Source organism: Pedobacter sp. JCM 36344, from assembly GCF_046546555.1.
GTDB lineage: Bacteria > Bacteroidota > Bacteroidia > Sphingobacteriales > Sphingobacteriaceae > Pedobacter.
Genome location: NZ_JBKHKK010000002.1, coordinates 230,686 through 288,356, shown reverse-complemented (window position 1 = coordinate 288,356; position 57,671 = coordinate 230,686). Strand labels below are relative to the sequence as shown.

Sequence of the window (57,671 nt, the reverse complement as noted above, 5' to 3'; positions counted from 1 at the left end):
TGCTGAAGTAAGAGCCTATGATCGCTTATTCACCGTAGAGTCACCAGATTCTGAAGAAGGTGACTTCAAAGATTACCTGAATGCAAACAGTGTGGAAGTTATTGATACGGCATACATCGAACCTTATCTTGCAAATGCTGATAAAGACGGTCGCTACCAGTTCATTAGAAAGGGCTATTATAATCTTGATAAAGACTCAAGACCTAACAAACTGGTTTTTAACAGAACAGTCGGTTTGAAAGATGCCTGGACTAAAGCAAATAAATAATACTAGAGGTATTTGTTATAAAGGTTAAACAGGATTAGCTTATCCAAGGGAGTTAAAATAGGGGTAATATCTGTTTGAACGAAATGCCTTTTAAAGGCCACTATTGCAGCTGAAATATTGCTGATGTCATAACCAATTATTCTCAGTGCAAGTTTGGTATCAAACTCCACTGGGGATAGATTTAAAATTTCATCGTACCACAAACCATAACCTTTTTGTGCTAATCTTTTCCATGGAAAATCATGGGGATCAGGTTTCCTGCTAGGGGCAATATCCGAATGTCCAATAAAATTAGCCGTTGGTATTTTATACCTCTTCTTTAAAACTGCCAGGATTTTTATCACTCCTTGAATTTGGGCTTCAGAATATGGTTCGAAACCATCATTGTCGATCTCTATCCCGATAGATGATGAATTTAAATCAGTGTCATTACCCCAGCGCCCGGTTCCCGCATGGTGAGCGCGTAGGTAATCATTTACCATTTGGACAACTTTTCCATCCCGGCCAACAACGTAATGGGCACTCACTTCACTTTGACCCTTAACAGTAAAAGTCCTGATGGTCTGATCCGTAGATTTTTGAGCCGTATGGTGGAGTATAACAAAGTTAGGTTTGCGGATACCGAAGTTAATGGAGCCCACCCATGACTGAGAATCGGCGGCTAAGGAATCAATACTTTGTGCAATAGGAGGAAATGCAGAGATGGTCTTTGCGTAGTCCTTCGCTTGCATTTTATAAACTTTATTAGTGGCAGCATATTTGTTCGTCGAGCACGAAACAAATAATAGTATAGGAATAACGCAATAGACGGTGTGCAGTCTGTTTGATTTCATAGTCGATAGATTACAAGTCGTGAAATTACTATTTTTTACTATTTTAGCCGCAAATAAATCGTCACATTATCGCGTGTCTTACATGCTCACTTACAATTGACTCTATATGAAGCCCTTTATAAAAGCCTGTCTTTTTCTAGCAGGATGCGTCCTGGCATCTGGAATTAGCGCCTGCAATAACAACACAAGTACCACTTTTTCTACTACAAAAAAAGAAGTTTCTGTAAGGGACAGCTTACAAGCCTATGTCGATGAACGGCTGGATATTTATGAAAGAGTGAAACTTACCACTAATATCAATGATTTATCTATCGCCGAGCGGCAAATACTTCCTTTGTTAATTCAAGCTGCACAGGTGATGGATGACTTATATTGGAAACAGGTTTACCCACAGCGTGACAGTTTGCTTAATACTATTAAAGATGAAAAAACGAAGTCCTTCATATGGATTAACTATGGCCCCTGGGATAGGTTAAATGGGGATAAACCATTTGTTACAGGTATTGGATCAAAACCTGATGCTTTAAATTTTTACCCTACTGAAATGACAAAGGAAGCTTTGAAAAAATCAGATGTTAAAGATAAATATGGGCTATATTCTGTGATTCGCGAAGAAAAGCCAGGAAAATATATGTCTGTTCCCTACCATGTTTTATACGCTACAGAACTTCAAAAGGCCTCATCTTTACTTAAGCAAGCTGCTTTACTCGCTGAAGATGCTGGCTTCAAAAAGTATCTCAATCTTCGTGCAGACGCACTAACTTCAGACAACTATACCGCCAGCGACTACGCTTGGCTGGACATGAAGAATAATACTTTGGATATCATTCTGGGACCTATTGAAAATTATGAAGACAAGCTACTAAATGCCAGAGCATCTTACGAAGCCTACGTTTTGGTTAAGGATAAGGTTTGGAGCAAACGCCTTGCTAAATATGTAAGTCTGTTACCAGAACTTCAAAAAGGCTTACCGGTAGCGGCTAAGTATAAAAACGAAAAACCTGGAACAGACTCTGAAATTAACGCCTATGATGTCATTTACTATGCAGGTGATTGCAATGCAGGATCGAAAACCATAGCAATCAATCTGCCGAACGATGAAATAATTCAACAGAAAAAGGGTACCAGAAGATTACAGCTAAAGAATGCTATGAAGGCAAAGTTCGATAAGATACTAGTACCAATCGCTAAAGAACTTATTGACGTTGACCAGCAGCAGTACATTAATTTCGATGCTTTTTTCACTAATGTAATGTTTCACGAAGTAGCCCACGGGCTAGGAATTAAAAAAACAATAACAGGAAAGGGGTTTGTAAAAGATGCTTTACAAGAGCAGTATTCTTGGCTGGAGGAAGGAAAAGCAGATATTCTTGGCCTTTACATGGTTACAGGGCTTCTCAAAAAAGGAGAGTTAGCAGGCGACATCAAACAATTCTACACTACCTATATGGCAGGAATTTTAAGGTCTGTGAGATTCGGTGCTGCAAGCTCGCATGGAAAAGCAAACATGCAGTGTTTCAACTTCTTTAAACAGGAAGGAGCTTTCCTCAGAAATCCCAATGGAACCTACAAGGTAGACTTTGTACGATTTGAAGCAGCAATGAATAATCTTGGAGGCGTTATACTGATGCTGCAGGGAAATGGAGATAGAGCGGCTGTTGAAAAAACGCAAAAGGAAAATGCAATAATAACTACAGAACTTCAGACTGATTTAAACAAACTGACTAAAAAGGGCATTCCCGTTGATATCATATTTGAACAAGGAGTTGATGTATTGGGCGTAAAGTAAGCGCCTAACTAATATGTCTGGTAATTATATCTTCTAATTCCTGAATATCAAATGGTTTAGAAAGATAACCGTCTGCACCGGCCTCGCTTGCTAAGGACTTTACATCATTATTGGCAGAGAAATAAATTACCGGAATAGCTTTTAGAGTTTCATGCTTTTTAAGCGCCCTGGTGGCCTCGATGCCACCCACATCTGGAAGCCAATTATCCATAAAGATAATATCAGGGATATATGCAAGAACCTGATCGATTATATTATTTGATGTAGATGAGGTTTTAATCTCATAACCGGCATCTTCTAAAATAATAGTACAAAGTTCCAGAATACCCGCGTTATCATCAAAAACAAATACTTTCTTCATTAAGGGTTTTGGATTATTGTTAGCTGACAAACTTATCAATTATTTAATTGAATTTATGAATTCGCCAATATTTTCAATGCTTAAAACTTCATCTATTTTAACATGTAATTTGGCTTGAGCTGGCATATAACCTACTTGTGCTGAATCTGGATCTTGTATTAAGGCAAGTCCTCCCCATGCTTTTACGGTTTTTAGCCCATTTACCCCGTCAGAATTCGATCCTGAGAGTAGTAAACATGCAAGCTTAGTCCTATAAACCTCAGCGGCCGTTTGAAAAGTTACATCTATGGCCGGTCTCGAATAATTAATCTTCTCAGAATAATCCAGTGAAAAAGTCCTGTCTTGCTCTATAAGAAGATGATAGTTGGAAGGTGCTACATATATTGTTCCTGCATTGATCGGCTCTTTTTCATCTACTTCTTTTACAGTCAATCGCGTTCTGCTGGAAAGCAAATTCGGCAGCAATGAATCTGAATCGTGTTTGCGGTGAATTACGATGATGATAGGAAAACTTAGTGCTGTATCTAGAATTGGCAGAACTCTCAGGAGCACGTCCAGGCTCCCGGCAGAGCCACCTATAACCAGTGCTTCACAACCAATCATTATTTAATCTTCCTCCATATTTTATTTGCCGGAACTCTTTTGTAGTTCTTTGCAATATTAGAAAAATCTATCGTTTCTTTAGTTCCTAAAGCCAGATAGCCAAGGTCTTCCAGACTTTCATTGAAGAGATCCAATACCTGGTGTTGCAGCTCACGATCGAAATAGATCAGGACATTTCTACATAATATGAGTTGGAATTCATTAAACGAATGATCTGAGACGAGATTGTGAGTAGAAAATATCATCTTACTTTTGAGTTCGTCATTGAACTTTGCAAGAGAATAATTAGCGGTATAATAGGTAGAGAAATCTTTTGTACCACCAGAAGTGATATAGTTCTCAGAGTACTGCTTCATTTGGCTCATTGCAAACATACCCTGACTGGCTTTCTCCAATACAACAGGGTTTAGATCTGTCGCATAAATAAGCGATTTATGGAGGAGGTTCAGCTCTTTCAAAATTATTGAAATGGAGTAAGCCTCTTCACCTGTTGAGCAGCCCGCAAGCCATATCCGAATGAATGGATAAGTACCCAGAGCTGGAAGTATAGAGTCTCTCAAGGTTTTGAAGAAAGCCGGGTCTCTGAACATCTCTGTCACATTTACCGTAATCTGTTCAACAAAACGCTTGAAATAAACGTTGTCTTTCATAATTCTATACCTAAACTCTGCAAAGCTTAATGCTTTGTCTAATGAAAATAGCCTTGAAATTCTTCTTTTTAACGATGCTCTTGAGTAACCAGTAAAATCATAGCCATAATATTCCAGAAGATCTGAAAGTAATATCTCTACCTGTTCATCATTTATAGCGCTTATATCCAATGTTAAAGTACGTATCTCTTTAGTAATCCTGTTAAATCATCAACGTTGATAGGTTTTGACACGTAGCCCACAGCACCGGCATTTATACATCGTTCGCGATCTCCAACCATCGCTTGAGCGGTTACCGCGATCACTGGAATATGTTTTAGCTCAGGGGTGTTGCTCATTTCTGCAATCGTTTGATAGCCATCCATTCCCGGCATCATCATGTCCATCAATACAACTGCAACTTCCTTATCAAGCTTTAAAAGTGCTATTCCCTCTTCTCCACCTATTGATGATATGCAGTTATAGCCTCTGGCTTTTAAAACAGCGGTCAGGGCAAAGATATTGCGGTTATCGTCATCAATAATTAAAACTTTGTTTACCATGTCCTTAAACCTTATCGTAAAGCCAAACCCGTAGTAATGAGATCAGCTGATCAATATCTACTGGTTTAGAAATGTAATCAGAAGCTCCCGCAGCAATGCATTTTTCCCTGTCTCCCATCATTGCTTTGGCTGTAACAGCCAAAACTGGTAATTGTTTGTAAGCGGGAATCTTTCGAATCTGTCTAGTGCTTTCATATCCATCCATCTCCGGCATCATCATGTCCATGAGTACAATATCTACTAACGGGTTGTCTTTAAGAATTTGCAGCGCTTCTTTTCCGTCAGTTGCAGCCAGCACCTTCATTTTGTGTTGCTCCAATGCCTTGGTAAGTGAGAAGATATTTCTTACATCATCATCGGCAATCAAAACAGTCTTATTATTTAATACTTCATATAACCCACCTAATCGCTCCGAAGCAGGTTTCCGATGCACATCTATCGACTTTTCTTCCACTAAATGAAGAAATAGACCCGCTTCATCCAGGATGCGCTGATAAGAATGAGCTGTCTTCACAACTATAGAATCTGCATACTGTTTAATTCTACTCTCTTCTCCCTTGGAAAGATTTTTACCTGTAAATACGATGATTGGAAGGTTCTCGAGCCCTTCCGTTTTCTTAATTGTTTCCAGGGTTTCGTACGCACTTTTATCTGGAATACCCATGTCTAGAATTACGCAGTCAACTTCGTTCTTCTTTAAGGCGTCGATTCCTTCGAAAACATTGCCGGCTACCTCCGTGTTGATACCGTAATTACTTAAAAAATAACTTAGTGCTTCCGCGTGCTGCTTATTTTCTTCAACGATCAACACCTTTTTAGGGTGCCTGCTTAGGGCATCCTCAAGCTTCTGGAAGATTTGCTGCATATGTTCGATCGCAAAGGGTTTGTTGATAAAATCAACCGCGCCCTTAAGCAAGCTCTCTTTCTTGACTTCCAGAGAAGACATGATATGCACTGGTATCGGCTTTGTAGTAGGATTAGATTTCAGCTCTTCCATTACCTGCCAGCCATCCTTGATCGGAAGCAGAATGTCTAACAGTATAGCAATGGGAAGGTATAGATTTGCCAACTCAATACCGGCGTCACCGCGAACAGCAACAATACCTTTGTAGCCTCTCTTACGGGTAAAGTCGAGGAGAATCTTTGCGAATGCAGTATCATCTTCTATGATAAGAATGATTTTATCTCCATTGATTATGCTACCCCTGTCGTCTGCTACATCCTGTGGAATATGGTCTACTGTAAATCTTTCAGGTAAGGGCAACAAAACCCGCTCAGAAAAGGTCGGTACAGTTGCTGTTTTTTGTAATATAATCTCAACTGGCGTAGCTTCATGATCAAATGGTAAAGAGAAACTGAACTCACTTCCCACACCTTCCTTACTGGTTAACTCGATCTCACCACCAAGTAGTTTTGCCAATTCTCGACTGATGGAAAGTCCTAATCCTGTGCCGCCAAACTTGCGTCTAGTAGAACCGTCTGCTTGTTGAAATGCTTCAAACACGAGTCCTTGTTTATCACCAGAAATGCCTATTCCAGTATCGGTAACCTTAAACAAAACAGCTCCTTTCTCTTCTTCCTTCTTTACGGTCAATGTAACTTTACCTTGAGAAGTAAACTTTATCGCATTGGAAAGCAGATTTTTCAAGATCTGCTCTAAGCGCATCTTGTCAGTATTAATATTTTGTATGCTTTCTTCCAGATCAATTATCAACTCAAGGCTTTTATTCTTCGCAATCGGATTGAATAAAGAACGCATATCTGTTGCTACTTCTGCAATAACTACTGGACCATACTCCAGCTTCATTTTACCCGCTTCGATCTTCGAAAGGTCCAAAATTTCATCTATTAGACCTAACAATCCTTGGCCTGAACTCTGTATAACTTCCGCATATTCAATATACTCTTCGTCAAGATCTTTGTTATCTGACATTAGTTTGGATAACAGCAAAATAGAGTTTAAGGGTGTGCGCAACTCATGAGACATGTTCGCAAGAAACTCCGATTTATACTTGGTACTCATTTTCAGCTGCTCTGCTTTTTGCTGGATGTCAATATTTCTTTCCTGTATCAATTGGTTCTTCTCTTCCAATAGACTAGTACGTTCTTCCAGTTCCTGGTTGCTTTGTAGCAATTCCTCCTGCTGAACCCTCAGTTCTTCTTCAGAAGTTTGTATCTTCTGACTTTGTGCCTCCAACTCAGCATTCATCGCCTCAAGTTCACTATGCTGGGCTTGAAGTTCCTCGGCCTGTGCCTGTGTTTCTTCTAAGAGTTCCTGCATTCGCTTACGATTTTGCGCTACATGAATTGCAGTTGCAACATTCTCTGAGACGCTGTATAAGAATTCTAAATGTACAGGCTTGTAAGTATGCAACGACCCAAGTTCGATCACACCCACAATGATGCCGTTAAGCTTTAAAGGAAAAGCAGTAATAGTTTTAGGTTTGGTGTATCCGGAGGCATAGCTTATGGTCATCTCTCCATCAGGTATTTCACTGATCGTAATAGCTCTTCCTGATTTTATAACTTGCCCGGAGATTCCATCGCCAATTGTAAGACTAAGCTTTTTCTCAGTGTCTAACAACGCATAGCTCCCTTCCAGATGCAGATTTTTATCCTCCCCCATTAAATAAAAGACTGCAACCGAACTTTTTGTACGCTCAACTATCTCTTCTAAGACGTCATGTGCAATTGCATCAATACCTTTTTCTCCAACAACTTTGTCGTTGACACTCGCAATTCCAGACTGGAGCCACTTTTTATCTTCCAATAGAGAAAATGAGTATTGCAAAGATTCCGCCATAGCATTTAAAGAACCTGCCAGAATACCTAAGCCGTCTTTTTCCTTCTCATCCAATCTAATTTGGTAGTCGCCTTCAGAAATTCTTCCCGCAATATCTCTGATAACATCTATCCTATTGTCTATCTCTTGATTCTTATCCTGTAACTCTTTTTGCAGTCTCATTCGTACGGTAAAATCTGAGGAGACCTTTCTGTAAAAGAACATGGTAATTAAGACTGCCAATGCCGCAGCGATGAGAATTAAAGCCGGCGTATAAGCAGATATTTTATTGAGTTCCTTTGTTCTCAAAGAAAAGAGACGCTGCTCTTCCACTTGCATCTTCTTTATGATATTCCGGGCATCATCCATGAAAGCTTTTCCTTTTAACAATACAGATAGACTTACGACTCCACCTAAATCCTTTATCTTGATCGTTTTATTGATAATGGAAAGCCTATTGCGAACAATATCCTGCAAAAGCTTCGTATTTGCCTGCTGAAATGGATTGTCTACTGTTTCAAGTAATACCAAATTTAGCAACTCATTTTCATGATCTTCTGCCCCATTATAAGGCGCTAAAAAATCTTTGTCACCAGTTAAAAGGTATCCCCGTTGGCCGGTTTCTGCATCCTTTAGTGTGGAAATAACACCATCAAGGCTAGACATTACCCTATTACTATGGGATACTAGGTCAGCACTTTTTATCAAGTTTTGTATACTGATGAATGAAGCAAATGAGGTAACAAACAATATCAGTAAGGAAAGGCCCAATCCAATCCTAAGGTTATTTTTTAATGATGAATTCATATTAGGTTATGATCTATTCTTGTTCAGGTCCTGCGTTTACAGGTAATTCAAAGTAAAATTCTGAGCCCGCTCCCGACTGACTCTTCACGCCGATTTCGCCACAATGCCTTCTGATGATTTCTGCAGAAATGTATAAGCCAATGCCAAGACCCTGGAAATGTATCGCAGTCTCTTCCACTCTATAAAATTTATCAAAAACGTGTCTTTGCATTTCTGGCTCGATGCCAATACCAAAATCACGAACACCCAAATAAATCCTTTCGCCTAAAGCCTCAAGGTTTATATATACCTCAGTAGTACCCGGAGAATATTTAATGGCATTTGTTAGAAAATTAATTACCACCTGCTCGATACGTGCTTCATCAGCATAAATTTCCCTTTTCACGGAGCCTTTTCTAAGAATCCTAAAATCAGGATTAGATTGATGAATGATCTCGATGACACTATCAAGCATTTCATTAATATTGAAAAACTTCTTATTAAATTTAAGCTTCCCACTTTCTATTTTGGATATGTCTAGCAAATCAGCGATGAGGTCGTTCAGCTTCTCTAGCTGTATTTGCGCTTTAACCAAGTGAGTTTTTACAGTTGCTATATCTCCACGGTCAAGGTTTCTTTCCAAAAGTTGCATGTAACCCTTCACACTTGTTAAGGGTGTTTTCAGCTCATGACTAGCTATACTAATGAATTCATCTTTCTTACGTTCCGCCTGCTTTCTAAACTCGATCTCTTTCAACAACTCTTTCTGGACCTCAATGAGTTTCCTGCTTTGCTCGTAAATCCTATAAAAGGTTTTTACTTTTAACAGCAAGATATCCATATCCACAGGCTTCGTGATATAATCTAGACCTCCTGAGGAATATCCTTTGGTGATAAATTTGTTTTCAGTGTTGACCGCTGATAGAAATATAATCGCAGTTTCCTTCGCTTTACTATAACCTGATATCGCCTCGGCTACCTCAAAGCCATCCATTCCAGGCATTTGCACATCTAGAATAATTAAAACATATTCGTTTCTAAGTACTTTTTTTAATGCTTCTTCACCAGAGGAAGCTGTATCAACTTCAAAGTTATGCCGCTCGAGAACCTTCTTCAACGATATGATGTTTTCGGGGGTATCATCTACTATTAATATCATTCTTGAGAATAAATAAGAAATTTAAAGTTATACAACTCCCAGGAATATTTAGGTATAAATCCATATCATGTCAAAATCTTTCCACTAGACTATTATAAGTCGTTGGCACTAAAGGTATCACCTTGATTAAAGTCACCAGTCTCAAATCCCTTTTTAAACCAGTACATTCTTTGTGCAGATGTTCCATGTGTAAAGGCATCAGGCACGACCTCTCCTTGCGCCTGCTTCTGTAATTTATCGTCCCCGATCGCATTTGCAGCATTGAGCGCTTCTTCAATATCACCCTCCTCCAAACGGAAGTCCTTCAGATTTTGAGCGTGATGCGCCCACATACCCGCTAAAAAATCAGCTTGCAACTCCAATTTTACTGACAACTTATTATACTCTGTTTCGCTTACTTGTCCACGAGCTTGGTCCAGCTTAGCAGAAATCCCTAATAAGTTTTGTACATGATGACCTACCTCATGAGCAATAACATAGGCCTGAGCGAAATCTCCTGACGCGCCGAAGCGGTCTTTTAAATCCTTGTAGAACGATAAATCAATGTAAATGCGCTTGTCGCCCGGACAATAAAAAGGACCTACTGCAGCGCTTGCTCCACCACAGGCAGACTGAACATAATCTGTAAATAAGGTAAGTTTTTCAGGCTCCTGATAGGTGGAGCCCATTTCACGAAATTGTATTTCCCAGACTTGATTAGTAGATTCGAAAACTCCATCAACGAATTTTCCTTCTGCATCAGTAGGATCACCCGTCTTACCTTCTACTACAGCCCCCTGTCCAGCAGGGATTTGACTGACTAGTCCTGTTAAGTCCTGACCAAAGATTAACCCTAATATCACTATAACAATACCGATACCACCGCCAACTGCACCGCCACTCATGCCGCGTCTATCGTCAATATTACCACTTCCTTTACCGAACCATTGCATATAATCTATTTAAAAGTATAACAATTGGGGATCCCAATTGTTATACCAAACTGATCATTTTTAGCGTATTAATTAAAAGCAATTGTAGCAGCCTTAATTCTTTCTTGAATTTCTTTAGCTCCTAATGCAAGTGCTATATCAAAAACGCCAGGACCAAATTTACCCCCAACAAGCATTACCCGAAATGGAAGCATTAACTCTCCTGGTTTAAAGCCATGATCTAGAGCCATATCTTTAAACTTTTGCTCTTGTTGTAACGCGTCTAAACTCATATCAAACAATGCCGAATAAGCCTCGAAGAACGCGGCTTTCTCCGCAGTCCATTTTGGTTTAACGGCATCTACATCAAATTTCTCAGGAGCAGCAAAAAAGTATCCCGCTTGCAACACAAAATCTGTAAGCAGATTGCAACGGTCTTTAATTAGGTCAATAACTTTCAACAGGTAGGCATCGTCATGGACAGCCATCCCTTCAGTAGCAAAGATTTCCTTTACTTCAGGCATTAACAGATTGGCCGCTGTATTTTTTATCCAAGCATGGTTATACCATTTTGCTTTTTCAAAATCAAACTTCGCCCCTGCTTTGCTTACACGTTCAACAGAGAACTTTTCTATGAGCTCCGGCAAAGAAAACAGTTCCTCATCAGAACCGTCATTCCATCCCAGCATTGCCAAGAGGTTTACGAAAGCCTCAGGCATAAAACCGAGTTCCTTGAATCCTTTTGTGAGGTCTCCTGTTTTAGGGTCCGTCCAGTTCTGAGCATAAACTGGAAATCCTAAACGATCTCCATCACGCTTGCTCAACTTTCCGTTTCCGTCAGGCTTGAGAATTAACGGAAGGTGAACCCATTGTGGCATCTCATCTTCCCAGCCCAAATATCTCCAAAGTAAAATATGTATTGGTGCCGATGGCAACCATTCCTCACCCCTAAAAATATGGCTTATCTCCATAGCCTTGTCATCAGCTACAACAGCCAGGTGATAGGTAGGCATTCCATCTGCCTTTAGTAACACTTTATCGTCGACTAGGTTGGTGTCAAAGCTTACATGTCCCCTTATTAAATCTGTAAAAGAGACCAGTTCATCTGCTGGCATTTTTATACGGATTACATGCGGTGTATTTGAAGAGAGCAATGCCTCAACCTCGGCTGAAGGCAATGTTAAAGAGTTGCGCATGCCCTCCCTTGTGGATAGCCCATAGGTGAAATTTGAGGCTTCCTTACGCTTTGCGTCAAGCTCTTCTGGAGTATCAAAAGCATAATAAGCATAACCATCTGCAATGAGCTGATCTGCATACTGCTTATACGTCGCTTTTCTCTCACTTTGGCGATATGGCCCAAAGTCGCCACCTGTCTGAGGACTCTCATCTGGTGATATGCCACACCATTTCAGACAAGAAACTATATATTCTTCAGCACCTTCCACAAACCTGGTTTGATCCGTATCCTCTACTCGAAGAATAAAGGTACCATTGTGTTGTTTAGCAAATAAATAATTGAACAATGCCGTACGGACCCCGCCAAGGTGCAGGCCGCCTGTCGGACTAGGGGCAAATCTTACTCTTACTTTCTTTTCCATATTACTACCTGCAAAGATATATTTTTGTAATTTGCCTACATAATCTATGAATCCTTACGAGAAAAAGCGGCGTTGGAAGTTCTTTCTATTGGTATTTGCTATCGTAATAGGTGGCGCTTCAGTTTTTTACAGTGACTTTTTTGTTAAGAAAATGGAGCGTGAAGAGCGACTTCAATTTCAATTGTACGTAAAGGTTACTGAGCAAAGGCTACTAATGTATGACGATGACAGGTACACTGGTTTGGTCGACTTGATCACATCGAACAACAAACTTCCCGTGATATTAACCGATGACAAGGGGGAATTCGTCGGCTATCAAGGCTTGGACTCCACCAAAACCTATTATAACGTTGAAAAGAAACAGGGAATAGCCTATGATCCGGGGTACTTTCAGCGGGAATTAAGAGCGATGAAAAAGCAACACCCTCCCATCCCTATAAATGGTCTTGATGCTGAGGGACGCAAGTATTATATTTATCACAGGGATTCTCCTACTTTAACTCAGCTTCGCTATTTCCCATACATACAACTCGGAGTTATTGCCTTGTTTTTGCTAACTGCTTATGTAGCATTTAGTTCTGCACGAAAAGCAGAACAAGACCAGGTTTGGGTGGGTATGGCGAAAGAAACTGCGCATCAACTGGGAACGCCAATCTCCTCACTAATGGCTTGGGTAGAATTGATGGCTACACGTTTTAATGCCGAAGACGATCCGCTAATTGCCGAGATGCAGAATGACATTAAAAGACTCGAAGTAATTACTGATCGTTTCTCAAAAATAGGATCCAAGCCAATTCTTGAAGATCATGTAGTATTTACCGTGATTCACAATTTCGTAGAATACTTTAGGTTGAGAACTTCAGATAAAGTCATATTTAACATTACCGGCGACGAGCAGGTTAGGGCATTATTAAATGTGCCACTGTTTGATTGGGTAACCGAAAACTTACTGAAAAATGCTGCCAATGCGATTGAGAATGAAGGGAAAATTACCATCAACATTATAGAGAATCTGGCCAAAGAAGAAGTTTTTATAGATGTAACTGATACCGGAAAGGGCATTGCAAGATCTAAGTTCGATGCCGTATTTCAGCCGGGATATACCACAAGAAAAAGGGGCTGGGGCCTCGGTCTTTCCTTAACTAAAAGAATTATTGACAACTATCATAGCGGAGAAATCTTTGTTAAAGAATCTGAATTGGGTAAGGGAACAACTTTCCGTATTGTACTTAAAAGTAGCATAACTTATGAACCGACCACAAGTTGACGAGTATCCCGCCTGGGGTGAAACCTACATTAAATTGGTAGATGGTGATGTGCTGGAAATCCTGGAAAGGCAAATTACAGACTTTTCTGATTTTATAAGTAGTCTTTTCGATATCGCTGACTATGCATATGCGCCAGGAAAGTGGACGATAAAGGAGTTGATCGGCCATATCATAGATACGGAGAGAATACTAATCTACCGCCTTACCTCTTTTGCAAGGGGGGAACAGCAAGCATTGCCAGGTTTTGAGGAGGATGAATATGTTGCCCGTGCACATTTTTCTGACAGAAGCTTACAAAGCTTCTCCAAAGAATTTGAACTATTAAGACAGGCAAACCTCTATTTAATTCGTTCCCTTAATGACAAAGACCTTGCTGCTTCTGGAACTGCGTCCGGTAGGCAAATAACGGTAAAAGCAATAGTTTACATTCTTGCGGGACATATTATGCACCATACCGCTATAATTAAAGACCGATATTTACACTAATGCATCTTATCTCAAAGGTATCTTCTAGGGGACTTCTAGCCTATTCGTTGGGATAAACACCCCTTTATCCCAACGAATAGGCTAGAAGATACTAACCAGTCCCCATGTAGCTCAATACCAGGCTTCATACAGGAATAAGTTTAGCCTTGCAATGACCTTAAATAATAGCATCATCACGCATCTTATTCGATAAACAAAGATTTTATAACATATATTGCAATAATTATCAGCAAATAAAATAAATCAATATCTTTGGAGTCTAAGTATTTACATAATGACTGAACAGGAAAACAACAAAAGCTTTGATTGGGTTTATTACGTTTTAGGCCTATTTTTTGGAATTTTAACCACTTCTGCGATCACATTAAGCTTCGGATGGTTGCTCTTTGGTGGACTTTTGGGCTTCATCTTCGGCGCCGTATTCTTGAAATCAATAGTTAAGGACCGTCAATATTAATCAAATTAAACCTTTATAAAATGAAAAAATTAGCCTTACTGGCATTCTTTGCCTTAATTACCTTTGCGGTTGACGCTCAGGACGTAAAATTTCCAGGTTTAGATGGAAGTCCAGCAGATCTTGCTTATTTCCCATCGAATGCTGCACAGAAAAACACAGCTCCCGACATTAAATTGGTATACTCAAGACCATCCAAAAAGGGACGCGCTATTTTCGGTGAGCTGGAAAAATATGGTGTTGTTTACCGTTTAGGTGCAAATGAATCTAATGAGATCACTTTCTTTAAAGATGTAACCATTGGTGGCAAAGCTGTAAAAGCCGGAACCTATAGTTTATTTGCAATTCCTAATAAAGACAATTGGACAATAATCATCAACAGTAAAATCAATAGCTGGGGTGCCTACTCCTATGAAGTTGCAAAAGATGTGGTAAGAACAGATGTTCCTGTCAAAACACTAACTGCACCTGTTGAAGCTCTTGCAATGATATTTACAAAAACAGACAACGGTGCAAGCTTAAATATTGGCTGGGATACTGTTTCAGTTGCCCTTCCAATTACTATCAAGTAAAATATTAAATAGCATTAGCCGGATGATCACTCATCCGGCTTTTTTTATGACTTTTTTCTTCGTGGCAAACTGTCAAAATAAAACAGTCATATTATTGAGACGAAATGACTTGACCGATAAAAGTAGTGAGCTAACACGCAGGGAAATTGGATATTTCAGTAAAAACATCCAATTTTTTAGTTTCCAGATTATTGAATAAGTCAGCCATTTGTCATTTAGACAAACTTTCTTAATCGATCGATTAATTAATCAAACGCTTGATTAATTTTGTCGCCGAAATGAAGATAGAAAAAGCAGATAAAAGGGCTAACATTATCGAAGCAGCGGAAAAGCTCTTCTCAGAACTTGGCTACGAGGGCGCCTCCACCCGACAAATTGCGAAGGAAGCTGGAGCCAATATGGCCATGATCAACTACTATTTTGGTTCTAAGGAAGGGGTATTCATGGAAATCATGGGCCAAAGGGTTCAGGATTTTAAACATCAGCTCCACACCATTAAAGCGACTGAAGTTTCCGCAATGGAAAAGCTGTTGTTGGTTGTGGAGCGTTATGCCTCTAGAATTCTATGCAACCATACCTTTCACAAGATGATGCATCGGGAACTTTCACTTCCCCAGAGACCAGAGATGTTTACGACAATCAAAAATGCCATGTTAGAAAACATGCTGGTGATTGAAGAGATTATCAATGACGGTATTGAACAGGGTTCCTTCCGGAAGGTTGACGTTAGAATGCTGATTGCAACTGTCATGGGAACAATTAGCAATGTAGCAATCTCACCTTCTAAGGTTACATCAGGAACCGGATTGGATCTGAATGTAAAAAAAGACCGAAAAATAATTACAGAACGATTAATTACCCACTTACAAGACCTTGTCACCATCTATTTAACACCACAAAAATGATACGTAATACCTATAAAACACTCTTACTAGCGCTATTGCTCCCAAATCTCATCTATGCCCAACAGGCTAAAAAATTGACTTTGCAAGAAGCCGTAGCGCTGGGTGTAAGTAACAGTAAAAATCTAAAGCTTTCTCAAAGCAAAATCGATGAATCAATTGCCAGACTTGCAATAGTAAAAGACAATGCGCTACCTAGTGCAAATGCTTCTTTTCTATATAACCATGCAGAGATTCCAACAAACTCGCTGATTATCGGGGCTGCAGATCCAATACATCTACCCAAGCGCGCAGATGCATTTGTAGGGACAGCAGCCGTCCAGGAACTGATCTACAATGGTGGTAAGCTTCGCTATGCGGAAGAATCAACGAAATTGCTAACTGAGGTTGCAAAATTGGATGCAGACAAAAGTAAAGAGGAAATTAGCTATGCGGTAATCAATACTTATTACTCTTTATTCAAGGTATTGCAAAGCAAAAAAGTAGTTGCGCAGAATCTGGAATCTATTGCCAGTCAGCTTAAGCAGTCTCAACGCTTCTTTGAGCAGGGCATTGTAACTAAAAATGATGTGCTGAGGTTCCAGTTGCAACAGGCTAACGTATCACTAACGGATATGGAGATTGAAAACAACAGAAAAATCATCAACTATAACCTGGATATTTTATTGGGATTGGATGATGCAACTATTGTGGAAATCACTGACCCCGACAACTCACTTAAAGTTGCAGGTACGCTTGGAAGTTACATCGAGATGGCCATGGGTAACAGACAAGAACTGCAACAATTAGATTTACAAAACAAGGTTGCTGGTGTAAATATTAAGTCGATGAAAGCAAATACGCTACCGACTATTGGTGTGGGTGCAAACTTATATTACATCAACCCGAGTGGAAGTTTCATACCTCCATCAAACCAATACATTATGCCGGTTACCATTGGTGCTAACATTTCCTATAATATCGGGAACTTATGGACAAATAAAAACAAAATCTCGGAGGCAAGAATTCAACAGCAGAATGTAGTAATTCAAAAGGACATCCTATCAGACCAATTTAAAACAGAGATCAACCGAAGCTACCAGAATTATCAGCTGGCGATAAATAAGATCAAAATCTTAGAAACCTCTATCGCTCAGGCAACGGAGAACGACAACTTGCTAGCTTCAAAATATAAAAATAATGTAGCCTCCGCGATCGACAGAATTGATGCGGAGACGCTACTCTACCAGGCAAAAATAAACCTGGAGCTGGCTAAAGCAGACGCAGGACTTGCCTACTATACATTACTGAAATCAACAGGAAAAATATCTAACTAATTCTCATAAAACATACTGCAATGACTACTGAAGTAAAAAAGAAAAATAGAGTTGTACCTATCATATTAGGTGTGCTATTAGTAATAGGTGCCATTTTTGGGACCAAACAATACCTGTATTATAGCAAGCACGTCGACACAGACGATGCCCAGATCGATGGTGATATCAGTCCGGTTGTTGCGCGTGTAGGCGGATATGTAAAAGAGATTAAATTCGAAGAAAATACCTTTGTTAAAGAAGGTGATGTATTGGTTAAACTTGACGAAAGCGATTATAAGGTGAAGCTCGAACAAGCGAACGCCGGGCAGCTTGGAGCAAGCGCAGGTGTGGGGGTTTCTCAAGCTCAAATTGCAGCATCTTCTGCCAACACAAGTACCGCTAAGGCTAACATTGAAGCAGCCAGGGTTCAATTGTTGTTGGCTCAAAAAGATTACGCCCGCTATACGAATCTTGTAAAAGATGGTTCAATTACACAACAGCAATTTGATCAGGCTAAGGCACAAAAAGAATCTGCTCAAGCAGCATTTACCGCAGCAAACGATCAATATGTAGCTGCAGTTAAACAAGTTGGGACAACACAATCTCAGCTAGCAGTAAGCAATACCGGCGTAACCGCACGGCAGTCTGAAGTTGACTTTGCCAAACTTCAACTTTCATATACGGAGATCAAAGCACCTGCTTCAGGAATTGTTTCCAAGAAGAATATTCAGAAGGGTCAGTTGGTTCAGGCCGGCCAGTCTTTGTTCGCTATAGTTAACGAAAACAGCATTTATGTGACTGCTAACTTTAAAGAAACTCAAATAGAAGACATTATTGTTGGTTTGAAAGTAAAAGTAGAAGTTGATGCTTACCCTGATGAAGACATCCAGGGAGAGGTTTACAACTTTGCGCCCATCACTGGTGCTAAAGGATCATTGTTACCTCCGGATAATGCTACAGGTAACTTTGTAAAAGTTGTACAAAGGATACCTGTTAAAATTAAAATCACAAAGGCCTCTAAAGAAATGATGGCGAAATTACGTCCCGGTATGAGTGTTAAAGTTTCTGTTTCTATAAAAGACTAAGTAATGGCCGAGAAAGGTTTAAAAAAGTGGATAATCACGTTTACGGTTATCACGGCCTCCTTATTGGAGCTGATTGACACCACCATTGTAAACGTTGCCATACCCCAGATACAAGGTAACCTTGGCGCAACCCTTGAGGATGTGGCATGGTTGTCAACCGGATATGCCGTTGCCAACGTAATCATTCTCCCAATGTCGGGATGGTTGGGTAGCAGATTTGGTCGCAAGAACTACTTTTTATTCTCAATTATATTGTTCACTATTGCTTCTTTTCTTTGTGGTAACGCCACGAATCTGGAAGAGTTAATCGCTTTCAGGATCCTACAGGGTCTTGCGGGAGGAGGATTGATTTCTACTGCACAAGCTATTTTGATCGAGACCTGGCCACGTGAAGATGTGGGTATCGCTACCGCTTTATTCGGTTTAGGAGCGGTTGTAGGTCCAACCGTTGGCCCTACCATCGGTGGCTATCTGTTAGAGATCAGTTCATGGCCATTAATATTTTACGTGAATATACCCGTCGGAATCCTCGCCGCCTATTGTACCTATATGTTTGTGCGAGAGACGCCGAAAGACGGAAAAGGCATGCCAGTAGACTGGTATGGTATTGTTTTACTTGCCATTGCGGTAGGTAGCTTGCAAACCCTGCTGGAAAAAGGGGAGAGTGAAGATTGGTTCGCCACACCATATATTACCGCTTTAGCGGTGGCTTCAGTACTAGGCTTACTGCTCTTCATATGGAGAGAAATGAGCACCGATCATCCTATTGTGAACTTCAAGATCCTGAGACACCGAAGTTTCTCGGTAGGTATGTTTACCTCATTTGTTTTAGGTTTCGGGCTTTACGGCTCCGTGTTCGTGTTCCCTATTTTTTGTCAGAATCTATTGGGTTTCTCGCCGTTACAAACTGGAGAATTGTTATTCCCAGGAGGTTTATGTACTATAGTGATGATGCCCTTTATAGGAATTATGTTAAAGAAAAATATACCTGCGCAATTCATGGCAACGATAGGTATGTTCCTTTTCTTTGTGTTTTGTTCAATGCTAAGTAACTCGACCCTACAATCCGGAACGAACGATTTCTTTCTTCCTTTGATGATTAGAGGGGTTGGTATGGCGCTATTGTTTGTACCACTAACTACGCTGGCGATCCAGGATCTTAAAGGTGCAGAAATTGGTCAGGGCTCAGGGTTGAACAACATGATGAGACAGCTTGGCGGATCATTCGGTATCGCTGCACTGACTACATTAATTCACGTTCGTCAGGGTTTTCACAGAAGCAATTTGATCACCAATATAAACGAATACAACCCTGCGTTTACAGAACGTTTTAAGGGCTTCATTCAAAACTTCATAAGTAAGGGGTATGGGTATATGGATGCGAAAGTTTTAGCCACCAAAGCCATAGAAGGAACGGTGACCAAACAATCCCTTTTATTGACTTATAACGATGCGTACTGGGTGGCAGGGTTGATCATGTTATGCTCTATTCCGCTGCTTTACTTTCAAAAATTCAAGAAGAACGTTCAGGTCCCCGCAGACATGCACTAATTAAAAAAGGCACAATGTTGATCTTAACGCCTTTTTCAATTAACATAAAGGCTAGAAAATCAAAATGTAATTATTAGCTCCAAACCCACTTTTTTTGATTCATTTTTGGTAGCTTAATCGCGAAGAATTACCTTAGCAAATATGATGCAGAAACAACGCGCAAAAGGGCAGAAAGAATCCGTTTTCAACAATGAAGTCGTCTCTAGATTCGAACTTTACAATAGCCTTTTTCTTACCCTTCCGTTCTATAAGATTAAAGACACAGGTACTTTATTACCCCTATTTATTAAGTACTGTGAAGAAGGCGTAACGAACCACGAAACTCCAGAAATGATCATTAACAGCTTTTTTAGCAAGTATACACAGCTTCATACTAAAAAAGACATCATCGATTTGCTATTTCGGTTTATTCAATATATCGAAAGACAAGTCGTTTTGTTTGATGCGGTCGAAGATGCATCGTTCAATAAGCTAAATGCTGATGATGAAGAAAACGCATTATTGTCTTATCTTAAAAAGGGAGTAGACAACCACCTGCTTACTGATAAAATAGATAAACTGATAGAAGATTTCTCCCTTCGTTTGGTGTTAACTGCCCACCCTACTCAATTTTATCCCGGTAGTGTGTTGTCGATCATAACTGACCTGACTACAGCGATTAAAACCAATGAAATTTCTACCATTCACCTCCTATTGCAACAGCTAGGAAAAACCCCTTTCTTCAATAAAAAATCTCCCACACCTGTTGATGAAGCGTTAAGTTTAGCCTGGTACCTGGAGAACGTTTTCTATTTTGCGGCTGCGAATATCCAATCAGGCATCGATAAAACGTTAGCTGAATACAGTATTGCGCCTAAAAAGATTGTAGAACTTGGCTTCTGGCCCGGTGGCGACAGGGACGGAAATCCAAACGTACACACAGATTCTACGATACAGGTATCTAAAATGCTCCGTCAGATCCTATTCCGCTGCTACTATCGTGACTTTAAAAATTTAAAACGCAGAATTACGTTTAGAGGAGTCGAAGATGCCGTTTCCACAGTGCACGACATCCTGTATAAAAATGCCTTTAATCCTAATATGGATCCCGAAAACATCTCAGAAGATGTGATTAAGCATCTGCTAGACATCAAAGGAACGCTCCTTAAAGATCATGACGGACTATTTGCAGACCTCGTATCCGATCTCATTAGGAAAGTGGAGTTATACGGCTGCCATTTTGCATCGTTAGACATCAGGCAAGACAGCAGAGTCTTGAGAGATGTTCATGCGTTTTGTCGCCAAAGCAAGCCGATCATTTCTTTGTTCCCGGAAAATTATGATGAACTATCTGAGCAGGACAAAATTAGCGCACTTTCTTTTAAAAGCGCCAGGGTCATCTATTCAGAAAAAGTAGACTCTTTAATTGAAGATACTTTGCTAACCATCGCAGAGATGAAACAGATTCAGGACAGCAATGGCAATTTGGCTTGTCACCGTTTCATTATCAGCAATTGTCAACAAGCAAGTGACATCCTGCAATTGATGGAACTGTTTTTATGGAATGGGTGGGAAGAGGACAACCTTACCATCGATTTTGTACCTTTATTTGAAACCGTCCATGACCTTGCCGGTGCAGCTAAGATTATGGAAACTTTATACTTGCATCCATTTTACAAAAAACACCTGGAAAGCAGGGGCAATAAGCAAGACATCATGTTGGGCTTCTCAGATAGCACTAAAGATGGTGGTTATTTGATGGCCAACTGGTCTATCTTTAATGCGAAGGTTGCATTGACGGAGACGGCAAATAAGCATAACATTCAACTGGCATTCTTTGATGGTCGCGGCGGGCCACCGTCAAGAGGTGGAGGTAAAACACACCGATTCTATGCCTCAATGGGTAAAGAAATAGCCAATAAAAATATTCAATTGACAATTCAGGGCCAAACAATCAGTTCACAGTATGGATCGATTGATAGTGCGGAATTCAACATTGAGCAATTGATCAATGCAGGTATCTCTGCCGGCATCAGAGAAAAGCACAACATTCTTTTAGACCCGATGCATAAAAGGCTTTTGGATGAGATGGCAGATGATAGCTTCGAATCATTTGTAGCCTTAAGAAAACACCCTTTGTTTTTGAGTTATCTGGAGCGATTCTCACCGCTAACCTTACTTTCTAAAATAACGATAAGCAGTCGCCCCGTAAAAAGGAACTCTGGTGAAGCGTTGAAACTTGAAGATTTGCGGGCGATTAGTTTCGTTACCTCATGGAGTCAGCTTAAGCAAAACATTCCTGGCTTTTATGGTGTAGGTACTGCTTTGAAGAACCAGGAACTAAAAGGAAACTGGGATAAAGTAGTAGAGACTTACAATGAATCAGGTTACTTTAAAACCATAGTAGAGAACTGTATGATGTCGATGAGCAAAGCCGATTTCGCTATTACTGCGCACTTTGCCAATGATAAAGATTATGGCGCTTTCTGGACGGTCTTGTTCAACGAGTTTGAGCTTTCAAAACAGATGTTGCTGAAGTTGTCTGGCCAAACTACCCTAATGGAGAATTATCCAGCAGAAAAGCGTTCTATTGCTGTTAGAGAAAAGATCGTCCTGCCTCTTGTGTTAATACAGCATTTTGCATTAGAGCAACTTCAAGGCGATGTATCAGAGCAAGAGCAACAATCTTTGGAGAAGCTAGCCATAAGAACTGTTTACGGAATTGTTAACGCTGGAAGAAACCTGGCTTAACAAACAACCTAATTAAAATAAAAAGGCGATCCAATGATGGTTCGCCTTTTTTAATATAAAACAAAACTTTATCTATCAATAGATCCCATAACCTTTTGCCCAAAGGCGTTCAATGCATCCTTCTCAATTGCACCTGCAGCAACACTAGAATGTACTTCAAGGGCGCCGCAGATATTAGTGATCAACTCTCCTGCTACATCAATCTCATGCTCACTAACCCCTCTAAATTCACAATAAGCCTCTAACACATTTAAAGTAGCCTCAAGATCTTCGACTGTATTGTTCTGAAAGAACTGCTTTATAACTGGAATTTTCATGATTTTATCTTGTCAAATAATTGAGTTAACATTTCTGCTTTATTGGTCTGTGTCTGTTCAACCAAAACTCCTCCTTTAAAAGCAGCAAACGTTGGTAAATTGTCAACATTAGCCAGTTTACGTGAGTTAGGAAGCTTCTCTGCATCTACAATAAGAAATGCAACGTCATCATTTTCCGCAGCCAATTTCTTAAACTTTGGTTTCATGATTCTACAGTTACCACACCATGATGCAGAATATTGAACCATTACTTTGTTGTTTTCCGCAACATATTGTTGCAGATTATCTTCGGTTAATTCTAAAAACATTGTCTTTATTTTTATTAGTGTGCACTTAGATATTCAGCAACACCACTTCTATCAGCACTCATTGCAGTTTTACCCTCTTCCCAGTTTGCAGGACAAACTTCACCATGTGTTTGAACATGTCTGTAAGCATCGATCAGGCGTAAATATTCCTTCACATTTCTACCCAATGGCATATCATTCACACTTTCATGAAATACTTTACCTGTCTCATCAATTAGGTAAGTAGCTCTGAATGTTACATTTGAACCAGTAAAGATCTCATGTCCTTCTTCATCATACTCAACCTCTTGATCTACAATCCCTAAAATGTTAGCCAATTGTCTGTGCGTATCTGCAAGAATAGGATAAGTAACACCTTCAATACCACCGTTATCTTTAGGTGTGTTTAACCATGCAAAATGAACTTCGTTCGTATCGCATGAAGCACCAATCACTATTGTATTTCTTTTCTCAAATTCAGGCAATGCTTCTTGGAAAGCGTGTAACTCAGTCGGACAAACGAAAGTAAAATCCTTCGGATACCAGAATAACAACACTTTACTGCTTTTATTTACTGATTCTTCAAATACATTGATCTTTAAATCATCACCCATGTCTGACATTGCATCTATGCTGATGTTCGGAAATTTTCTACCTACTATAGCCATAATTATATTGTTATTCTAAATCTGCCGCAAAGGTACGGCAAGCTGGCTTCAATATCAACCGAAGCCAGCTAATTCAGGATACTTAATATTGATACCGCTATAGATAAATCCTATTTACTTTTTAACGTGGTTTCAAATAACTTAAAAACCCGCTTGTACTCGTCTGTCCAGCTGCTTGGTTCTATAAAACCATGGTCTTCTACCGGATAAACAGCTAATTCCCAATTATTTTTACCCAACTCAATCAAGCGCTGTGATAAGCGAACAACGTCTTGAAAATGAACATTTACATCCACCATTCCATGGCACATCAGCAAATTGCCTTTCAAGCCATTGGCAAAGTAAATTGGCGAGCTTCTTTTATAAGCAAGCTCATCGTTAAAAGGCTCGTTTAATATATTCGCAGTGTACCCATTGTTGTAATGTGCCCAATCGGTAACAGATCTTAACCCCGCGCCACTTGCAAAAACATTAGGCTCAGTAAAGAGCCCCATCAGGGTGATAAAGCCACCATACGATCCCCCATACAAACCAACATGTTTGGGGTCAACATTATACTTTTCGACCAACATTTTTACACCGTCAACCTGATCTGTCAAATCCTTTCCTCCCATGTGTCTATAAATACCGGTACGATGATCCCTGCCATAGCCAGAACTGGCAGTATAATCAATATCGATCACCGTATAGCCATTGTCTGCAAGCATATTGTTAAACATGTATTCTCTAAAGTATTGGCTCCACCAGAAATGTACGTTTTGCAAATACCCTGCACCATGTACAAATACAATCGCAGGCCTGTTGGGATGAGGATTCTTAGCAGGATAAACCCTTGCATATACAGCAGAGCCATACCTGTTCTTAAATGAAACCATATCTGGTTTGCGCCACTCGTAGGATTTAAACGCTTTAGATGACGAGCTAGTCACTTGAGTCGCTTTAGCCCCAGGTTTATTCTCCTGTATGTACAGCTCCCATGGTTTATCCATATAAGAATAATTGATGGCTAGCCATTTCTCGTCCGGAGAAAGCGTTACTTCATTCCCACCCTTCATACTCGTAATCTGCTGCAAATTCCCTCCCTGAGCATTGAGTTTATAGAAGTGGGTAATACCAGGGTGTTCCTTGTTTCCGCTGATATAAAAAGTTTTCTTGTCCTTTGATAATTGTAAACCTTGAACCTCCCACTTACCAGAAGTCAATTGTTTCTTTTCTAAAGTAGCGACATTTGCCACATATAGGTGTGAATAGCCTGTGGCCTCGCTTTGATAATAGATCTGGCTGTTGTTTAACCAGCCGAGATTTCTCGCACCAACACCCGGACCGCCAATCCAGGCCTCATCACGCTGACGGTCAACTAAACTTACATTTCCAGTCGTTATATCCAGCTTTAAGATCCATAAATCTTTATTGTCAAGGGCATCCGCAACCACCACTGCAGTGCTGCCCGCATCATTCCAGAAAGGACCAGCGAGGCTTACCTTACGGTCTTCATTCTTTTTTTTCCTTTCTTCCAGCTGTTTCGGATATTCCTTCACGTAATCCGGAAGGTCTTTAATCCCAGGGATCTGCTCCACATGTATACTGTATACAGTATCTCTTTGATTGTCATAGATGTAGTTCTCGAAACTTGCCATAGCCTCACCTACTTTGGTCCTTCCGTTGATGTCTTCTGTATAGCCTGAAGCAGTAACATAACTCGGAACAATAGTATTCTGACCATTGCTAGGCATTGTTACCAATCGGTACGTCACAAACCTACCATCAGGACTCACTGTCAAACCTGTCAATAGCTTATCCTCTAAATAGATTGCCTTAATTGTCTTCTCCGTTCCTGCAGAAGCTCCTGTTCCAAAACCTAAACGTGCAGGGACTATGGGTTTCTTGTCTTTCTTCAACACATCAAACAGTTGCGTCTGATCTGCTTTTAACCATGATTCTTGTGCAGAACCCGGCTTTTTCTCAGTCGAAACGGGCTTCTTGCCCTTAACAAAATTGGTGAGTTGCTTTGTTTCATTCGTCTTCAGGTTCACTAGAAACAAGTTATCCCCTCGTTGATAGCTGATACTCCCATCCTTTAAAAACTTAGCCCCATTTTCCCGCTCCACAGTATTCGTTAATCTCTGTTCCTCCTTTGTTTTAGGGTTGAATAAATAGATGTCGCCACCCTTCTCAAACAGTGCTGATGAAATAGTAGCACCAAAAGTCAATGTCATACCTATTGCTTTTTCTAATGCTTTCTCATCTTCCTTTTGAGGCTTTAATCCATTTAGGCCAACGCTATACAGCACATCCTTATCCTTATTTTCAGGATTCCAGCTGAAGAATACTTTCTTGCTATCGGCCGACCATCGATAATTACTTGGAGCAACACCCATCCACTTGGGGTCTCGCATGATCTTCTCTACAGTGAGCGGTGCCAGTTGTTGTGCCTTCGCAATAGAAATAGTTAAAAGAAGGCAGATCAGATATTTCTTCATGTCACATTAAAGGTTAGTTTGTTTTAGAGGCAATACCTCCTTTTTTACTCGATACAGTCACCGTTACTTTATTACCGCCCTTTATGAGCCAGCGTACCGTCACAAAGCCATTCCCGGGGATGTTATTTACTATGATGTTGGAAGGGTCTAATTTCTGCTCAATTGTGATTCCCAAATCACGGTTAAATAATAGGTTTATAAGGTAAAGTTTTTTCATCAGTTTGGGTTATGAATGCAATTTATAGAAAATTGCGATCCCAAAATGATGCCTTCAAAAGGTTTTACAAATGTTACAGTGCTTTACCTGGTAATCCTTCCTGTTTTGTCGACAATCACATTGAATGGGTTATTATAACTGTAAAATAACATAGAGAATTCACGTCTATTGATAACCCTTTTCTCATTAAATTCAGAGCTAAACTTAAACTTTGTTTTCCAGTACTTCATTATTTGCGCCTTCGTAGTTGCCGGAGATTTTCCACCAGTGTAGCAAACCAAATCAATAGTGGAACCAATAGTCATTTCTTTGCCTTTATTGTCATCAAACCAAATTTGTGCTTTATAAAAGTGATCCTTTAGCGGCTGTGTAATCTCAGCCACAGCAACCACTTTTTCAGGATGAAACAAAGCCGTTCCATTCACCAACTCGGCTTTTAAAATACCAGACAAACCCATAAACTGCATCGCTTTCCAGTTACTATCTAAGTCATTCACATCAGAAAAGGGCATTACAGAAAGCCGGAAATTGATCAGTTCACCCTGAATATTCTTTAAATTAGAGTCCGAGGTTTTCCTGTCAAAAAATGCGGCATAAGCAGCAGTTGCGCCCGCAGCTTGGCCTCCCGAAAAACTTTCCTGTTCAGGATTCAGTGCTAAATAATTATCCCTTTCAGGAATCAGAAATTGGTATAGTGAAAGAAAATTAACGTTTGTGCTGCCCGCTTCAAAGCCAGCCGCGATACTAGTCTTATAGATCGTATTGCTATAATCCAGTTCCTGCCAGGTAGGAGCTTTCACTTCTATTTCCAGAGCTTGCTTCAATTTACCGGAATGATCCGCGTCAACAAGAACCTTAGCTTTTATGCTACTTTTGTTAGTCAGGTCAACTACCCAGCCCCCTCCAGATCGTTTGAATTTAGTCCAGGAAGCGCTTTTTATAATGGTTAAGTTCTTGATGGTATCGGTAAAAAGCTTAATCAAATCATTAGTATTCTCTTGAGCAGACACTTGCTTACCATTATTGATCGCCTTTAAAAAATCTCGCTCAATGCCAGAAACAATAGACTTTGATGAAAGCGCCGGAGAAAAGCCCGCTTCTGTCATCAGTATAATAGTTTTTACGCCCGACTTAGCGGCCTGAATTCCGGCTCCCAACGCATTACTCCCACTCCCTACCACCAAAACCCCAGTTTTAACTGTTTGTGCCTGGAGGTTACCTGCAAGAATTACTGCAGCTAAAGCAATAAAAAATCCACTTTTCATGTTGTGTTACTATTTAACATGCAATATCCCTAAATAGATTGTATTTACGCTGAAAAGAAGGTTATGTGTCTTATTTTAACGAAATTTAACAATTGAAATAAAAAAACACAATTAACCAACTCTAACAGAAGTCATTGTTAATGAGCCCCCAATGGCTTTGTCATTAAACAAGCTCACGCTTTCAGTATCATTCTTAAGCCCCAAAGTATAGAGTAAGGGAAGGTAGTGCTCTGGTGTTGGAATTGCCAGTATTGCTTCCTTACCTAAAGACTGGTAATTGACTAATGGCTGATGCTCATTATTGAGAATGAGGCCTTTAAACCTATCATTAATTTCTAATGCCCAGTCATATCCGCCGCCATTGATCATTTCCCAATTCATAATCCTTAGGTTATGAACCATGTTCCCACTACCCATAATTAATACACCACGCTTACGCAATTGATATAATTCTTTTGCTAAATCGTAGTGATAACGACCGTCTTTAGTGTAATCAATGCTCAGCTGAAGTACAGGGACATTAGATTCCGGATACATGTGCTTTACCACAGTCCAAGCACCATGGTCTAAACCCCAGTCATGATCCAGTCCAACTTCTGTACTGGTAATTAGTTTTTTGGTTTCATAAGCAAGGTCCGGACTTCCGGGAGCAGGGTATTTTACATCAAACAATTCCTGTGGAAAGCCACCAAAGTCATGAATAGTCTGCGGGAACTCCATTGCTGTAATGTGGGTTCCTTTTGTAAACCAATGTGCAGAAATGACAAGCACAGCACTGGGCTGAGGAATATCACGCGCCATTGACGACCACTTTTCGCTAAATTCATTGTCCTCAATACCATTCATTGGAGAACCATGGCCGATAAACAGAACCGGCATCAGGTAATCGAGAATGGGTAGTCCTATGGCAAACGCTTTAAATTGTGATAAGTCCGACATCTCCTCCAAATCAAAAAGGTTTACCCGGAAAAATTCCAGAGGCAAACCTTTTTAAGTTTAATTACTTCGCTTTTACAAACTCGAGGTTAAGCACGATCTTAACATCTTTAGCCACACCAGCACCCGTTGGGTCATATTTTATATTGTAATCCAACCGATTAATTGTAGTTGTTGCAGCAAAACCCGCTTTAGTGTTTCCTTGTGCTACTGCAGTACCACCAAACACAACTGCAAATTTTACGTCTTTAGTCACGTCACGAATGGTTAATTTACCACTCAATTCGTAGTCGTTGCCAGTTAACTTTGAAAAAGAAGTACTTTCGAAAGTCATACTAGGATAAGTTTCAGCATTAAAAAAATCATCTGATTTTAGGTGCTTATTCCGTTGCTCCACATCGGTATCAACACTATTTACATCAACAGTAAAGCTGATTTTCGCATCTGTCAAATCTGGTTTTGAAGCAGCTATTGTACCGTCAAATTTCTTGAACGAGCCATCCACAAAGGAAATTCCCATATGCTTAACAGAGAAAGTAACGAAGGAGTGCATTGGATCAACTGTCCATTTGGTTTGAGCAAAGGAAGCTGTACTAATGGCTGCAGCGACAAATAGAAATAATAATTTTTTCATCTTTCGAATTTTGATTGTATGCAATATTAGGTTAATTACTGTTACTATATATTGATGTATGATAAGAAAGCTATTTCAGTATATTAAACATATTTAGCTCTAATCGAACAAGATACATATTTTTTGTGTAGCGGTCTTTTAAATTACCGGCCACCTCAAAACGGTATCCTGCATCAATCCTGGTGCGACTATTCAATACAACCTGTACCGCAGGGGCAAAATCAACATACGACCTTCCGTTTTCTGGGTTTGTTTTCCCCAAAACCTCAAAATAGAGGTTGAAGTTCGGCTGATTGTAATTCTTATAGACAAACGGTAGCAACAAGTAGCCTGACGATAGGGTATAAGATAGCATCTTGTCTGGTCTATCCATATCTGGTAGCTGCTTTCCTTCATTCCGGAAGGACTTCATATAACTTACTGACCCTGAAAGCGCCAGCTTGTGAAGCAATTGCGTAAAAATTAAGCCTCCTTGAAAACCACTATTATCGCCTTCCAAATTGATGTCCTGAGTATACGTTGGCCGTTTACTGGTACTGACTCTTGCAAAAGCCGAACCGCGAAAGTGGCTCTTTAAACCATCGTTAGAGAGGAATCTATATTTCGCGTAGAGGCTTCCGCCCTCCAATCTATAACGGCCATCCATATCCGAGAAAAAACCTTGAGCATGGCCCATCAAATTCTTGTTGAAGCCTATCATTACTTCAGGAATAGTTCGGCTAACAAATCCAGACTGAGACATTCCTTCGTTAGTCAGCCTGATTCCCAATGATTTGGCAGGCATATTACTTGCCGGCTCTGAGAAGACAAATAGCTCCTGTGATTTAGCAGCACCGCTAACAAAAAGCAGCACTGCCAATATCTGTAAATACCTCATTCGAAGACTATATTATTACGTGAAAGATTCTTGTTTTTACACCATTCACAACACCAAATCCACTCGCATAAGTATCCGAGTTGAATTGCGCCGCTCTTTTCTTGAAAGCACTGGCAGGAACAAAGTTTTTGTCTACGATTGTAGCTTTAACATCTCCATTTAGCACTTTACTCTTAGCATTTAGCACTTTAATAATACTTGAACCTACCTGTGCCTGGCCATTTGCATCAACTTTAACATTATTGAAGTTAAAAGTAGTTACAAGATTTCCTACAGAAAAACCGGCATCCTGCACTTTTTGTTTAATAAGATCCACATTGACCGATTTATCCTTCTTGAATTTGATCAGGAAAGTATTGGTATTTAAATCAGGCGTAATGTCCTCTACAAAGCCAAGTGTTTTTAGAGATTTCTCTGTAGCCTGAGAACACATTGAGCAGGTTAAGCCGTTGACCTGTAATTCTGCTGAAGAAATTTGTTGTGCAGATAATTGTCCTGCGCTAAGAAACAATAAAGTTCCAATAAAATATTTTATAGTTTTCATAATAATTAGGTGTTGAAATAAATTAAATAATAGTTGGCTGCAACGTTAAAATAGCGTTGCATCTATATTTAATTGAATCCTAATTTCTAAAAACGCAGTTTAGAAGATGTAAAGAGAAAATGGAGGAGAGCGGTGGTGCTTTATCCCATAAGTTGGCAACCGAAAAAGTTGGAACCGACTCCGCCAAGAAAGAAAATCGTTGCGTTAAAAATAATGTGATACTGAAATCCTGTGGTAATTTAACCTTAAATCCAGCTTCATGACTATCTTTTATTTTAGCCTCTACTGAACTGGTACTGCAGCAATTGTGCTTTTTCGCTAACGCTTTTTCGCTTTTACACACCGAGCATTTAGCAGACTCATTTAACTTTATCGCCGATAGTATTCCGCTACAAAAATGCATATTAACAGCAAACCCGATCACAGTGATCAGATAAAAGCCACATAGTGCAGCTGCTATTTTTTGTTGTATTTTCATCGACAGAGTTTCTGCTGTAATTAGTTTAGTGCCTAATTTACAACGACAAAGATAATGAAAAATTCAATGCGTGTTAGAAACGGTCGTCTATCGAAAGTAAAATATTATCTTAGCAACAACTAACTAACAACCCAAATGACCAGAGTTTTTACCGCAGTCCTGTCTCTTTTGTTTCTTTCCAGTTTTGCTGCCAAACCTAAAAATCAATACGTCAAGATTAAAACAGACTTGGGAGAATGTATCATAAAACTATACAACGAAACCCCGCTTCACCGTGACAACTTCATTAAACTTGCTAGAAAGCATAAACTCGATGGTACGATTTTCCATCGTGTCATTAAAGATTTCATGATTCAAGGCGGTGATCCGGATTCAAAAATGGCTAAAGCTGGCGCTGCACTTGGAGAAACTTCCATTGGCCCAGATATCCCTGCAGAATTTAGAGACAGCTTATTTCATAAAAAGGGTGCCCTTGCTGCCGCAAGAGATAACAAGCCAGAAAAATCCTCCAGTGGAAGCCAGTTCTATCTGGTACAAGGCAAGGTCTTTACGGACGAACAGCTAGACGCCATAGAAACCAACCGCTTAAAAACCAAAATTCCGACCTGGCAACGAGAAGTTTATAAAACCCTGGGCGGTGTTCCACATCTGGACAGAAACTATACTGTTTATGGAGAAATTGTAAAGGGATTGGATCTCGTTGATAGCGTTGCTATAGTAGCAAAAGATGAAAGAGATCGACCATTGGTAGATATCCACATGACGGTAACGCTTTTAAAAAAGCGTGAAGCACGTAGATTAGAAAAAGAACTTAAAAAATAATAAAATGAAAATCATCTCCTACAACGTTAATGGAATCAGATCGGCCTCGACAAAGAACTTTTTTGGTTGGCTACAGTCGGTAGATGCAGATATGATTTGCCTTCAGGAGGTAAAGGCTTTGCCTGTTCAAATTCCGGAGATTATCGCATTAATTGAGCACTTGGGATACCATCACTATTGGTTTCCTGCAGAGAAAAAGGGATACAGTGGCGTTGCCATCCTCAGTAAAATTAAACCGAATCATATTGCGTATGGTTGCGGCGAAGAATGGATTGATAAAGAAGGAAGGATTCTAAGGGCCGATTTTGATGACTTTTCGTTAATGAGCCTATACATGCCGTCTGGATCAAGTGGTGAGGACAGGCAGCTTAAAAAGTATGATTTTATGCGTTTCTTTGATACCTACATCGATGAGCTCAGAAAAGACTTTCCGAAGCTGATTATCTCGGGTGATTACAACATCTGTCATACTGCCATCGACATTCATAACCCCAAATCAAATGCAAAGTCTTCAGGTTTCCTCCCTGAAGAGAGGGAATGGATGGAACTGTTTTTAAATAATGGATTCATTGATACCTTCAGGTACTTCAATAAAGATCCACACCATTACACCTGGTGGAGTTTCAGAGCAGGTTCGAGAGGAAAAAACCTCGGATGGCGTATTGACTATCATCTGGCTACTGTTCCACTATTAAACAAGCTTAAAAATGTGACTATCCTTCCAGATGCTATCCACTCAGACCATTGTCCGGTTCTTTTGGAACTAGATGTCAATTTAAATAATTGACTTAAAAAACATATTAATTATCTGTAAAGCTAATAGCTTATTAATTAAGTTTGAATTTGTTCTTATTCAACAGGTAGCTAACAGGGACGTAACAGGGAGGTAACAGGGAGGTAGCAGGGACAATCTCCCTTTCAACTCCTTATTAGATCCGTGTTAACTTCCTGTTAACTTCTATTTAGGTAAAACCACATTATATACTCATCCAAAGCCTGGCATAGTGTAGCCACTAAGTTCCGCTGGAACTAAAGAATTATTGAAATAGATAAGTTTGTTCTGGTGTAATGCACAGGTCCAGCCTTACATCATGTTCATTAACATCTTCTATCGTTTCGATTGGCGGATAGAAACAGAGACCAACTTTACGAGTTTGAATACCTTTGAGGAACCGGTCATAGAACCCCTTACCATAGCCCACACGATAACCCTTAAGATCAAAAGCCAGCATAGGGATAACGACGAGGTCAACGTGCCCGTTGTGGAGGTCTGAATCCATTGGTTCCAGGATATTAAATAGACTACTGCTTAATCCCTCCCTTCCAGGATAGACATGGTGTGTCATCAAAGAGGTTTCGAAGTCTGCCTTTGGCACAATAATCTTAATGTTTGGATGATGCTCCAGAAGCCAGTCGATGAGGATAAACGTATCCGGTTCCTTCTTATCCGCAATAGGCAGAAAAATATGCAGGGAGTCAACTTCAGTAAAGTCAAGTTTTTTAAATTGAAGCAATAATTTAACACTTAACCCTTCAACCTCAGGGATGGAAAGCTGAATGCGCTGTTCGTTTATAAATTTTCTGATTTGGCTCTTTTTCATAGAGATCCGGTTGAATGTGAGTTTGGCCGCCTTGATGTGCAACAAACTTATAAAAAAAGATGGCTTCGGGAACCACTCCGAAGCCACAATCAACCTAAACCTAAAACTAAACTATGAAAACTCTTATTTTACTCTTTCAACGTATTCACCATTGCGTGTATCAATCTTAATCTTGTCGCCTTGATTGATAAACATTGGCACCTTTATTTCAACTCCTGTTTCTACAGTTGCATATTTCAATGCATTTGTAGAAGTATCACCCTTAACTGCAGGCTCCGAGTAAGTAACTTCTAACTCCACATGTGAAGGTGCTTGTGCCATAATTGGCTCGTCACTTTCAAATGCTATGATCACATTCATTCCTTCTTTTAAGAAACGCATGCTCTTTCCGAATAGTATTTTTGGGATGTTAAACTGTTCAAAGCTCACATTGTCCATTACTACAAGGGCATCACCATCTTCATACAAATATTGGTAATCGCTGGTTTCCACACGACAAATTTCTACCTCTTCATCAACACGAAATCTGTATTCAACCAACTTGCTGGTCTTAACATTTCTCATTCTTGCTTGATAAAAGGCTCTTAAGTTACCTGGTGTACGGTGGAGGAATTCTTCTACCTGTACTAATTCTCCGTTGAACCGAAGGATATTACCGCTCTTTACTTCAGATGCTTTTGCCATTTGGTTTTGAAATTTTGCTGTTAATCACAGCCGTTTTTCGTGCCGCAAAGGTACAGACAGTTTTTGAATTACGCAATACTTAAAATAAAAATTATTTATAATCCGTGATTTGGATAAAATTAGGGCAAAATGAATATTCATGCTCCTGATTTGAGCCAATAATTACCAGCCTGTTTGAGGTAAATTTCGCGATGAGCTCATGATACCAATCTACGCCCTGATTGTCAAGATTTGAGGTGGGTTCATCCAGGATCAGCACTGGAGTATCCGAACAACAAGCGAGGATCAACTTGGTTCGTTGTTTCATACCAGAAGAGAAATACTTTAGGGCTTTATCCTGAGATTTGGCTAGTCCAAGAAGATCCAAGATGGATTTCGTATCTACCAGTGGATGTGGTGTTTTAAACTGGAAATGAAAATCTATGGTTTCCTGAAGCGTAAACTCCTCAATAAGGTCAAGATAGGGCGCTGCCAAGCTCATCTTGCTATACACCTCATCGGCATTAACTTCTGACTGTTCTGTGTAAGAGATCTTGCCTTCAGATAAAGATAAGCTGCCTAATAGAACACTAAGCAAGGTAGATTTGCCTGAGCCGTTTGGACCCAAAACAGCATAATTACCAGAAGAATCAAATGAATAAGTAAGGTTCCTGAAAATCCACTCCTGATTAAATCTCCTACCGACGTTATCTAAAGTAATCTTCATGAGCGGTCATTTAGCTCCCAGAGCCAAAGCCTTTCATTACACCTCTGTTGGAATTGCGAATGAAGTCAACAATCTCATCACGAATCTCCGTTGGCGCAAATTCAGCCTCGATCATGTCTAATGCCTTCGTCACATTATTATGCTTTACAAAAAGCACTCTGTAGATTTCCTGAATTTCATTAATCTTCTCAGATGAGAAACCTCTTCTTCTTAATCCGACTGAATTTATACCTGCGTAAGAAAGGGGTTCTCTCGCAGCTTTAACATATGGAGGAACGTCTTTTCTAACCAACGAGCCACCGGTTACGAACGCGTGTGCACCAACTTTTACAAACTGGTGGATAGCTACCAGACCTGCCAGTACAACATAGTTTCCTATCGTGATGTGACCCGCCAATGTGGTGCTATTTGAAAAGATACACCAATCACCAACTTCGCAATCGTGCGCGATATGAGAGTATGCCTGAATAAGGCAGTTGCTTCCGATAACGGTTTTCCATTTGTCTTTAGTACCCCTATTAATGGTTACACATTCCCTGATGGTTGTATTGTCGCCGATTTCTGCAGTGGTAACTTCTCCAGCAAACTTTAGATCCTGAGGTATGCCGGAGATAACTGATCCAGGAAACACCCTACAGTTCTTTCCTATCCTCGCGCCATCCATGATCACAACATTTGAGCCTATCCAGGTGCCCTCGCCTATCTCCACGTCTTTGTGTATCACAGCAAAAGGCTCGATAACAACGTTATCAGCAATTTTTGCCTGGGGATGAATGTACGCTAGGGGTTGTATCATGATACTGATTCGCTTTCTTTTACTTTTACTATTTGGGCCATCATCTCTGCTTCTACAACAACTTTGCCACCCACCATTCCAACGCCTTTCATTTGCGCAATTCCACGTCTTATCGGTTCCATCAGATCACATCTGAAAACAATCGTATCACCTGGACAAACTTGCGCCCTAAATCTTACATTGTCAATCTTTAAGAACAAGGTAAGGTAATTTCTTGGATCAGGAACAGTGCTTAAAACTAATATTCCACCTGTTTGCGCCATAGCTTCGATCTGGAGGACTCCTGGAAATACCGGCGCACCAGGGAAATGCCCTTTAAAGAACTCTTCATTCATGGTTACGTTCTTTACGCCTACAACATGTGTTTTAGACAGTTCGAGAATTTTGTCGATGAATAGGAAAGGTTGCCTGTGTGGTAATATTTCCATGATCTGCACCACGTCGTATAGCGGCTTTACAGATGGGTCATATACGTGCTGGGTCTTTTTATTTTTTTCTTTTTTAATCGCTGCCTTGATTTTTTTAGCAAAGGCAACATTTGCAGCATGACCTGGTCTTGCCGCCATAATATGCCCTTTTAAATGCATGCCAACTAGTGCAAGGTCACCAATCATATCCAGCAACTTGTGTCTTGCCGGCTCATTTTGATACCGCAGCTCCATGTTATTCAAGATGCCTTGGGGAGCAACTTCCATTGCTGTTCTATTAAAGATTTTAGCGAGGTGGTCCAGCTCTTCTTTGGTAACTTCTTTATCGACAATTACGATTGCATTATTCAAATCACCACCCTTGATCAGGTTATTCTGAAGCTGATATTCCAATTCATGGAGGAAGCAAAAAGTTCTGCAAGAGGCTATTTCTTTTTTAAACTCAGCGATGCTTGAAATTCCTGCATGCTGACTTCCCAATACCGGCGAATTATAGTCGATCATACAGGTAAACCTGTAATCATCAAGCGGCATGGCAACAATTTCAACTTTGCGGTCGGGTTCTGTATAGGTTATGTTATGCGGGATCTGAAAATATTCTCTGTCAATATCCTGCACTTGAATACCAGCACTTTCCAAAGCCTCCAAAAATAAGATTGCACTTCCGTCCATGATAGGCGTTTCGGGACCATCAAGTTTCATCAAAACGTTATCTAAATCCATCCCAACAAGAGAAGCCATCACATGTTCTATGGTACTTACACTTGCTCCGTTCTGAGAAATTGTAGTTCCCCTTGCCGTGTCAGTCACGTTATCGCAATCTGCATCGACTATTGGGGTTCCTGGAAGATCCGTTCTTTGAAACTTAAAGCCGTGATTATCGGGTGCGGGACAGAATGTTAAAGTAACATTTGCTCCGGTATGCAGACCAACGCCCTGTACGGAAACCTCTGATTTAATGGTTTTTTGTTTAACGTTCATCTTAACTATAATGTGCTTTCATTGTTTTCAATTATCTCGTTTAACTTTACGATTGTAGCTTCCAAAGCGGCTACGCGCTTAACTATTGCAGGAAGTTGTTTAAATAAAACAGAGGCACGCATCCAGTCACGTAACGGTTGTGCCGGGCTGCCGTGCCATTGCTTATTTTCTTCAATAGTATTGAAGTTTATACCAGCTTGAGCGCCGATCTGTGTCCCTTTTGCTAAGGAAAGATGCCCAGCGATTCCAACCTGTCCACCTATAACAGATTTTTCACCCAGTTTACTGCTGCCGCTGATTCCAGTTTGAGCAGCCACTACGCTATGCTCACCAACATCTACATTGTGTGCAATTTGGATGAGGTTGTCCAGCTTTACCCCTCTTCTGATGAAAGTGGAGCCCATAGTAGCACGATCTATGGTGGTATTCGAACCAATCTCGACGTCATCTTCTATCACCACATTACCAATCTGAGGAATTTTAGAGTACGTCCCATCAGGCTGAGGAGCAAATCCAAAGCCATCGCTTCCAACTACCGTATTGGCATGAATGATCACTCGGTTACCGATCATGGATCTGTTGTATATTTTTACCCCTGCATTTATGGTACAATCATTTCCTATTACAGAATCTGCTGCAATACTTACCTGTGGATAAATCTTGGTATTGTCACCTATCTGAACGTTTTCAGCAACATAAGAAAATGCTGCTATATAGACATTCTTTCCGATCTTGGCGCTTGGATGTATAAAACTAGGCTGTTCTATGCCTGTTTGATTGTTCGTTAAAGCAGCAACTTCATTGTACTTTTCCAGCAACACAGAGAAAGCGCTATAAGGATCTGCCACTCTGATTAACGTGCTGTCTGTTTTCTGCGATGGTACAAAATCCTGACTTACAATGACTACGGAAGCAGTGCTGGAATATAAAAAGTTTTCGTACTTAGGATTCGACAGAAAACACAATGAGCCGGGCTTTCCGCTTTCGATCTTTGAGAGTTCCTGAACTTTAACGTCCGCGTCGCCCTCAATGGTTCCATTTATAAACTCGCTTATCTGCTTGGCAGTAAATTGCATTTTACAAAGTTATATGTTAAATTGATATGAACAAATAAACCTATTTGGGTGAAGGTTGCTTTTGTCGTTGTTTCGGAACTCTTAAAACGTGATTAAATCTGTATTATTTTGTTAAATAATGCTAAATGATTCGAGGGTAGCATAGAATGTGTTTTTTTACGGTCTTATCAAGCGATTCTATGTTAGATAAATCTGAAGCTTTCGCAATATCAATTGTTGTATTATTCTTGAGCAAAATGTTGATGTTACTATCTCCAGCGTTATATGCCCTATTGCTAATCACATCAGTAAAGACAAAATATCGGCCTTCGTCAACCGTCAGGTTCAGTGCCTGCTCCGTGTTTTCTTTTAGGCGTTGTACACGATCTGCGTCTGGAGCATCATTTGTAATTTCCACCTTATAAAGGTTTCTATCGGTAAGCATTTTACAAAGCCTGGATAGTATCCTATCCGGATGCTCCCTCCAAGCCTTAATGGAGGCAAAGATATCTTGATCATCCAATTGGGCAAAATGAGCTAGATGAATATCCGATTTAAAGAAGGCATCCTCAGAAATCTGGTTGGTTAAAAAGTGACTAAGCGCAGGGGTAGCAAAAAGTATTGTTCCGGTAGAGGATAGTTCTTTGGCACGTTTTAAAATTTTTACCAATACCTGTTCTCCAGCAATCACTGTTTTATGCAGGTAAACCTGCCAGTACATTAATCTTCTGGAAATTAGAAAGTTCTCAATAGAGTAAATTCCCTTTTCTTCGATAACTAGATTATCATCCAGAACATTCAGCATCTTTATAATTCGATCAAAGCTAATGACCCCTTCGCTAACCCCGGTAAAGAAGCTATCTCTGTTGAGGTAATCCATGCGGTCCAGATCCAGTTGTCCGGATACGAGTTGCGTTAGAAAGTTTTTATGGTATTGGCCTTTGAAAATTAAGATTGCCTGGGTTAATTTCCCATCGAACTGAACATTGAGCTTTTCCATGATGAGCATGGAAATGTCTTCATGTTTGATGCCATTAACAAGTGAGTGTTCAAGGGCATGAGAAAATGGGCCATGGCCAATATCATGTAGTAATATTGCAATATTAGCTGATTCCTCTTCTTCTTTTGTGATGTCATGACCTTTGCCTCTAAGTACGTCAATGGTAAGACCCATCAAGTGCATTGCGCCTAGCGCATGATGAAATCTGGTATGTAGAGCACCAGGATAAACCAGGTGCGTCATACCCAATTGTTTGATGTATCTAAGCCTTTGAAAGTAAGGATGGGAGATCAGATCAAAGAGTAAAGCGGAGGGGATTGTTATGAACCCATAAACTGGATCATTAATTATTTTCTTTTTGTTCAATATTCAAAAATAAATTATACGGTACAAAAATTGCTATTTTTATCCATAGTATGAAAGAACTAGTTTCATTTCAACATTTAATTTACATCATACAAATAAAATAATGCAGGAAACCAAGATCCTATGGGCCGATGATGAGATCAACTTATTAAAACCACATATACTTTTACTTAATGAAAAAGGTTATCATGTAACCACCTTTACCAATGGAAATGATGCTTTGGCCGCTTTTGAAAAAGAATTCTTCGACCTTGTCTTTCTGGATGAGAATATGCCTGGAATGAGCGGATTGGAAACGCTTACTGCAATTAAAAACATCCGAAACGATGTCCCTGTGGTTCTGATCACTAAAAGTGAAGAAGAAAACCTGATGGAAGATGCGATCGGATCTAAGATAGATGATTACTTGATCAAGCCTGTAAACCCCAAGCAGGTTCTGTTAACGATTAAGAAGATTATTGACAACAAGCGTCTGGTGAACGAGAGGACGTCAATGGCATACCAACAAGACTTTAGAAGACTGGGAATGAGTTTGAACGACAAACTCAGCTATGAAGAGTGGATAGAAATATATAAAAAGCTTGTTTTTTGGGAACTTGAGCTTGAAAAACTAGACGACCCTCAAATGCATGAGATCTTAACCATGCAGAAACAGGAAGCGAATACTCAATTCTCTAAATTTATAGAGGACAACTATCTTGGCTGGGTAAATGGAAAAGAAAAGGCGCCTCTGTTATCCAACGAATTGTTGAAGAAAAAGGTTTTCCCGCTAATCAACAGCACAACACCTGTATTCTTTATATTAATAGATAACCTGCGGTATGACCAATGGAAAATCATCAACCCACTGATCACTGAATATTTTAAGCTGGACGAAGAAGATATTTATTCGAGTATTCTTCCGACTGCGACACAATATGCCAGAAACTCTATCTTTTCGGGACTTATGCCATTGGAAATGGAGAAAAGATTTCCGTCACTTTGGCAGAATGACGACGATGAGGGCGGCAAAAACATGCATGAAGAAGCTTTTCTAGCGGATCAGATTAAGAGAAGTGTACGTAAAGATTGCAAGTTTAGCTACCATAAGATTCTTACTTATGATGACGGTAAGGCACTAAATGAGCAGCTAAATAATCTTTTGCAGAATGAGTTCAATGCAATCGTCTATAATTTTGTTGACATGCTTTCGCACGCCAGGACAGAGATGCAAATGATTCGCGAGCTGGCAAATGACGATGCGGCTTATCGCTCACTGACCCTATCATGGTTTGAGCATTCGCCGCTTATGGAATTACTGAAAAAGATCTCGCAAAAAAAAGTGAAGGTTGTGATTACAACAGATCATGGAACTATCAGGGTAAAACATCCGAGTAAAGTGATTGGAGATAGAAGTACGAATACGAATTTGCGATACAAACAAGGTAGAAATCTTAACTTCAATGCAAAAGAGGTTTTCTTGATAAAGAATCCTCATGAGGCTCAGCTACCTAAGATCAATATCAGTTCAAACTACATCTTCGCAAAAGAAGATAAGTACTTTGTATACCAGAACAACTACAATCAGTTTGTCAATTATTATAATGAAACCTTCCAACACGGTGGTATTTCTCTAGAAGAGATGATCATTCCAATAGCAACATACAGCAGTAAATAAGATGAATATTACCTTGAATAGCCTCCTTGATCTTGAGGAGGCTGCCCAAAAGCTTTTAGACTTCAGTAAGCAGAATAAAATGTTCGTTTTTTATGGCGACATGGGGGCCGGAAAAACTACATTTATCAAGACAATCTGCGCTAAACTAGGAGTCAATGATATGGTTTCAAGTCCTACTTTTTCAATTGTTAATGAGTATGAGGGAAAGGGGAAGACCATTTACCATTTCGACTTTTACCGTATAAAATCTATTCAGGAAGCGTTTGATATCGGCTATGAAGAGTATTTTTACTCTGGAAATATCTGCTTGATAGAGTGGCCTGAGAAGATTCAGGAACTCCTACCTGAACACTATGTTAAAGTTGAGATTAGCACGATCGACGCTAGTAGGAGATTAATATCAATTAGCCATGAATAAGTGTGACTTGGTCACATTCAGTTATTTTACGTAATTTAAGACCAAAATTTACTCTAAGAAATGGCTACAGGATTACGCGAAGGAATGGCTCAGATTGCACAAAAAGGCTTACTGCAACCCAAAGAAACTTTGTCGGAAATAAATAAAAAAAGCAACAGCTTGTGTATTGGGATTCCTAAAGAAATCTCTTTTCAGGAGAACCGCATCGCACTCACTCCGCTATCGGTTGCATTACTTGTGAACAATGGCCATAAAGTAATCATCGAATCTGGCGCTGGAAATGGGGCGAATTTTTCAGACAAGGACTACAGTGAGCAGGGGGCACAGATTTCGTTTGATAAAAAGGAAATTTTTGCTTCAGATGTATTGGTAAAGATTGCGCCTCCAATGCTGGAAGAAATTGCTTTAATGCACAAAGGACAAACGCTAATCTCCGCTTTACAAATGGGTGGCTTGAAGGAAGCCGGTCTGAAAGCCCTGATGAATAAAAAAATCAATGCGCTCTGCTTTGAGAACCTTCGAGATGAAGGGAATGTATTGAGTGTAGTTAGGGCTATGAGCGAGATCGTTGGCGCAACCTCCATATTCATTGCTGCAGAATATCTAAGCAGCGTTACTGGAGGAAAAGGCTTAATGCTTGGTGGATTTACCGGTGTCCCTCCTACTGAAATTGTAATTCTTGGAGCAGGCACGGTGGGTGAATATGCTGCCCGGACGGCACTTTCGCTTGGAGCTGAAGTGAAGGTATTTGACAGCTCAATTTACAGATTAAGACGTCTACAAAATAACCTCGGGAGCAGGGTGTTCACTTCTGTGATGCAGCCTATAGTACTAGAAAAAGCAATTACTACTTGTGATGTTGTGATTGGTGCGATTCGAGCGTCACACGGACGAAGTCCTTGCCTTGTAATGGAAGAAACGGTTGCGCGGATGAAGCCCGACTCAGTTGTGATTGATGTGAGTATAGATCAGGGAGGTTGTTTCGAGACCTCTGAAGTAACAAATCACGAAGATCCCATTTTCAGAAAACACGACGTGATCCACTATTGCGTGCCAAATATAGCATCAAGAGTTCCGAGAACTGCTTCTTATGCGTTGACCAACATCTTTACGCCAATACTAGTTGATATAGGTGATATGGGCGGCTTAATGGGTGTTGTATGGAGCAAGGCAGGGATCAGAGATGCGCTTTACATCTATCAGGGTCACTTGACCAACAAGGATCTGGCAAACAGATTTAATATCCCGTACAAGGATATTGAACTGCTGGTGGTTTCTAATCAATAGGTACTAGCTAGTAATTTTCGTGGATATAGGTCATGATCCTTACCATTTCCTTTCTTACGTCTACAGTTGGTACCACGAAATTGTTGTTGAGAAAAGAGAATAAGAAGGTCTTACCTTTTTTCGTGACCACATATCCGCTTTGATTGTGAACATTTGTCAGGGAACCTGTTTTTCCAAATACAAAAGGTTGGCTTGTTTTAGGATAGGCATTTTTTAGTGTGCCAGACATCCCTCCTGCAGGCAGCATGTTGAATAATCTTTTTGGATCATTAACCTCTTTATAGATCAGATCAAGCAGCTTGATCATGGTTCTTGGTGTTACCAAATTATATCTCGAAAGGCCAGATCCATCAGCCCAAATAAACTTGTCTGGCAAAGCTGAAAGGTATTCTTTTTGGATATAGGCTATAGCTTTTTCGCTACTGAGATCTTGCCCCAGCTTATCCGAATAAACTAAGAGCAATTGCTCTGCAATGAAGTTATCGCTTGGTAGCATCATCTCCTTAAGCACTGAATCAGACTTGATGCCATACACTGTTTTTGCGTAAGCAGGCATTGACATTTGAATACTTTCGACTGCTTTACCCAAGGTATCAGACAAAATTTGAAGCGTCGTATTTACGCTAACTTTAAAAGGCACCTTCTGATTGTAATTATCCGCAGGTAGTAGGCTTGGGTGCGTGAACTTATTCTCAATAAAACTTCTTGTGATGCGAAATGTAGTCGCTTTTGAGTTCGAGTCTGCGATTGTGTGCTGCACGAATACTTTGGGGTTAATTACTAATGATCCATTTTTGACTTCATAATCTACAAGGTTATCCATCAGCGGGAGTTCGTCTATTTCAGCCTGATAATAGTCGTTGTAATCATCCCAAGCCCAGCCCTTGCCGTAAAAGCTTCCTGAATATCTGCCGGGTGCAAAAAAAAGCTTCTTACCAGAGGCCTTCAAAAAATTATATGCTTGGGTATTCTTCAATTGCGATTGAAGATTAGAAGGGTCACCCGTTCCCCAAAAGATCAGGGAATCTCCCTTTTCGATGTACCTGAGAGAGGGTATAGACTCTGGAAGCATCTTCAAGCCTGCATAAAAGGTGAATAGTTTGGTATTTGAAGCCGGGGTAAAGTATTTGTCTGCGTCTTGCTGATACACCATAGCTTCTTTCGACATATCGTAAAGAGCGAAGCCTGCGTGATACTTTTTGAGTATTTCAGAGCGCTCAAATACCTTTGACACCTTACGGGCCATTTGTTTCTCTAGAGAACAGGATGTTAGGAGTAAAGAACAGACACCGCCGAGTACGGCTATACCACCGAAAATATTTTTTACCATAAAAAACTATTTATACTTGTCACCAATTTATTAAATTAGTTCAATGAAACCGCTTCAGGACATTAGGAAGTTACAATTTATTATGAGTTTAAGCACCATTATAGCGATTTTCATTGCGTCAAGTCCTGCTTGGGGTCAAGAGTTTCTTTTTAAAGGTTCCAGAAAGAAAAACAGCATAAGCTTTACGCTAGTCAAAAACCTAATTGTCGTTCCAATTTATCTAAACAATACCGGCCCTTTTAATTTTATATTAGACACCGGGGTTTCACCTCTGATCGTAACTGATGCTTCAATCACAGATTCGCTTGGGCTTAAATATTTAAAGCCTGCAAAAATTAGTGGCTTAGGAAAAGGGCCAGATATTGATGCGCTGATCACTACTGAAATGTCGGTGGCTATTGGTAAGGCTAAAATTCAGCATATTCCAGCAGCGATTCTCAAAAAAGACTTTCTCGGCCTCTCGAATTATCTAGGGATTAAAATTCATGGCCTTCTGGGGTATTATTTTTTCAATAGCTTTATTGTAAGTATCAATTATTCGTCTCAAGTATTGCGATTTAGTTTGCCTGATCCTAAGATGAAGTTTAAGGGTGAGCAAATTCCCTTTAAACTTATATTTAACAAACCCTACATTAATGTGAGATTAGAGGTTACGGGGTCAGGGGTAAATGACACACAAGTTTTGGTTGACAATGGTGCAGGACATGCAATTTCTCTAGAACGTTGGAAAGGCAAGGCATTTCCGCTCCCGAAGAAGGTAATTGATGCGAATTTAGGGAATGGTTTAAGTGGTTCAATAAGCGGTAAAATTGGACGGTTGACTACGCTAGCCATCGGTAGTTTTACATTTGAAGAAGCAATTGCCTCGTTCCCGATTTACGATGACGCAGCAGCGAAGGCATTACTTCTAAACCGAAACGGGAGCTTAGGGGCAGATCTTTTAAGCAGGTTTAATACGACTTTTGATTACAAAAATGGCAATTTGTATCTACTCAAAAACGTTAATTTTAAACGCCCTTTCGATCATGACATGTCAGGACTGGAGATATATGTCAAAGAGGCTAACAATAAGCGGTTTTTTGTGGCACGAATAGAACCAAAATCTCCTGGGGAAGAGTCTGGCGTAGAAGAGAATGATGAAATATTAGCAATTAACTTTTCTTCTACTGAACGAATGGACCTGAATGAAATAACAAGAATGTTCAGGTCTGGAGATGGTAAAAGCATGCTACTTACATTGAATAGAAAGGGTGAGCTGCTCTTCAAATACATGAGATTGAAACGCCGCATATAAATATTTAGTTTTATCTTTCGGGTATGTTTCGAAACATCCTTTTGTTACTGATTTTTCTTGGAGTCTTTCAGCACGGGTATGCTCAGGACCTTGACTCGATCACATTTGTAAAAACTAAATGGACAAAAAAAGCTATAAAAGCAAATTCCAAGCTAATCACTCATCATTTTAATGATCAGAACCTTTTTGGATCTAACCAAAACATCAGCTATATCGAAGTTAAGAATAAAAAAAGGTCCGCTGTATTCGTAATTGGGCAGGAACTAAAGATCCTTAAGCCAACAAGCGCATTCGGGCTGGAAAGTAACGCTTTAGCTGCGATTAATGGAACCTTCTTTGATGTGAAAAATGGCGGTTCGGTTGATCTCATTAAAGTAGATGGGTCAGTTGTTACACAAAATAGACTGGGACAGGGAGGAAATCGATCTGCGCATCAACAAGCTGCTATTTTAATTACAGATGGTAAATTAAACATCAAAAAATGGGATGGTTCCACAGATTGGGAAGTCAAAGAAAGGGCGGATAATATGATGGTTACCGGGCCGTTAATGTCCATAAATAATATGGAAACTTTCTTAGATTCAGGTTCGTTTAGTGTAACCCGGCATCCTAGAACGGCAGTTGGATTAAAGCCCGGGGGAAGAGTCATTTTACTCACTGTTGATGGAAGAAATGATAATTCGTCCGGAATGAGCTTGTTTGAGCTCCGGAAGATAATGAGATGGCTGGGATGTACATCATCTATTAACCTTGACGGAGGCGGCTCATCTACGCTTTGGGTAGCTGGAGAAGGGGAAAATGGGGTAGTCAATTATCCTACCGATAATAAAAAGTGGGACCATACCGGTGAGCGAAATGTAGCCAATACAATTCTTTTAAAGACCAAGCGCTAATAGGCGCAATACTAAAAATAGCATGAATAAAAAGATAATGTTCTCCGTATTAAGCTTAGCCATTTCGCTAGTTAGCTGTGGGGAAGATCCTCATAAACTTAGAGAAAAGAAGATTGGGAAAAAGCTTGATTTCAGCACTATTGTTGGAATCAAATATTATGAGGTTAAAAGACGTTTCAGTACCGGTTTATCTTTTAATGAAATGGGATTCCAACAGGAACCGACGTGGATTATTGAATTCAAATCTAATGATACCGTTTCCGCCTGGAGTCCACAGAAACAAAGGATGCAACCGTTCTATTTACTTTTTGATCATGGTAACGTTTATAATTTTGCTAAAGAATACTTTAGAATTAAGAAAATTAGTAAAGATAGTCTCTTATTTCAACGTCTGCATTTGAAAGGAAAAGAAATATCAAGTGATATCAGATCAGACGTTAACATAGTTTATTATAGCGAAGACTATATAAAAAATACGCTTAAAACTACTGCCCAAGAACTACAGAAGCCAACTGCTGCGGATACCGCTTATATTGAAAGTTTAATTACAAAATCGAATCAAAACCCTACAAATGCTAAGACTGCCTTTGCTGGTCGGCAGCCGGTAATTTTTACACCTACGAGCTTGATTGTTCAGGTAAAGAAGATTTCTACGGTCAATACGCTAATGGGTAGAACGGAATCTTATGACTATTTATTTCCGAAATATAGGATTGAGATCTCAAGAGCGTATCAGGATTTTGCCTATGAGTTGTCTGCTGTTGTAGATGACAATGGCAGGATTCACATGACCAAGCTATACTTCGTTCAGCCTGAATTTTTGGAGTCTAAAGCCAAAGCTGTTCAGGGAATCCTTGATATATACGTTCGGAACCTTTTTAAAGTGACTGCTGGTAGCACACTAAGTAAGGCTCACTCCAGCGAAATTAAGATAATTCTGATAGGTAAAAAGTAACAAAAACCTGCGGTTTCTACTTCTATTTACCAAAAAATGAAGCGTTTGTATTTTAATTAAAAATTATCTGTACATTGCACACTTAATTTTATAATAAATAATACAATGCAAGAAGGAACAGTAAAATTTTTTAATGTAACTAAAGGTTTCGGATTCATTATCCCTGCAAACGGAGATAGCGAAATCTTTGTACATTCAACAGGCCTTATCGATGAAATTCGTGAAAACGATAAAGTTGAGTACGAAGTTGAAAGCGGCAAAAAAGGGTTGAATGCGATTAATGTTAAAGTAATCTAGATTATTAAAAACATAATTGTGCAGAGGATGACTTAATAGTCATCCTCTTTTTTTTGCCTTAAAGTCATTAGAATATTTTCTAATTTAGTATCTATTCCCTTCGCTTATGAGTAGCAACTACGATCTTCTGGTTTTTAAAATAAATGAGTTTACTCAAAAGTTTTATTTGAACAGGTTGCTCAGGGGAATTATCTACACATTGTCATGCCTCCTGGGCTTATTTTTGATTCTTTTTTTGTTCACATATTATTCTAACCCCGCAATTGCAGTTAAGACGATCTTGTTCTTCAGCTATGTCTTAGTTTCAGTACTGCTTATGTATTTCTGGGTGATCATCCCGGGGCTCTCCTATCTAAGTTTGGGCAAACAGTTATCGTTGGATGAGGCTGCAAAACTTATTGGAAATCACTTTTTCAGTATTAGAGATAAGTTACTAAACACACTACAATTGAAGGAATTAGCCGATAGGAGTCCCGAGAACAGCATGCTAATCTTCGCTAGTATTGATCAGAAGATCACAGAACTGAAGCCTATTGCATTCACCCAAGCGGTTCATCTGTCCGAGAATAAGAAATATATTAAGTATTTCTTATTGCCTTTTTCTATGATCATACTGATCTGGATCATTGCTCCCGCCGTGCTGAAAGAAGGTACAAACCGTTTTGTACAATATGACAAGGAAATACGTCCGATAGCCCCCTTCAAATTCAACATTACGAGTAAAACCTTAACGTTTACACAGGGTGATGACGCAGTTATATCTTTAAAGATCAGCGGTAACGAAATCCCTCAAGACGTATATCTATCTGACGGCTTGAACACTTATAAATTGGAGAAAATTGGCAAAACTAATTTCAAATATACGTTCAGGAATATTCAAAAAGGCAAACAAATACAGTTCTCTGCGGGCGGTTTCAATTCAGAAACTTATGTACTCGTTGTGAATCTGCGCCCAGCTATTTTGAGCATGGTGGCCAATTTAACCTATCCATCTTACCTTCGAAAAGCACCTGAGGAGATTCAAAATGCCGGCGATATGCTAATACCAGAGGGAACGCTGGTGAAATGGAACATCAGAGCAGAAAATAGCTCTTTCGTAACTTTTAGTATTGGTGAAGAAAAACATGAGCTTTCTGACCGTCAAAGTAATTTCATATTTAGTAAGAAAATCGACGAAAATGTCTCTTATCAGGTTAATCCCAAGAATGCTTACGTAAACAGCAAAGACTCTCTTTTGCATCAGATCACCGTGATAAAAGATCAGTTCCCAGGAATATCCGTGGTAGAATCTCCGGATTCTGTTTCTAGCAAAGCTTTATATTTCTCAGGAAATGTTTCTGACGATCATGGATTTAGTGCTTTGACTTTTGTTGTTAACATCAAAGAAAGCGGCGTCACGAAAATCTTTCTTAAAAAGCCGATTCCATTGAAAGAAAACGCACTACAGGCTTCCTTTTTCTATAGCTGGAACATAGCAAATGATCCGTTAAAGGGTGGTCAGTCTATTGAGTACTTTTTTGAAGTAGCAGATAATGACGGCGTGAACGGTGCCAAGAAAACCAGATCTGAACTAAAATCCTTCACGCCTCCGACTCCACAACAGATTACAGAAAAGATAAATACAGGGAGCGCTAATTTGAAGCAGGAGATGGAAAATGCGATAAGGCTGGCTTTTGAAGTTGAAAAGGAGAGTAAAAAATTAGGAGCCGCTTTACTTGATAAAAAACAGCTTTCTTTTGAAGACAAAAAACAAGTTGAACAACTTTTAGAAAAGCAAAAACAGCTGGAAGCGAAGCTTGTAGAAATCAAAAAGCAAAAGCAAAAGAACACTGTCGAAAAGGAAGAAAATAACATCCTTAAAGATGAGTTAGCTGAAAAGCAAAAGCAAATTGACGATCTTTTTAACAATGTTTTGGATGATAAAACCAAGTCCTTGCTTAAAAAGCTCCAACAGATGACGGATGAAAATAATAAAGATCAGGCTCAAAATGAGCTGTCCAAAATTCAGATGGACAATAAATCTTTAAAAAATGAGCTTGATAGGATTCTTGAGCTTTACAAGCAACTCGAGTTCGAACAAAACCTTCAGAATAATATCGACCAACTAAAGGATTTAGCAAAAGAACAGAAAGAACTCACGCAACAAAGTAAGTCCAAGGACACAAAGGCTGAGGATCTTAAAGTCACTCAGGAAGAACTTAACCAAGACTTTAAAAATCTAAAAAAGGAGCTTGAAAGTATTGACGCAAAGAATCAGGAGCTTGAGCGCCCAAATGCCTTTAAAGTTCCCGACCAGGAAGCAAAGAGCATTGAGAACAAACAAAAGGAAAGCAAGGATGAATTAGATAAAGGCAATAAGAAAAATGCTGCTCAAAGTCAGGATCAGGCGGCTGAACAAATGCAACAAATGGCTAAAAAAATGGAGGAAATGCAGCAGGAGTCTTCAGCGACCGAAAGTAAAGCTAATGCCGGAGAATTGCGTCAGCTTCTTGAAAACTTGCTTAAAACCTCTTTTGACCAAGAAAAAGTGATGCTGGCTTTAAAAACGATGAATTCCAGTGACGCCTTATACACGTCCAATGTCCAGAAACAAAGGGTCATTAAGGACAATCTTAAAACCATTTCGGACAGCTTGTTTGCTTTAAGCAAAAGAGTACCTCAGATTGAGTCAGTAGTGAACGATGAGATGCAAAAAATCAATTTAAATGTAGATAAAAGCCTTGAAAATTTAGGCGAAAGGAATACTTCGAGCGCAAATCGGAACCAGCAATATGCAATGACTTCCATTAACAATCTGTCTTTGATGTTAAGTGAAGCATTGTCACAATTGCAAAACGCTCAGAAGAATCCCAAAGGCGGAGGTAAAAGTAAGGGGAGTATGAAGCAGCTTCAGCAAATGCAAGAGCAGTTAAATAAGAATATGCAGAATGCTCGACAGCAAATGCAAAAGAATGGAAACCAGGGAAAAGTACCAAAGGGCAAGATGAGTCTGGAATTTTCTATGATGGCCCAGCGACAGCAAATGATCAGGGAAGCAATGCAAAAAATAAACAGAGAAAAAAATAAAGACGGCAAAAACGGTATGGGCGACCTCAATAAAATGATTGAGGAAATGAAAAGTACAGAGAACGACCTAGTTAATAAAAGGATTGAAGAGCAAACTTTAGACCGTCAGAAAAAAATTCTTGATAAAATGCTTGACGCAGAAAAAGCAGAAAAGGAGGAAGACGAGGATGTGAAAAGAGAGTCAAAAGCGGCGAAGGAATTCCCGCCTTCTTATAAAAATATGTTAGAGAAATACAAAGCTCAGCAACAATCTGAGACAGAATGGCTTCAAAAGTTACCCCCGCAGATGAACTACTATTACAAGAACAAGATCAGGACCTATTTTAAATTGTTAAATTTGCCGAAATAACTTTTGATATGTCCTCTAACTCCATCCATTTTTTTTCAGAAGATGCGCCCTACGTTGTAAAACAAAAAAAAATTCTTAGGAACTGGCTACTCTCTGTTGTAGAAAATGAGCATTATGCGTTGGAAGAGCTAAATTTTATACTCTGTTCTGATGAATATTTATTGGGCTTAAATCAGCAATATCTTGATCATGATACTTATACTGATGTTATCACATTTGATAACTCGGAATTGACAAAAACTGTTGCAGGTGATATATTCATAAGTATACATCGCGTCAAAGAAAATGCTATCATCCAAAAAGTTAAAGTTACAGAAGAGCTAACTAGAATCATGGTTCATGGAACCCTACATTTACTAGGCTACAAGGACAAAACAAAGGCCGACAAACTAAAAATGACGTTCAAAGAGGACGATTACCTGCAACACCTTCGAGAGCGGCTTAATGCGCTTTAAATCTACCGGACTATTTGCTTCGCTCTGAAGGGTTAAGAGGTGTGCAAAGTCAAGGTTCATGCGATAAAGTATTTATTGTTTACTTTTGTGGTAATTCCTTATCTATAACATCGTTAAACAGAGACTTTGAGCACACTAATTGCAGCAGAAAACTTAGGCCACGCCTATCATGATGAATGGTTATTTAAAAATCTGACGCTGGGCATCCAGACTGGTCAGCGGGTAGCCCTTGTGGGAATCAATGGAGCTGGCAAGAGCACCCTTTTAAAGCTACTTGCAGAACGCTTCTCCCCTCTTGAAGGTAAAATCGTCAAAAATAAATTAATAAAAATTGGCTTCCTAGATCAAGAGCCGACCTTTACGGAAGGATACTCCATTAGCGATTTTATTTTTTCTTTAGACAACAAGCAGCAGCAGCTAATAAAAGAATACGAGGAACTTATAGAATATCCTAATCCAGACGAGAAAAAATTAAATCGTTTATACGAGGAACTCAGCGAACATAATGCATGGGAGTATGAGCATGAAATTAAGACTATCCTTAGCCGGATGGGAATCACGCATCTACAGCAAAAAATTTCGACCCTTTCCGGTGGTCAGAAAAAGAGATTAGCTCTGGCTAAATTATTAATAGAAGACCCGGACATTTATGTTTTAGACGAGCCTACAAATCATTTGGACATTGATACTATCGAGTGGCTTGAAAGTTTATTAACCACCGGAAATAAAACAATACTGTTGGTGACACATGATCGTTATTTCCTAGACAATGTATGTAATGCTATAGTCGAACTGGACAGGGGAAAGATGTATAACTATAATGGCAATTACGCATATTTTTTAGAAAAGAAATTTGAACGGGAAGCCGCTGATGAGAGCACATTTCAAAAAAACAAAAACTTACTCAAGAAAGAGTTGGAGTGGATGCGAAGGATGCCTCAAGCTAGAGGCACGAAGTCACAATCAAGAATAAATGCTTATTACGATCTCGACGAAAAGACTAAACAAAGATCTGATAATCAAACGATTAACCTAAACATGAAGATGGCGCGTCAGGGTGGTAAAATTCTTGAGTTAGATCACATTGGACAAACGTTCGGAGAGAAGAATATCATATCTGATTTTTCCTACACTTTTAAAAAAGCTGATAGAATTGGATTAGCGGGGAAAAACGGAACCGGTAAGTCAACTTTGCTTAACATTATCACAGGAAACTTGATTCCTGAAAGTGGAATTGTTGGGACAGGAGAAACGACTGTTTACGGTTATTATAAGCAAGGAGGATTGGCCTTCAACGAGAAGGAGCGGGTGATTGACATTGTCAAATCTGATGCTGAATATATAAAGATGGCGGATGGGTCGATGATTACCGCTTCTCAGCTTTTGACACTATTTTTGTTCCCCCCTAAAAAGCAACATGGTATGGTTGAAAAGCTGAGCGGCGGTGAGAAAAAACGTTTACACCTGATGAAAGTGCTTATGCAAAATCCCAATTTTCTAATTCTTGATGAGCCAACAAATGATCTTGATATTGACACTTTAAATGTATTGGAAGAATTCCTTGAAAACTTCCCTGGGGTATTGATCCTGGTTTCCCATGATCGTTATTTACTTGACAAGATGAGCGAGCAGTTATTCATTATGGAAGGAAAGGGAGTAGTAACCATTTACAATGGAAATTACTCTGAGCACAAAAATAGTTTGGAGGTTGCTAGAGAAAAGCCCCAAGCTAAGGAGACCAAATCAAATGAAAAGGAGAAGCCTGCAGTGAAAAAGCTGTCTTACAAAGAACAAAAAGAACTAGAAGATTCAGAACTAAAAATTAAGGGGTTTGAAATTCAAATTGAAACACTCGATAAGTCTTTATTACAAATAGATAGTAAGCAGTATCAAAAAATACAAGAGGTAAGTGAAGCTATTGACGAGTTAAAAAAGAAACTAGACGATGTGTCAAGTCGCTGGTTAGAATTATCGGAATTGACGTCTTAAATACGATGTTCCACGTGGAACGCTTTAGGGCTGTTTCACGTGGAACATAAAAATACATACTATGTTTAAAGAATATGATATTATAGTAGTTGGCGCTGGCCATGCTGGCTGTGAAGCCGCCGCGGCGGCGGCCAACCTTGGCTCTTCTGTGCTGCTTATTACGATGAATATGGAGACCATTGCCCAGATGAGCTGCAACCCAGCTATGGGTGGAGTGGCAAAAGGACAAATTGTGCGTGAAATAGACGCAATGGGTGGATATTCTGGTATAATTTCTGACAAAACCACGCTACAATTTAGGATGTTAAACCTTTCAAAAGGCCCAGCAATGTGGAGCCCTCGCGCTCAGAACGATAGAAAAAGATTCGCAGAAGAGTGGAGATTGGCGCTAGAACTTACACCTAATGTGGACTTCTGGCAGGATATGGTTAATAGTCTAATTATAAAAAATGGAGTTGTCCTTGGGGTAAAAACTTCGCTCGGTGTTGAAATAAAAGCGAAATCAGTGATCCTAACTAATGGAACTTTCTTAAACGGCTTAATACATATAGGCGAAAAGAAATTTGGGGGCGGGAGGACAGGAGAAAAGGCAGCTACCGGAATTACAGAACAACTTACTTTACTAGGATTTGAGGCAGGTAGAATGAAAACGGGAACACCACCTAGGGTTGACGGACGCTCACTCAATTACTCGTTGATGGAAGAACAATGGGGAGATGAGAATCCTGGAAAATTTTCATATACCAACGTCGATATTCCCAAAGAGAAAAGGTGCTGCTGGATAACTTACACAAATTCGAATGTTCACGAAACATTGAAAGAAGGGTTTGAGAAATCCCCAATGTTCACTGGCAGAATTAAAGGCTTGGGACCTCGTTATTGTCCTTCAATAGAAGATAAAATAAATCGATTTGCTGATAGGGAACGTCATCAGATATTTGTAGAGCCCGAAGGATGGAATACGTGCGAAATATATGTAAATGGTTTCTCTACATCCCTTCCAGAAGATGTTCAATATAAAGCTTTGATCAAGATCCCAGGATTTGAAAATGCCAAAATGTTTAGACCTGGCTATGCGATAGAATACGATTACTTCCCACCTACACAACTGGCACTGACGTTGGAAACTAAGCTAATTGCGAATTTGTTTTTTGCAGGGCAGATTAATGGGACAACGGGCTATGAAGAAGCCGCTAGTCAAGGTTTTATTGCCGGGATTAATGCCCATCAAAAGGTTTATGAAAGGGAAGAGCTTGTCATGAAAAGGTCTGAGTCCTATATTGGCGTACTTATTGACGACTTAGTCACAAAAGGGACAGAAGAGCCCTATCGAATGTTTACCTCCAGAGCCGAACACCGACTTTTATTAAGACAAGATAATGCTGACATACGACTATCACCTATTGGCCACAGCTTGGGTTTAATTAGCGACGAGCGTTTGGAAAAGGTTAATAAAAAAATATCAAACTCTGACGCGATCGTTCAATTTACTAGAAAACAAGGAATTGAGATGGCAGTGGCAAATGGTTTATTGGAAACACTAGGTACTAGTCCTCTTAATCAAAATGTTAAAATCATTAATTTACTAAGTAGACCGCAGGTTGGCATTAACGATATCAAAACAGTTAGCGTTCCATTTAGGCAACTCCTGAAAGATTATGATCAAGAGACAATCGAGCAAGCTGAGATAAAGATTAAATACGAAAGCTACTTTGAAAAAGAACAGGAGATTGTTAACAAGATGCAGAAGATGGAGGACAAAGATATAAATCCCCATTTCGACTATGCACAATTGCTTTCCTTATCTAAAGAAGCTAGAGAAAAACTTCTAAAGATTAAGCCAAGAACCTTGGGGCAAGCTTCCAGAATTTCGGGTGTATCCCCTTCTGATATCTCAGTTCTAATGGTTCACCTCACTAAATAACACATAAGAGTCTGATTTACAAATCATTAATTAATGTTTTCGCAAGAAAAAAATGGGCTTATTTTAAGAGCGTCTAAGCACACAAAAAAACTTTCTTTGAGGATTATATTAGAATTACCACAAAACTCAATAAAACGCATCTAAATGAATAATCAATCCATCAGGCCTCGTTTGACATATGCACTAGTAATTACGTCAGTAATACTAATTATTTATGGATGTGCGAGCATTCAAACTCCACAAGGTGGGCCGAGAGACACCAAACCTCCAGAAATTGTCAGTATGACTCCAAAAAATTTAACTACAAATTTTATTGCAAAAAAAATACTCATCGAATTCAATGAGTATTTTAAAATTGAAAACGAGGTTAAGGAGTTTTCAATTTCTCCAGAACTGGGTGTCGCACCCACCCTAAAGGTGAAACAGAAACGACTGGAGATCACTTTCACAGATACACTAGAAAATAACACCACCTATACATTAAACTTTGGAAAATCTATTGCTGATATTAATGAGAGTAACGCAATTAAAAATCTAACGTATGTTTTTGCAACTGGTCCCGTTTTGGATTCCCTAAGTATTAAAGGGAGGGTTACCAATACAAAAACAGGGAAACCTGAACTAGATGCTATTGCATTTATATTACCTATAAATAGGGACACGCTATTGGGCAAAGGGAAGCCTGCTATCTATACCCGTACAGATAGTAATGGTAATTATGCGCTAAATAACCTAAGAAAAGATACATACAGGGTATATGCTTTAAAGGAATCAAATGGTGATAAAATATATCAGCAACCGACGGACGAAATTGGCTTCATTAAAGACTCCATCAATCTGACAAAAAATCTTGACAGCATAAACATTGCGCTCTTCAAAGAAGACGCCTTAACGTTCCGATTACTGAGTAGAAAGCTAGAAAAGGATGGATCACTATCATTTGCTTTTAATCAAAAACTTAAAAACCCAGAAGTAGTTGTTTTGGAACCTTCAAATTTAGACGTTAGCAAAAAGTTCAAGTTTAGTAAATATCATGATTCATTGCAAGTATGGCTGTCTGACCTGAGTTTCGATTCTACTAAGATTAGCATAAGGGATGATGGTAAGTTATTACAAACGACGACAATTACGAGGGGTAAAAAAGAAACATATACCCGCACCTTGACCGCGACAGGAAATCTTGAAGGCACCAACTTGAACCCAAATAAACCTTTAAGACTTACATTTAACTTTCCGGTAGACAGTGTATATACTAATAAAATAACCCTTTTAGAGGACTCCATCGCTGTTACAAATTTTACCATTAACAAAGACAGCGCAGACTTCCTGTCTTATTATCTACGGTATCCTTGGAAGGCCAAACGATCTTATGACATTAAATACGGCGCAGGAGCATTTACTGGCATTTTTACCACCAGAAATAAAGAATTTAAACAGAATTTCACGCTTGGAAGTAAAGAGGATTACGGCACTTTGATTGCAAAAATTATGGTTCCTGAAAAGAATAGAAGCTATATACTTGATGTATTAAATGAAAACAATGTTTCTATCAATAACATTATCTTAACACAGGATACAACGGTTACATTGAGAAACTATAGATCGGGCAAGTACTTCTTACGAATCACTTATGACAGTAATAAAAATGGCATTTGGGATACAGGAAATGTTTTTAAACGATTGCAGCCTGAACGAATATGGAATGAGCCGGTTGAGATGTCTATAAAGGCCAATTGGGATCGAAATGTTAATGTAAAAATTCCTAAGGAACAATAGTGTTTACTTAAACCAGTCAGCATACATTATATAATTGTCTGGAAGTTTATTCAATAAAGCCCTTTGCGCATCAGTAATAGGTTTCATTTTTTTTGCCGGTATCCCGGCATAAATAAACCCACTTTCACAAAGGGTATTTTCTAATACTACTGACCCAGCAGCTATAATCGTATAATCCTCTACAACTGCATTGTCCATAACAATAGCACCCATA

General features: G+C 39.5%; 54 protein-coding genes (2 of these 54 only partly in view). 25 read left to right on the top strand and 29 right to left on the bottom strand.

All coding sequences use genetic code 11. The features are described 5' to 3' along the window. Positions 1-268: the final stretch of a glutamine--tRNA ligase/YqeY domain fusion protein gene (locus ACHFIZ_RS03080; protein ID WP_410882745.1), read on the top strand. 1,394 nt of this gene lie to the left of the window's left edge; 268 of the gene's 1,662 nt are visible here — the last part of the coding sequence; its start codon lies off the left edge, out of view; its stop codon occupies positions 266-268. Between the two features lie 2 nt (positions 269-270). Here ACHFIZ_RS03080 and ACHFIZ_RS03075 read toward each other — a convergent pair whose 3' ends face one another. Beyond that, positions 271-1,101, bottom strand: coding sequence for an N-acetylmuramoyl-L-alanine amidase (locus ACHFIZ_RS03075; RefSeq protein WP_410882743.1), 831 nt, complete (start codon positions 1,099-1,101; stop codon positions 271-273). Positions 1,102-1,207: 106 nt separating this feature from the next. On the opposite strand from ACHFIZ_RS03075, the gene ACHFIZ_RS03070 reads away from it, so the two are divergent. Then, complete coding sequence (locus ACHFIZ_RS03070) at positions 1,208-2,890, top strand: dipeptidyl-peptidase 3 family protein (protein ID WP_410882741.1); 1,683 nt, start codon at positions 1,208-1,210, stop codon at positions 2,888-2,890. Between the two features lie 4 nt (positions 2,891-2,894). On the opposite strand, the gene ACHFIZ_RS03065 is transcribed toward ACHFIZ_RS03070, so the two are convergent. The 8 genes from ACHFIZ_RS03065 to gltX form a co-directional block, all read right to left on the bottom strand. Continuing rightward, positions 2,895-3,251, bottom strand: a complete 357-nt coding sequence (locus ACHFIZ_RS03065) for a response regulator (protein ID WP_410882739.1) — start codon at positions 3,249-3,251, stop codon at positions 2,895-2,897. A gap of 39 nt (positions 3,252-3,290) precedes the next feature. Then, complete coding sequence (locus ACHFIZ_RS03060; protein WP_410882737.1) at positions 3,291-3,854, bottom strand: chemotaxis protein CheB; 564 nt, start codon at positions 3,852-3,854, stop codon at positions 3,291-3,293. Beyond that, the gene (locus ACHFIZ_RS03055; RefSeq protein WP_410882735.1) at positions 3,854-4,675 is read right to left on the bottom strand and encodes a CheR family methyltransferase; all 822 of its coding nucleotides are present in this window, start codon (positions 4,673-4,675) and stop codon (positions 3,854-3,856) included. Before ACHFIZ_RS03055 ends, ACHFIZ_RS03060 begins: the two co-directional genes overlap by 1 nt. Before the next feature lie 2 nt (positions 4,676-4,677). Continuing rightward, entirely contained in the window at positions 4,678-5,046 is a 369-nt protein-coding gene (locus tag ACHFIZ_RS03050; RefSeq protein ID WP_410882733.1) for a two-component system response regulator, read from the bottom strand. Between the two features lie 4 nt (positions 5,047-5,050). After that, positions 5,051-8,635 (bottom strand): response regulator, encoded by a 3,585-nt coding sequence (locus ACHFIZ_RS03045; protein WP_410882731.1) that lies wholly within the window; start codon positions 8,633-8,635, stop codon positions 5,051-5,053. Between the two features lie 13 nt (positions 8,636-8,648). After that, on the bottom strand, positions 8,649-9,773 hold the full coding sequence (locus tag ACHFIZ_RS03040) for an ATP-binding protein (protein WP_410882729.1): 1,125 nt from the start codon (positions 9,771-9,773) through the stop codon (positions 8,649-8,651). Positions 9,774-9,865: 92 nt separating this feature from the next. Beyond that, positions 9,866-10,705, bottom strand: coding sequence for a neutral zinc metallopeptidase (locus tag ACHFIZ_RS03035; RefSeq protein ID WP_410882727.1), 840 nt, complete (start codon positions 10,703-10,705; stop codon positions 9,866-9,868). Positions 10,706-10,773: 68 nt separating this feature from the next. Then, complete coding sequence (gltX, locus tag ACHFIZ_RS03030) at positions 10,774-12,282, bottom strand: glutamate--tRNA ligase (protein WP_410882725.1); 1,509 nt, start codon at positions 12,280-12,282, stop codon at positions 10,774-10,776. Between the two features lie 46 nt (positions 12,283-12,328). On the opposite strand from gltX, the gene ACHFIZ_RS03025 reads away from it, so the two are divergent. The 9 genes from ACHFIZ_RS03025 to ACHFIZ_RS02985 all read left to right on the top strand — a co-directional run bounded on the left by ACHFIZ_RS03025 (position 12,329) and on the right by ACHFIZ_RS02985 (position 22,625). Continuing rightward, positions 12,329-13,549: a sensor histidine kinase gene (locus ACHFIZ_RS03025; RefSeq protein ID WP_410882723.1), complete on the top strand. Its 1,221-nt coding sequence runs from the start codon at positions 12,329-12,331 to the stop codon at positions 13,547-13,549. Then, positions 13,530-14,036: a DinB family protein gene (locus ACHFIZ_RS03020; RefSeq protein WP_410882721.1), complete on the top strand. Its 507-nt coding sequence runs from the start codon at positions 13,530-13,532 to the stop codon at positions 14,034-14,036. Before ACHFIZ_RS03025 ends, ACHFIZ_RS03020 begins: the two co-directional genes overlap by 20 nt. 274 nt (positions 14,037-14,310) lie before the next feature. Beyond that, a complete protein-coding gene (locus ACHFIZ_RS03015; protein WP_410882719.1) occupies positions 14,311-14,493 on the top strand; it encodes a hypothetical protein in 183 nt (60 codons plus the stop codon). Positions 14,494-14,513: 20 nt separating this feature from the next. Next, positions 14,514-15,062 carry a DUF2911 domain-containing protein gene (locus ACHFIZ_RS03010; RefSeq protein WP_410882717.1) on the top strand — a complete coding sequence of 183 codons (549 nt, stop codon included), beginning with the start codon at positions 14,514-14,516 and terminating at the stop codon, positions 15,060-15,062. Between the two features lie 278 nt (positions 15,063-15,340). Continuing rightward, positions 15,341-15,967 carry a TetR/AcrR family transcriptional regulator gene (locus ACHFIZ_RS03005; protein ID WP_410882715.1) on the top strand — a complete coding sequence of 209 codons (627 nt, stop codon included), beginning with the start codon at positions 15,341-15,343 and terminating at the stop codon, positions 15,965-15,967. Then, positions 15,964-17,280: a TolC family protein gene (locus tag ACHFIZ_RS03000; RefSeq protein WP_410882713.1), complete on the top strand. Its 1,317-nt coding sequence runs from the start codon at positions 15,964-15,966 to the stop codon at positions 17,278-17,280. Before ACHFIZ_RS03005 ends, ACHFIZ_RS03000 begins: the two co-directional genes overlap by 4 nt. 20 nt (positions 17,281-17,300) lie before the next feature. Beyond that, complete coding sequence (locus tag ACHFIZ_RS02995; protein ID WP_410882712.1) at positions 17,301-18,344, top strand: HlyD family secretion protein; 1,044 nt, start codon at positions 17,301-17,303, stop codon at positions 18,342-18,344. Between the two features lie 3 nt (positions 18,345-18,347). Further along, entirely contained in the window at positions 18,348-19,895 is a 1,548-nt protein-coding gene (locus ACHFIZ_RS02990; protein ID WP_410882710.1) for a DHA2 family efflux MFS transporter permease subunit, read from the top strand. A gap of 141 nt (positions 19,896-20,036) precedes the next feature. Continuing rightward, the gene (locus ACHFIZ_RS02985; RefSeq protein ID WP_410882708.1) at positions 20,037-22,625 is read left to right on the top strand and encodes a phosphoenolpyruvate carboxylase; all 2,589 of its coding nucleotides are present in this window, start codon (positions 20,037-20,039) and stop codon (positions 22,623-22,625) included. Positions 22,626-22,693: 68 nt separating this feature from the next. On the opposite strand, the gene ACHFIZ_RS02980 is transcribed toward ACHFIZ_RS02985, so the two are convergent. The 11 genes from ACHFIZ_RS02980 to ACHFIZ_RS02930 form a co-directional block, all read right to left on the bottom strand. Beyond that, positions 22,694-22,942: a DUF6952 family protein gene (locus ACHFIZ_RS02980; protein ID WP_410882706.1), complete on the bottom strand. Its 249-nt coding sequence runs from the start codon at positions 22,940-22,942 to the stop codon at positions 22,694-22,696. Then, the gene (locus ACHFIZ_RS02975) at positions 22,939-23,250 is read right to left on the bottom strand and encodes a thioredoxin family protein (RefSeq protein ID WP_410882704.1); all 312 of its coding nucleotides are present in this window, start codon (positions 23,248-23,250) and stop codon (positions 22,939-22,941) included. The genes ACHFIZ_RS02980 and ACHFIZ_RS02975 overlap by 4 nt, the downstream gene beginning before the upstream one ends. Positions 23,251-23,264: 14 nt before the next feature. Next, positions 23,265-23,897, bottom strand: a complete 633-nt coding sequence (locus tag ACHFIZ_RS02970) for a peroxiredoxin (RefSeq protein WP_410882702.1) — start codon at positions 23,895-23,897, stop codon at positions 23,265-23,267. Positions 23,898-24,007: 110 nt separating this feature from the next. After that, positions 24,008-26,377: a prolyl oligopeptidase family serine peptidase gene (locus tag ACHFIZ_RS02965; RefSeq protein WP_410882700.1), complete on the bottom strand. Its 2,370-nt coding sequence runs from the start codon at positions 26,375-26,377 to the stop codon at positions 24,008-24,010. 13 nt (positions 26,378-26,390) lie between these two features. After that, positions 26,391-26,594: a hypothetical protein gene (locus tag ACHFIZ_RS02960; RefSeq protein ID WP_410882698.1), complete on the bottom strand. Its 204-nt coding sequence runs from the start codon at positions 26,592-26,594 to the stop codon at positions 26,391-26,393. 83 nt (positions 26,595-26,677) lie between these two features. Beyond that, a complete protein-coding gene (locus ACHFIZ_RS02955; protein WP_410882696.1) occupies positions 26,678-27,859 on the bottom strand; it encodes an FAD-dependent oxidoreductase in 1,182 nt (393 codons plus the stop codon). 111 nt (positions 27,860-27,970) lie between these two features. Then, positions 27,971-28,798, bottom strand: a complete 828-nt coding sequence (gene ygiD, locus ACHFIZ_RS02950; RefSeq protein ID WP_410882919.1) for a 4,5-DOPA dioxygenase extradiol — start codon at positions 28,796-28,798, stop codon at positions 27,971-27,973. Positions 28,799-28,859: 61 nt separating this feature from the next. Then, complete coding sequence (locus ACHFIZ_RS02945; protein ID WP_410882694.1) at positions 28,860-29,429, bottom strand: YceI family protein; 570 nt, start codon at positions 29,427-29,429, stop codon at positions 28,860-28,862. A 70-nt stretch (positions 29,430-29,499) separates the two neighbouring features. Next, entirely contained in the window at positions 29,500-30,306 is an 807-nt protein-coding gene (locus ACHFIZ_RS02940) for a hypothetical protein (protein ID WP_410882692.1), read from the bottom strand. A 7-nt stretch (positions 30,307-30,313) separates the two neighbouring features. Next, a complete protein-coding gene (locus tag ACHFIZ_RS02935) occupies positions 30,314-30,850 on the bottom strand; it encodes a heavy-metal-associated domain-containing protein (RefSeq protein ID WP_410882691.1) in 537 nt (178 codons plus the stop codon). Between the two features lie 79 nt (positions 30,851-30,929). Further along, on the bottom strand, positions 30,930-31,328 hold the full coding sequence (locus ACHFIZ_RS02930; RefSeq protein ID WP_410882689.1) for an HYC_CC_PP family protein: 399 nt from the start codon (positions 31,326-31,328) through the stop codon (positions 30,930-30,932). Between the two features lie 135 nt (positions 31,329-31,463). Between ACHFIZ_RS02930 and ACHFIZ_RS02925 the strand changes: the two genes are divergently transcribed. After that, positions 31,464-32,150 carry a peptidylprolyl isomerase gene (locus ACHFIZ_RS02925; RefSeq protein ID WP_410882687.1) on the top strand — a complete coding sequence of 229 codons (687 nt, stop codon included), beginning with the start codon at positions 31,464-31,466 and terminating at the stop codon, positions 32,148-32,150. Between the two features lie 4 nt (positions 32,151-32,154). Further along, positions 32,155-32,937 carry an exodeoxyribonuclease III gene (locus ACHFIZ_RS02920; RefSeq protein WP_410882685.1) on the top strand — a complete coding sequence of 261 codons (783 nt, stop codon included), beginning with the start codon at positions 32,155-32,157 and terminating at the stop codon, positions 32,935-32,937. Positions 32,938-33,187: 250 nt separating this feature from the next. Here ACHFIZ_RS02920 and ACHFIZ_RS02915 read toward each other — a convergent pair whose 3' ends face one another. The 7 genes from ACHFIZ_RS02915 to ACHFIZ_RS02885 form a co-directional block, all read right to left on the bottom strand. Further along, positions 33,188-33,751 carry a 5-formyltetrahydrofolate cyclo-ligase gene (locus tag ACHFIZ_RS02915; RefSeq protein ID WP_410882683.1) on the bottom strand — a complete coding sequence of 188 codons (564 nt, stop codon included), beginning with the start codon at positions 33,749-33,751 and terminating at the stop codon, positions 33,188-33,190. A gap of 123 nt (positions 33,752-33,874) precedes the next feature. Further along, a complete protein-coding gene (gene efp, locus ACHFIZ_RS02910; protein ID WP_410882681.1) occupies positions 33,875-34,435 on the bottom strand; it encodes an elongation factor P in 561 nt (186 codons plus the stop codon). A gap of 91 nt (positions 34,436-34,526) precedes the next feature. Further along, the gene (locus ACHFIZ_RS02905) at positions 34,527-35,141 is read right to left on the bottom strand and encodes an ATP-binding cassette domain-containing protein (RefSeq protein ID WP_410882679.1); all 615 of its coding nucleotides are present in this window, start codon (positions 35,139-35,141) and stop codon (positions 34,527-34,529) included. 10 nt (positions 35,142-35,151) lie between these two features. Beyond that, positions 35,152-35,937, bottom strand: coding sequence for an acyl-ACP--UDP-N-acetylglucosamine O-acyltransferase (lpxA, locus tag ACHFIZ_RS02900; RefSeq protein ID WP_410882677.1), 786 nt, complete (start codon positions 35,935-35,937; stop codon positions 35,152-35,154). Then, positions 35,934-37,346: a bifunctional UDP-3-O-[3-hydroxymyristoyl] N-acetylglucosamine deacetylase/3-hydroxyacyl-ACP dehydratase gene (locus ACHFIZ_RS02895; RefSeq protein ID WP_410882675.1), complete on the bottom strand. Its 1,413-nt coding sequence runs from the start codon at positions 37,344-37,346 to the stop codon at positions 35,934-35,936. The genes lpxA and ACHFIZ_RS02895 overlap by 4 nt, the downstream gene beginning before the upstream one ends. A 5-nt stretch (positions 37,347-37,351) precedes the next feature. Next, positions 37,352-38,422, bottom strand: a complete 1,071-nt coding sequence (gene lpxD / locus ACHFIZ_RS02890; RefSeq protein ID WP_410882673.1) for a UDP-3-O-(3-hydroxymyristoyl)glucosamine N-acyltransferase — start codon at positions 38,420-38,422, stop codon at positions 37,352-37,354. Positions 38,423-38,543: 121 nt separating this feature from the next. After that, positions 38,544-39,767 (bottom strand): HD domain-containing protein, encoded by a 1,224-nt coding sequence (locus ACHFIZ_RS02885; RefSeq protein ID WP_410882671.1) that lies wholly within the window; start codon positions 39,765-39,767, stop codon positions 38,544-38,546. Positions 39,768-39,870: 103 nt separating this feature from the next. Here ACHFIZ_RS02885 and ACHFIZ_RS02880 point away from each other — a divergent pair, with 103 nt between their 5' ends. From ACHFIZ_RS02880 to ACHFIZ_RS02870, 3 genes are read left to right on the top strand one after another with little or no spacing between them, the layout of a single operon-like run. Next, on the top strand, positions 39,871-41,424 hold the full coding sequence (locus tag ACHFIZ_RS02880) for a PglZ domain-containing protein (protein WP_410882669.1): 1,554 nt from the start codon (positions 39,871-39,873) through the stop codon (positions 41,422-41,424). A 1-nt stretch (position 41,425) separates the two neighbouring features. Next, positions 41,426-41,842: a tRNA (adenosine(37)-N6)-threonylcarbamoyltransferase complex ATPase subunit type 1 TsaE gene (gene tsaE, locus ACHFIZ_RS02875; protein ID WP_410882668.1), complete on the top strand. Its 417-nt coding sequence runs from the start codon at positions 41,426-41,428 to the stop codon at positions 41,840-41,842. A gap of 60 nt (positions 41,843-41,902) precedes the next feature. Further along, positions 41,903-43,129: an alanine dehydrogenase gene (locus ACHFIZ_RS02870; RefSeq protein ID WP_410882666.1), complete on the top strand. Its 1,227-nt coding sequence runs from the start codon at positions 41,903-41,905 to the stop codon at positions 43,127-43,129. Positions 43,130-43,136: 7 nt separating this feature from the next. Here the strand turns inward: ACHFIZ_RS02870 and ACHFIZ_RS02865 are convergent, their stop codons facing one another. Then, the gene (locus ACHFIZ_RS02865) at positions 43,137-44,459 is read right to left on the bottom strand and encodes a D-alanyl-D-alanine carboxypeptidase/D-alanyl-D-alanine-endopeptidase (protein WP_410882664.1); all 1,323 of its coding nucleotides are present in this window, start codon (positions 44,457-44,459) and stop codon (positions 43,137-43,139) included. A gap of 43 nt (positions 44,460-44,502) precedes the next feature. On the opposite strand from ACHFIZ_RS02865, the gene ACHFIZ_RS02860 reads away from it, so the two are divergent. From ACHFIZ_RS02860 to ACHFIZ_RS02820, 9 genes are all read left to right on the top strand, one after another. Beyond that, a complete protein-coding gene (locus ACHFIZ_RS02860; protein ID WP_410882662.1) occupies positions 44,503-45,753 on the top strand; it encodes an aspartyl protease family protein in 1,251 nt (416 codons plus the stop codon). Between the two features lie 23 nt (positions 45,754-45,776). Then, on the top strand, positions 45,777-46,646 hold the full coding sequence (locus ACHFIZ_RS02855; RefSeq protein ID WP_410882661.1) for a phosphodiester glycosidase family protein: 870 nt from the start codon (positions 45,777-45,779) through the stop codon (positions 46,644-46,646). A gap of 22 nt (positions 46,647-46,668) precedes the next feature. Beyond that, on the top strand, positions 46,669-47,601 hold the full coding sequence (locus ACHFIZ_RS02850; RefSeq protein WP_410882659.1) for a hypothetical protein: 933 nt from the start codon (positions 46,669-46,671) through the stop codon (positions 47,599-47,601). Between the two features lie 105 nt (positions 47,602-47,706). Further along, the gene (locus ACHFIZ_RS02845; protein ID WP_410882657.1) at positions 47,707-47,898 is read left to right on the top strand and encodes a cold-shock protein; all 192 of its coding nucleotides are present in this window, start codon (positions 47,707-47,709) and stop codon (positions 47,896-47,898) included. Positions 47,899-48,004: 106 nt separating this feature from the next. Then, positions 48,005-51,313, top strand: coding sequence for a hypothetical protein (locus tag ACHFIZ_RS02840; RefSeq protein ID WP_410882655.1), 3,309 nt, complete (start codon positions 48,005-48,007; stop codon positions 51,311-51,313). Between the two features lie 8 nt (positions 51,314-51,321). After that, entirely contained in the window at positions 51,322-51,768 is a 447-nt protein-coding gene (ybeY, locus tag ACHFIZ_RS02835) for an rRNA maturation RNase YbeY (protein WP_410882653.1), read from the top strand. Positions 51,769-51,894: 126 nt separating this feature from the next. Continuing rightward, positions 51,895-53,757 (top strand): ABC-F family ATP-binding cassette domain-containing protein, encoded by a 1,863-nt coding sequence (locus ACHFIZ_RS02830; RefSeq protein WP_410882652.1) that lies wholly within the window; start codon positions 51,895-51,897, stop codon positions 53,755-53,757. A gap of 61 nt (positions 53,758-53,818) precedes the next feature. Beyond that, positions 53,819-55,681 (top strand): tRNA uridine-5-carboxymethylaminomethyl(34) synthesis enzyme MnmG, encoded by a 1,863-nt coding sequence (gene mnmG, locus ACHFIZ_RS02825; protein WP_410882650.1) that lies wholly within the window; start codon positions 53,819-53,821, stop codon positions 55,679-55,681. A gap of 144 nt (positions 55,682-55,825) precedes the next feature. Then, positions 55,826-57,457 carry an Ig-like domain-containing protein gene (locus ACHFIZ_RS02820; RefSeq protein WP_410882648.1) on the top strand — a complete coding sequence of 544 codons (1,632 nt, stop codon included), beginning with the start codon at positions 55,826-55,828 and terminating at the stop codon, positions 57,455-57,457. 3 nt (positions 57,458-57,460) lie between these two features. Here the strand turns inward: ACHFIZ_RS02820 and ACHFIZ_RS02815 are convergent, their stop codons facing one another. Further along, positions 57,461-57,671: the 3' portion of a gamma carbonic anhydrase family protein gene (locus ACHFIZ_RS02815; protein WP_410882646.1), read on the bottom strand. It continues 299 nt past the right edge of the window; only the last 211 of its 510 coding nucleotides appear in the window; its start codon lies beyond the right edge, outside the window; the stop codon is at positions 57,461-57,463.

Coding starts and splice junctions, on each gene's coding strand:
- ACHFIZ_RS02975 (WP_410882704.1), bottom strand. CDS start 23,250: ATGTTTTTAGAATTAACCGAAGATAATCTGCAACAATATGTTGCGGAA.
- ACHFIZ_RS02895 (WP_410882675.1), bottom strand. CDS start 37,346: ATGAACGTTAAACAAAAAACCATTAAATCAGAGGTTTCCGTACAGGGC.
- gltX (WP_410882725.1), bottom strand. CDS start 12,282: ATGGAAAAGAAAGTAAGAGTAAGATTTGCCCCTAGTCCGACAGGCGGC.
- ACHFIZ_RS02845 (WP_410882657.1), top strand. CDS start 47,707: ATGCAAGAAGGAACAGTAAAATTTTTTAATGTAACTAAAGGTTTCGGA.
- ACHFIZ_RS02930 (WP_410882689.1), bottom strand. CDS start 31,328: ATGAAAATACAACAAAAAATAGCAGCTGCACTATGTGGCTTTTATCTG.
- ACHFIZ_RS03020 (WP_410882721.1), top strand. CDS start 13,530: ATGAACCGACCACAAGTTGACGAGTATCCCGCCTGGGGTGAAACCTAC.
- ACHFIZ_RS02955 (WP_410882696.1), bottom strand. CDS start 27,859: ATGAAAAGTGGATTTTTTATTGCTTTAGCTGCAGTAATTCTTGCAGGT.
- ACHFIZ_RS02940 (WP_410882692.1), bottom strand. CDS start 30,306: ATGAGGTATTTACAGATATTGGCAGTGCTGCTTTTTGTTAGCGGTGCT.
- ACHFIZ_RS03015 (WP_410882719.1), top strand. CDS start 14,311: ATGACTGAACAGGAAAACAACAAAAGCTTTGATTGGGTTTATTACGTT.
- ACHFIZ_RS03065 (WP_410882739.1), bottom strand. CDS start 3,251: ATGAAGAAAGTATTTGTTTTTGATGATAACGCGGGTATTCTGGAACTT.
- ACHFIZ_RS03025 (WP_410882723.1), top strand. CDS start 12,329: ATGAATCCTTACGAGAAAAAGCGGCGTTGGAAGTTCTTTCTATTGGTA.
- ACHFIZ_RS03075 (WP_410882743.1), bottom strand. CDS start 1,101: ATGAAATCAAACAGACTGCACACCGTCTATTGCGTTATTCCTATACTA.
- ACHFIZ_RS02860 (WP_410882662.1), top strand. CDS start 44,503: ATGAAACCGCTTCAGGACATTAGGAAGTTACAATTTATTATGAGTTTA.
- lpxD (WP_410882673.1), bottom strand. CDS start 38,422: ATGCAATTTACTGCCAAGCAGATAAGCGAGTTTATAAATGGAACCATT.
- ygiD (WP_410882919.1), bottom strand. CDS start 28,798: ATGTCGGACTTATCACAATTTAAAGCGTTTGCCATAGGACTACCCATT.
- ACHFIZ_RS03050 (WP_410882733.1), bottom strand. CDS start 5,046: ATGGTAAACAAAGTTTTAATTATTGATGACGATAACCGCAATATCTTT.
- ACHFIZ_RS02990 (WP_410882710.1), top strand. CDS start 18,348: ATGGCCGAGAAAGGTTTAAAAAAGTGGATAATCACGTTTACGGTTATC.
- mnmG (WP_410882650.1), top strand. CDS start 53,819: ATGTTTAAAGAATATGATATTATAGTAGTTGGCGCTGGCCATGCTGGC.
- tsaE (WP_410882668.1), top strand. CDS start 41,426: ATGAATATTACCTTGAATAGCCTCCTTGATCTTGAGGAGGCTGCCCAA.
- ACHFIZ_RS02945 (WP_410882694.1), bottom strand. CDS start 29,429: ATGAAAAAATTATTATTTCTATTTGTCGCTGCAGCCATTAGTACAGCT.
- ACHFIZ_RS03040 (WP_410882729.1), bottom strand. CDS start 9,773: ATGATATTAATAGTAGATGATACCCCCGAAAACATCATATCGTTGAAG.
- ACHFIZ_RS03035 (WP_410882727.1), bottom strand. CDS start 10,705: ATGCAATGGTTCGGTAAAGGAAGTGGTAATATTGACGATAGACGCGGC.
- ACHFIZ_RS02920 (WP_410882685.1), top strand. CDS start 32,155: ATGAAAATCATCTCCTACAACGTTAATGGAATCAGATCGGCCTCGACA.
- ACHFIZ_RS02995 (WP_410882712.1), top strand. CDS start 17,301: ATGACTACTGAAGTAAAAAAGAAAAATAGAGTTGTACCTATCATATTA.
- ACHFIZ_RS02855 (WP_410882661.1), top strand. CDS start 45,777: ATGTTTCGAAACATCCTTTTGTTACTGATTTTTCTTGGAGTCTTTCAG.
- ACHFIZ_RS02865 (WP_410882664.1), bottom strand. CDS start 44,459: ATGGTAAAAAATATTTTCGGTGGTATAGCCGTACTCGGCGGTGTCTGT.
- ACHFIZ_RS02840 (WP_410882655.1), top strand. CDS start 48,005: ATGAGTAGCAACTACGATCTTCTGGTTTTTAAAATAAATGAGTTTACT.
- efp (WP_410882681.1), bottom strand. CDS start 34,435: ATGGCAAAAGCATCTGAAGTAAAGAGCGGTAATATCCTTCGGTTCAAC.
- ACHFIZ_RS03070 (WP_410882741.1), top strand. CDS start 1,208: ATGAAGCCCTTTATAAAAGCCTGTCTTTTTCTAGCAGGATGCGTCCTG.
- ACHFIZ_RS02925 (WP_410882687.1), top strand. CDS start 31,464: ATGACCAGAGTTTTTACCGCAGTCCTGTCTCTTTTGTTTCTTTCCAGT.
- lpxA (WP_410882677.1), bottom strand. CDS start 35,937: ATGATACAACCCCTAGCGTACATTCATCCCCAGGCAAAAATTGCTGAT.
- ACHFIZ_RS02935 (WP_410882691.1), bottom strand. CDS start 30,850: ATGAAAACTATAAAATATTTTATTGGAACTTTATTGTTTCTTAGCGCA.
- ACHFIZ_RS02820 (WP_410882648.1), top strand. CDS start 55,826: ATGAATAATCAATCCATCAGGCCTCGTTTGACATATGCACTAGTAATT.
- ybeY (WP_410882653.1), top strand. CDS start 51,322: ATGTCCTCTAACTCCATCCATTTTTTTTCAGAAGATGCGCCCTACGTT.
- ACHFIZ_RS02870 (WP_410882666.1), top strand. CDS start 41,903: ATGGCTACAGGATTACGCGAAGGAATGGCTCAGATTGCACAAAAAGGC.
- ACHFIZ_RS02970 (WP_410882702.1), bottom strand. CDS start 23,897: ATGGCTATAGTAGGTAGAAAATTTCCGAACATCAGCATAGATGCAATG.
- ACHFIZ_RS02985 (WP_410882708.1), top strand. CDS start 20,037: ATGATGCAGAAACAACGCGCAAAAGGGCAGAAAGAATCCGTTTTCAAC.
- ACHFIZ_RS02850 (WP_410882659.1), top strand. CDS start 46,669: ATGAATAAAAAGATAATGTTCTCCGTATTAAGCTTAGCCATTTCGCTA.
- ACHFIZ_RS03010 (WP_410882717.1), top strand. CDS start 14,514: ATGAAAAAATTAGCCTTACTGGCATTCTTTGCCTTAATTACCTTTGCG.
- ACHFIZ_RS02980 (WP_410882706.1), bottom strand. CDS start 22,942: ATGAAAATTCCAGTTATAAAGCAGTTCTTTCAGAACAATACAGTCGAA.
- ACHFIZ_RS03045 (WP_410882731.1), bottom strand. CDS start 8,635: ATGAATTCATCATTAAAAAATAACCTTAGGATTGGATTGGGCCTTTCC.
- ACHFIZ_RS03060 (WP_410882737.1), bottom strand. CDS start 3,854: ATGATTGGTTGTGAAGCACTGGTTATAGGTGGCTCTGCCGGGAGCCTG.
- ACHFIZ_RS02965 (WP_410882700.1), bottom strand. CDS start 26,377: ATGAAGAAATATCTGATCTGCCTTCTTTTAACTATTTCTATTGCGAAG.
- ACHFIZ_RS03000 (WP_410882713.1), top strand. CDS start 15,964: ATGATACGTAATACCTATAAAACACTCTTACTAGCGCTATTGCTCCCA.
- ACHFIZ_RS02905 (WP_410882679.1), bottom strand. CDS start 35,141: ATGAAGATTACTTTAGATAACGTCGGTAGGAGATTTAATCAGGAGTGG.
- ACHFIZ_RS02960 (WP_410882698.1), bottom strand. CDS start 26,594: ATGAAAAAACTTTACCTTATAAACCTATTATTTAACCGTGATTTGGGA.
- ACHFIZ_RS03005 (WP_410882715.1), top strand. CDS start 15,341: ATGAAGATAGAAAAAGCAGATAAAAGGGCTAACATTATCGAAGCAGCG.
- ACHFIZ_RS02915 (WP_410882683.1), bottom strand. CDS start 33,751: ATGAAAAAGAGCCAAATCAGAAAATTTATAAACGAACAGCGCATTCAG.
- ACHFIZ_RS02880 (WP_410882669.1), top strand. CDS start 39,871: ATGCAGGAAACCAAGATCCTATGGGCCGATGATGAGATCAACTTATTA.